Source organism: Brevibacillus nitrificans (assembly GCF_003710965.1).
Classification (GTDB): Bacteria; Bacillota; Bacilli; order Brevibacillales; family Brevibacillaceae; genus Brevibacillus; species Brevibacillus centrosporus.
This window is the reverse complement of sequence record NZ_RHHU01000003.1, coordinates 633704-691374: the sequence shown is the minus strand read 5'-3', so window position 1 is coordinate 691374 and position 57671 is coordinate 633704. Positions and strand designations below refer to the sequence as shown.

At 49.0% G+C, this 57671-nt stretch carries 51 protein-coding genes (2 of these 51 running past the window's edge); 7 read left to right on the top strand and 44 right to left on the bottom strand.

The features are described from left to right. The 14 genes from EDM59_RS05210 to EDM59_RS05145 all read right to left on the bottom strand — a co-directional run. Positions 1 to 1262, bottom strand: the 5' portion of a protein-coding gene (locus tag EDM59_RS05210) for a M20 family metallo-hydrolase (protein ID WP_342769184.1). The gene continues 28 nt to the left of window position 1, outside the view; the window shows 1262 of its 1290 coding nt (coding positions 1-1262); it begins with the start codon at positions 1260 to 1262; its stop codon lies off the left edge, out of view. A gap of 313 nt (positions 1263 to 1575) precedes the next feature. Then, positions 1576 to 2760 (bottom strand): ROK family transcriptional regulator, encoded by a 1185-nt coding sequence (locus EDM59_RS05205; RefSeq protein ID WP_122922623.1) that lies wholly within the window; start codon positions 2758 to 2760, stop codon positions 1576 to 1578. 123 nt (positions 2761 to 2883) lie between these two features. Further along, positions 2884 to 4083: an MFS transporter gene (locus EDM59_RS05200; RefSeq protein ID WP_122922622.1), complete on the bottom strand. Its 1200-nt coding sequence runs from the start codon at positions 4081 to 4083 to the stop codon at positions 2884 to 2886. A gap of 102 nt (positions 4084 to 4185) precedes the next feature. Then, entirely contained in the window at positions 4186 to 5058 is an 873-nt protein-coding gene (locus EDM59_RS05195; RefSeq protein WP_122922621.1) for a sugar phosphate isomerase/epimerase family protein, read from the bottom strand. A 106-nt stretch (positions 5059 to 5164) separates the two neighbouring features. Then, positions 5165 to 6160 carry a Gfo/Idh/MocA family protein gene (locus EDM59_RS05190; RefSeq protein WP_122922620.1) on the bottom strand — a complete coding sequence of 332 codons (996 nt, stop codon included), beginning with the start codon at positions 6158 to 6160 and terminating at the stop codon, positions 5165 to 5167. After that, a complete protein-coding gene (locus EDM59_RS05185) occupies positions 6157 to 7062 on the bottom strand; it encodes a Gfo/Idh/MocA family protein (RefSeq protein WP_122922619.1) in 906 nt (301 codons plus the stop codon). Before EDM59_RS05185 ends, EDM59_RS05190 begins: the two co-directional genes overlap by 4 nt. Before the next feature lie 30 nt (positions 7063 to 7092). Continuing rightward, the gene (locus EDM59_RS05180) at positions 7093 to 8295 is read right to left on the bottom strand and encodes an ROK family transcriptional regulator (protein ID WP_122922618.1); all 1203 of its coding nucleotides are present in this window, start codon (positions 8293 to 8295) and stop codon (positions 7093 to 7095) included. A 33-nt stretch (positions 8296 to 8328) separates the two neighbouring features. Beyond that, positions 8329 to 9291 (bottom strand): ABC transporter ATP-binding protein, encoded by a 963-nt coding sequence (locus EDM59_RS05175; protein ID WP_122922617.1) that lies wholly within the window; start codon positions 9289 to 9291, stop codon positions 8329 to 8331. Then, the gene (locus tag EDM59_RS05170; RefSeq protein WP_122922616.1) at positions 9284 to 10276 is read right to left on the bottom strand and encodes an ABC transporter ATP-binding protein; all 993 of its coding nucleotides are present in this window, start codon (positions 10274 to 10276) and stop codon (positions 9284 to 9286) included. Before EDM59_RS05170 ends, EDM59_RS05175 begins: the two co-directional genes overlap by 8 nt. An 18-nt stretch (positions 10277 to 10294) precedes the next feature. Further along, entirely contained in the window at positions 10295 to 11188 is an 894-nt protein-coding gene (locus EDM59_RS05165) for an ABC transporter permease subunit (RefSeq protein ID WP_092276628.1), read from the bottom strand. 21 nt (positions 11189 to 11209) lie between these two features. Then, positions 11210 to 12133 (bottom strand): ABC transporter permease subunit, encoded by a 924-nt coding sequence (locus EDM59_RS05160; RefSeq protein WP_122922615.1) that lies wholly within the window; start codon positions 12131 to 12133, stop codon positions 11210 to 11212. Between the two features lie 77 nt (positions 12134 to 12210). After that, complete coding sequence (locus EDM59_RS05155) at positions 12211 to 13818, bottom strand: glutathione ABC transporter substrate-binding protein (RefSeq protein ID WP_122922614.1); 1608 nt, start codon at positions 13816 to 13818, stop codon at positions 12211 to 12213. Between the two features lie 75 nt (positions 13819 to 13893). Further along, entirely contained in the window at positions 13894 to 14952 is a 1059-nt protein-coding gene (locus EDM59_RS05150) for a Gfo/Idh/MocA family protein (protein WP_122922613.1), read from the bottom strand. Between the two features lie 103 nt (positions 14953 to 15055). Next, entirely contained in the window at positions 15056 to 16045 is a 990-nt protein-coding gene (locus tag EDM59_RS05145; protein WP_122922612.1) for an ROK family protein, read from the bottom strand. 314 nt (positions 16046 to 16359) lie between these two features. Here EDM59_RS05145 and EDM59_RS05140 point away from each other — a divergent pair, with 314 nt between their 5' ends. The 5 genes from EDM59_RS05140 (at position 16360) to EDM59_RS05120 (ending at position 21467) form a co-directional block, all read left to right on the top strand. After that, complete coding sequence (locus tag EDM59_RS05140; RefSeq protein WP_122922611.1) at positions 16360 to 17100, top strand: GntR family transcriptional regulator; 741 nt, start codon at positions 16360 to 16362, stop codon at positions 17098 to 17100. A 135-nt stretch (positions 17101 to 17235) separates the two neighbouring features. Further along, on the top strand, positions 17236 to 18204 hold the full coding sequence (locus EDM59_RS05135) for an SIS domain-containing protein (protein WP_122922610.1): 969 nt from the start codon (positions 17236 to 17238) through the stop codon (positions 18202 to 18204). A 102-nt stretch (positions 18205 to 18306) separates the two neighbouring features. After that, entirely contained in the window at positions 18307 to 19632 is a 1326-nt protein-coding gene (locus EDM59_RS05130) for an ABC transporter substrate-binding protein (RefSeq protein ID WP_246010900.1), read from the top strand. Positions 19633 to 19695: 63 nt separating this feature from the next. After that, positions 19696 to 20571 (top strand): carbohydrate ABC transporter permease, encoded by an 876-nt coding sequence (locus tag EDM59_RS05125; protein WP_122922609.1) that lies wholly within the window; start codon positions 19696 to 19698, stop codon positions 20569 to 20571. 5 nt (positions 20572 to 20576) lie between these two features. After that, a complete protein-coding gene (locus tag EDM59_RS05120) occupies positions 20577 to 21467 on the top strand; it encodes a carbohydrate ABC transporter permease (protein WP_122922608.1) in 891 nt (296 codons plus the stop codon). Between the two features lie 49 nt (positions 21468 to 21516). On the opposite strand, the gene EDM59_RS05115 is transcribed toward EDM59_RS05120, so the two are convergent. From EDM59_RS05115 to EDM59_RS05055, 13 genes are all read right to left on the bottom strand, one after another. After that, positions 21517 to 22338, bottom strand: a complete 822-nt coding sequence (locus EDM59_RS05115) for a PfkB family carbohydrate kinase (protein WP_122922607.1) — start codon at positions 22336 to 22338, stop codon at positions 21517 to 21519. A gap of 452 nt (positions 22339 to 22790) precedes the next feature. After that, entirely contained in the window at positions 22791 to 24029 is a 1239-nt protein-coding gene (locus tag EDM59_RS05110) for an ArgE/DapE family deacylase (RefSeq protein WP_122922606.1), read from the bottom strand. Between the two features lie 13 nt (positions 24030 to 24042). Continuing rightward, the gene (gene allB / locus EDM59_RS05105) at positions 24043 to 25410 is read right to left on the bottom strand and encodes an allantoinase AllB (RefSeq protein ID WP_122922605.1); all 1368 of its coding nucleotides are present in this window, start codon (positions 25408 to 25410) and stop codon (positions 24043 to 24045) included. A gap of 91 nt (positions 25411 to 25501) precedes the next feature. Then, complete coding sequence (locus tag EDM59_RS05100) at positions 25502 to 26473, bottom strand: ABC transporter ATP-binding protein (RefSeq protein WP_122922604.1); 972 nt, start codon at positions 26471 to 26473, stop codon at positions 25502 to 25504. After that, positions 26463 to 27479, bottom strand: coding sequence for an ABC transporter ATP-binding protein (locus EDM59_RS05095; protein WP_122922603.1), 1017 nt, complete (start codon positions 27477 to 27479; stop codon positions 26463 to 26465). Before EDM59_RS05095 ends, EDM59_RS05100 begins: the two co-directional genes overlap by 11 nt. 9 nt (positions 27480 to 27488) lie before the next feature. Continuing rightward, complete coding sequence (locus EDM59_RS05090; protein WP_122922602.1) at positions 27489 to 28397, bottom strand: ABC transporter permease; 909 nt, start codon at positions 28395 to 28397, stop codon at positions 27489 to 27491. 2 nt (positions 28398 to 28399) lie between these two features. Beyond that, entirely contained in the window at positions 28400 to 29338 is a 939-nt protein-coding gene (nikB, locus tag EDM59_RS05085) for a nickel ABC transporter permease (RefSeq protein ID WP_122922601.1), read from the bottom strand. Between the two features lie 114 nt (positions 29339 to 29452). After that, the gene (locus EDM59_RS05080; RefSeq protein WP_122922600.1) at positions 29453 to 30979 is read right to left on the bottom strand and encodes an ABC transporter substrate-binding protein; all 1527 of its coding nucleotides are present in this window, start codon (positions 30977 to 30979) and stop codon (positions 29453 to 29455) included. Between the two features lie 85 nt (positions 30980 to 31064). Beyond that, complete coding sequence (locus tag EDM59_RS05075; protein ID WP_183192808.1) at positions 31065 to 32039, bottom strand: sugar phosphate isomerase/epimerase family protein; 975 nt, start codon at positions 32037 to 32039, stop codon at positions 31065 to 31067. Then, positions 32032 to 33114: a sugar phosphate isomerase/epimerase family protein gene (locus EDM59_RS05070; RefSeq protein ID WP_122922598.1), complete on the bottom strand. Its 1083-nt coding sequence runs from the start codon at positions 33112 to 33114 to the stop codon at positions 32032 to 32034. The genes EDM59_RS05075 and EDM59_RS05070 overlap by 8 nt, the downstream gene beginning before the upstream one ends. Before the next feature lie 94 nt (positions 33115 to 33208). Further along, positions 33209 to 34456, bottom strand: coding sequence for an allantoate amidohydrolase (locus EDM59_RS05065; protein WP_122922597.1), 1248 nt, complete (start codon positions 34454 to 34456; stop codon positions 33209 to 33211). A gap of 58 nt (positions 34457 to 34514) precedes the next feature. Further along, the gene (locus tag EDM59_RS05060) at positions 34515 to 35165 is read right to left on the bottom strand and encodes a GntR family transcriptional regulator (RefSeq protein WP_183192807.1); all 651 of its coding nucleotides are present in this window, start codon (positions 35163 to 35165) and stop codon (positions 34515 to 34517) included. 111 nt (positions 35166 to 35276) lie between these two features. Continuing rightward, positions 35277 to 36182, bottom strand: coding sequence for a LysR family transcriptional regulator (locus tag EDM59_RS05055; RefSeq protein ID WP_122922595.1), 906 nt, complete (start codon positions 36180 to 36182; stop codon positions 35277 to 35279). A gap of 169 nt (positions 36183 to 36351) precedes the next feature. Here EDM59_RS05055 and EDM59_RS05050 point away from each other — a divergent pair, with 169 nt between their 5' ends. Next, on the top strand, positions 36352 to 38532 hold the full coding sequence (locus EDM59_RS05050) for a malate synthase G (RefSeq protein WP_122922594.1): 2181 nt from the start codon (positions 36352 to 36354) through the stop codon (positions 38530 to 38532). Between the two features lie 194 nt (positions 38533 to 38726). Here EDM59_RS05050 and EDM59_RS05045 read toward each other — a convergent pair whose 3' ends face one another. The 11 genes from EDM59_RS05045 to EDM59_RS04995 form a co-directional block, all read right to left on the bottom strand. Continuing rightward, on the bottom strand, positions 38727 to 39773 hold the full coding sequence (locus tag EDM59_RS05045) for an XdhC family protein (RefSeq protein ID WP_122922593.1): 1047 nt from the start codon (positions 39771 to 39773) through the stop codon (positions 38727 to 38729). Positions 39774 to 39812: 39 nt separating this feature from the next. Further along, positions 39813 to 40598 carry an enoyl-CoA hydratase/isomerase family protein gene (locus EDM59_RS05040; protein WP_122922592.1) on the bottom strand — a complete coding sequence of 262 codons (786 nt, stop codon included), beginning with the start codon at positions 40596 to 40598 and terminating at the stop codon, positions 39813 to 39815. Between the two features lie 85 nt (positions 40599 to 40683). Then, positions 40684 to 42000: an MFS transporter gene (locus tag EDM59_RS05035; RefSeq protein ID WP_122922591.1), complete on the bottom strand. Its 1317-nt coding sequence runs from the start codon at positions 41998 to 42000 to the stop codon at positions 40684 to 40686. A gap of 248 nt (positions 42001 to 42248) precedes the next feature. Next, the gene (locus EDM59_RS05030) at positions 42249 to 44498 is read right to left on the bottom strand and encodes a xanthine dehydrogenase family protein molybdopterin-binding subunit (RefSeq protein WP_183192806.1); all 2250 of its coding nucleotides are present in this window, start codon (positions 44496 to 44498) and stop codon (positions 42249 to 42251) included. Between the two features lie 37 nt (positions 44499 to 44535). Further along, complete coding sequence (locus EDM59_RS05025; RefSeq protein WP_122922589.1) at positions 44536 to 45303, bottom strand: cyclase family protein; 768 nt, start codon at positions 45301 to 45303, stop codon at positions 44536 to 44538. 17 nt (positions 45304 to 45320) lie between these two features. After that, positions 45321 to 45818, bottom strand: a complete 498-nt coding sequence (locus EDM59_RS05020) for a (2Fe-2S)-binding protein (protein ID WP_122922588.1) — start codon at positions 45816 to 45818, stop codon at positions 45321 to 45323. Positions 45819 to 45853: 35 nt separating this feature from the next. Continuing rightward, complete coding sequence (locus EDM59_RS05015) at positions 45854 to 46699, bottom strand: FAD binding domain-containing protein (protein ID WP_122922587.1); 846 nt, start codon at positions 46697 to 46699, stop codon at positions 45854 to 45856. Between the two features lie 30 nt (positions 46700 to 46729). Next, positions 46730 to 47941: a LeuA family protein gene (locus tag EDM59_RS05010; protein WP_122923379.1), complete on the bottom strand. Its 1212-nt coding sequence runs from the start codon at positions 47939 to 47941 to the stop codon at positions 46730 to 46732. A gap of 108 nt (positions 47942 to 48049) precedes the next feature. Then, complete coding sequence (locus tag EDM59_RS05005) at positions 48050 to 48727, bottom strand: GntR family transcriptional regulator (RefSeq protein ID WP_183192805.1); 678 nt, start codon at positions 48725 to 48727, stop codon at positions 48050 to 48052. 166 nt (positions 48728 to 48893) lie between these two features. Then, entirely contained in the window at positions 48894 to 49637 is a 744-nt protein-coding gene (locus EDM59_RS05000) for an SDR family NAD(P)-dependent oxidoreductase (protein ID WP_122922585.1), read from the bottom strand. A gap of 25 nt (positions 49638 to 49662) precedes the next feature. Further along, on the bottom strand, positions 49663 to 50547 hold the full coding sequence (locus EDM59_RS04995) for a DMT family transporter (RefSeq protein WP_122922584.1): 885 nt from the start codon (positions 50545 to 50547) through the stop codon (positions 49663 to 49665). Between the two features lie 130 nt (positions 50548 to 50677). Between EDM59_RS04995 and EDM59_RS04990 the strand changes: the two genes are divergently transcribed. Then, positions 50678 to 51547, top strand: coding sequence for a LysR family transcriptional regulator (locus EDM59_RS04990; RefSeq protein ID WP_122922583.1), 870 nt, complete (start codon positions 50678 to 50680; stop codon positions 51545 to 51547). 97 nt (positions 51548 to 51644) lie between these two features. On the opposite strand, the gene EDM59_RS04985 is transcribed toward EDM59_RS04990, so the two are convergent. From EDM59_RS04985 to EDM59_RS04960, 6 genes are all read right to left on the bottom strand, one after another. Beyond that, positions 51645 to 53366 (bottom strand): amidohydrolase, encoded by a 1722-nt coding sequence (locus EDM59_RS04985; RefSeq protein WP_183192804.1) that lies wholly within the window; start codon positions 53364 to 53366, stop codon positions 51645 to 51647. Positions 53367 to 53388: 22 nt separating this feature from the next. Continuing rightward, positions 53389 to 54702, bottom strand: coding sequence for an MFS transporter (locus tag EDM59_RS04980; protein ID WP_122922581.1), 1314 nt, complete (start codon positions 54700 to 54702; stop codon positions 53389 to 53391). Positions 54703 to 54839: 137 nt separating this feature from the next. Next, positions 54840 to 55184: a cupin domain-containing protein gene (locus EDM59_RS04975; protein WP_122922580.1), complete on the bottom strand. Its 345-nt coding sequence runs from the start codon at positions 55182 to 55184 to the stop codon at positions 54840 to 54842. Between the two features lie 4 nt (positions 55185 to 55188). Beyond that, the gene (locus EDM59_RS04970; protein WP_122922579.1) at positions 55189 to 55863 is read right to left on the bottom strand and encodes a DUF2848 family protein; all 675 of its coding nucleotides are present in this window, start codon (positions 55861 to 55863) and stop codon (positions 55189 to 55191) included. A 34-nt stretch (positions 55864 to 55897) separates the two neighbouring features. Then, complete coding sequence (locus EDM59_RS04965; protein ID WP_122922578.1) at positions 55898 to 56671, bottom strand: carbon-nitrogen family hydrolase; 774 nt, start codon at positions 56669 to 56671, stop codon at positions 55898 to 55900. A gap of 65 nt (positions 56672 to 56736) precedes the next feature. Then, positions 56737 to 57671: the 3' portion of a 4-hydroxyphenylacetate 3-hydroxylase family protein gene (locus EDM59_RS04960; RefSeq protein ID WP_122922577.1), read on the bottom strand. It continues 526 nt past the right edge of the window; 935 of the gene's 1461 nt are visible here — the last part of the coding sequence; its start codon lies off the right edge, out of view; the stop codon is at positions 56737 to 56739.

Below are 57671 nucleotides of genomic sequence, written 5' to 3'. Positions count from 1 at the left end.
TCCTTTAATACATGAACGGCGTGCACACAATCATTCAAGGAGGACCATTCTCTTGGATTGTGGCTGATTCCCTCCTGGCTTCTTACAAAAAGCATGGCCATTGGCAGATGGTGACTAAGTATCATGGCATCATGCCCAGCACCGCTCGGTAGCACCATCGGAGCGCTTCCATTTTTTTCGACGCTTTTTAGCAGTAAGTCCTGCAAACCTTGGTCGGTAAGAACGGCATTCCCTAACCGTTTTTTTTCTACCTGGATTTCAACTGCTTGTGTTTTTGCCGATTCACTCGCTTTTGCGATGACGAGATCTATGAGTTGTTGCAGTGATTCCTCATAAATATCACGAATATCGACATACAATTCGACCTCTTTTGGAATGACGTTGATGCCATTCGGAAAAACCTGCAGCTTACCAACCGTTGCCACTGCCGTGGAGCTGACCTTTTCGGGAAGTGATTTCAGTTCGTAGAGAAACTGACCAGCCGCTGTTAGCGGGTCAAATCGGTCGTTCATCGGTGTATTTCCTGCATGTCCCGCTGTCCCTGTAAAGGTGATTTTCAGCAAACCCAGTCCTGCAATCCCGCTAACCACGCCAACAGGGAGGTTCGCGTTCTCCAGCCGTTTTCCTTGTTCAATATGTACTTCCACGAAAGCCTTACTATCTTTAAAATCACGTTTCGCATTTGAAAAGCTTTTGGCGCATAGTCCGTAGTTGTTGATTACCTTTTCAAATGGAACGCCATGAACATCTTTTGCTTGCTGTTGTTGCTCCATGTCGAGTTCTCCAGCCATTGCCTTGCTACCCGTGAGTCCGGTGTTGAATCTTGCCCCTTCTTCATCAGAAAAGATGATAACTTCAAAAGGATGTTTCGGTTTGAAGTTCGTTTCCTTCCAAGCTTCGACCACCTCAAGAGCGACTAAAACTCCGAGGGCACCATCGAAATGCCCACCGTTTGGGACGGTATCCACATGTGAACCTGACAGAATAGCTGGCAAGTGATGATGGACACCGGGCAGGCGAGCAATGATGTTCCCGGCTTCATCTTCTCGTACAGCAAGCCCAGCTTCGACCATCCACCCTCTAACCAAGTCCTTTGCTGCACGCTCCTCATGGGAATAACCAATACGACAGGAACCACCGTCAGTTGTTCGCCCGATTTCAGATAGCAAGGACAGTCTTAAAGCTAACCTTTCTCCAGAAACGCCCGAATGATTCCCCGCCCGATCGTAAGCTTCAAGCAACTTTTCATTTATATCTATCACCGTTTGCTAAACCTCCCTTCTGCATTTACGTACAGAAACAAAACGAAGCTCATCTATAGAAAAATATAGATGAGAACGCCTTATTTTTATATATACAAAAGAGACAAATAGAGTAGTCTCTGTTTGTATATAGGAATGAGAGCAATTATGCTGATCAGTCTGGTGGTTAACAGGATGAAGCTTCTTATGCCAATCGGGGTATAATGGTGTGCAATCCTATGACTCCCCTGCTTTACGACATACTTAGTCTTTCAGTGACGCTATTCAAACCGGTATGTTTTTGGGCTCCCCATTCAACCGTATTTTCCTATTCTTACTCATCTGCTTGCTTACCCGCTAAGGGTGCAAAATGCTGCATGGCCAAAGCACCTGCCCCCATGACGATGGCATCTCCCCGCAGTTCGGACGGGATGACCTTGAAGGTGCCTCGAAATGGCTCCCAAATCACTTGCTCGCTATGTTCTTCCACCAAATCTACGATCTCTCTGTAATTCTCGATCAGATCCCCGCTCAGGATGACGGTATCTGGATTGTACATGCAAACGATGTTGTTAATGGTAATGCCAATGTACAATGCGGTACGCCAGACGATCTCCTTTGCCCAGCGCTCGTGGTTTCTCGCGGCTGCGTATACTTGGCGAACATCCGTAATATCACTGACACGCCGCGCTTCCATGATCAGTGAATTCTCGTCGACATAAGTTTGCAGGCAGCCGCGCTTTCCGCAATCACACAGATTTCCGTTTGGATCGAGCGTCGTATGTCCGAGCTCTCCGGCGCTATTGGAGCCACCCCGGAAAACCTCTCCATTGATGATGAGCGCAGAGCCAATGCCGGTACCGATCCCGATCAAGGCGGTTTTGTTTGAGCCTTTGGCAGAGCCGTACAGATACTCCGAGAGAATCTTTACTTTCAGATCGTTATCGATCACCGTTTTGATCTGCAGCTCTGCCTCGATCCTCTTGGCGAACGCTACGTTTTTCCACCCTAAGGTTGCGGAGAATTGAACAATGCCCTGCTCGTAATTGATGACGCCTGGGACGCCGATTCCGATCCCGATTACTTTTTCGTAGGGAAGGTTTTGCTCCTCCACCATCGCGCGTATCTCGCGGCAGATCAGCTCAGCCGTCTCCCCGGGCGTAGATTTTTGGGCCAGATAGTCTACCCGGCGATATACCGTCACAGTTTCACTAAAATCCATTAATCCAAAGCTGATCCGCTTCTTTTCAATGTCTACACCGATAGAGTAAATCGCGCCAGGCTCTATATCCAGCATGACGGCTTTTCTGCCCAGACCCGAAGACGTCAGATTCGTTTCGCGAATAAAGCCTTCCTCGCAAAGCTCACTGACAAACCTGCCGATCGACGTCGCACTCATTTTGGTGATTTTCGTTATTTCGGCCCGGGAAATAGGTCGCTGTTTTTTTATAATATCGAGTATCATTTGTTTGTTATGTTGTTTGGTTACGTCCTGGTCATGTTTCACGATTTTTTTCATAGCTACTACCCCCTCTTACCTTTGACATTCCCTTATACCTCTCTATGTAATCCTTACACTACCTGTCCGCCTAGCGTTCGTCAACGGCACAGCAAACAACCACTCGACTCTCCCGAATGGCTGCTATCTAGTAGATGGGTGAACGGCCGTCTCATCCAGTCCTTTATATTTGACATAGAGGGCCGTCAGCAGAAGCGCTGCCCCATTCATGATAAAAATGACCCAGATCGGCACGATTCCTCCGAGAAAACCGCCAAGGATTGGCCCAAGCATATTGGCAAATTGGATGGCAGACTGGTTCAACCCGAATGCTCTTCCACGAAAATCAGGCTCAATTACTTTGACAATCAAGGCGTTGATCGCCGGATAAACGGCAGCGAAAAACAAGCCGTACAAAAATCGCAGGATGCCAAACCCGTACAGATTGGTAAAAAAGTACTGCAGCACACTTCCGATTCCACCACCTACCAGCCCGAAAATCAAGACCTTGGTGTAGCCGATTTTACTTCCGATTTTCCCCCAATGCGGGGCTGCCAGCACTGTCGCTACGCCAATCGCAGAAAAAATGATGCCTGAGCTAAGCGAAGCATCCTGCTGTGCTGCTCCAAGCTGCAGCACGTACACGGTCAACAGCGGCTCCAAAAGCATGACGGAAACGGTCACCATCATGCTGATTCCCAGAACAATCATGAAACGCGGGTTTAGCATCGCCACACGCAAGTCGTCCCGGACTTTTGACCGCTGCTTCAAAGTGACGTGAACCTCACGGACAAAGAAGGTAGCAATCAGCGCTGCCACGAGTACGAGACCCGAGGAAAATAAAAAGGCTTCCCGATTGCCCCACAAATGACTGACAACGCCCCCAATCAAGGGTCCCACGATCCCTCCCGTCGCGCCACTCGTCGCCATGATTCCCAAAGCGTAGCCTGCGTGGGCTTCGGGAGTGTTGGTCGCGACCAGCGCAATCGCAGAAGGTACAAAGCCAGCCAAAAGACCTTCCAGCATACGGACGCCTAAAAACACGTAGGGGTCTGTCACCAGATAATACAGGAAGTAAATCAGTACAAGACAAAAGCCTGCCCGAATCATCATCATCTTGCGCCCGTACCGATCCGCGAGAGAACCCCAAAACGGAGCGATGAAGGCACCTGTTAAAAAGGTAATTCCAAAGGAGACTCCTGACCATGCCTCCAGATGCTCGCGAACCCCAAGCGTGTTGTACATAAAGAGCGGCAAAAACGGGATCGAAAGGGAGTAAGCAGTACTACAGAAAAATACCCCAATCCACAGAACCACGAGATTTCTTTTCCAGGAGAACGACATGGCCTTGTTAAACCTTCTTTCCTGCAAACAGCTGCATTTTTCTAACGGAAAACAGAAGGAAGCATCACGATACAGATCGCAATGCTTCTCCCCCTTTCCCTCCTACGCTTCTTCCCAGAAACGCCGTAAGTTGTCCATACCAATTTTTGAGCCTTCGCGGCAATCTTCCATTCCTTCGAACTCCACTGTAATATAGCCGTCGTAACCAGATTCCTTCACCAGCTTGACGACTTCGCGAATCGGGATATCGCCCTGACCGACAATGGCTCCGCGCAAGAAATTGCCATGCACCGTCTTGAACCACTTTCCGCCGCCTGGCTCTTGGTAATACGGACGGAAATAAAAGTCCTTGAAGTGAACAAGCGAGGCGTACGGCAAATTCTTTTTCACACCGACCAGAGAATGCTCATCCACGCACATAAAGTTGCCAATATCTAGTGTTGTTTTGAAATTCGGGCGATTGACCGTTTGCAACACTCGCTGGACGCGATCACTCGCTTGGACGAGCCAGCCGTGGTTTTCAATGGTCGTTGTAATGCCGAATTGGGCTGCGTAGTCGGCGATTTGCCGGCTGCCTTCCACCATGATTTCGAGGTTGTTCTCAAAGTACTTGATCGTCGTTTGCTCCACAGGAACCGTAAAAGCGGATACATCGTGACGCATATGCTTGATGCCCATCCGGTTTAGGAGATCCACATGCGTTTTTACTCGCGCGACCTCAGCCTCAAAGGCTTCTTCTGTTTCCTGAATGAAGTTGGTCGGCATCGAATAGTTGGACAGCTCAATCCCCACAGCCTTGGCTTTGTCCCGCACGGCGTCAGCCAGCTCATAGTTGTCTACCAAGGTGAAGCCGTAGGGCACGATTTCCATATGCTCGCCACCGTTTTCGGCAATCCATTGCACAACATCCAGGACATCCATTTCTCCCGCTCTGATGGCAGTCAGCAAACTATATGTGCTCAATCCAATTTTCATGAGATCCACCTCTTCTTTTTTATCATTGTCAATGGTTTACGTGTCATCCAGCCCGCTCTGTACCTCATTTTGGTTTTGGCTCCATCCCTCCTTTCCCATATACGAATCACTCGGGAAAAGTCACCTTGTCGATGATGACAGCTTGCTTGCAGCGGTTTGATTCATAAGCGGCTTTGACGATTTCCAGTGTGCGCAGTCCATCCTCTCCTGAAATCGATGGCGCTCTTCCTTCTTGGACGCATTGAATGAAATCCCCAATGAGCCCTTCGTCCATATCCTTTGCCCAAGGGAGATGCTGCACCCTGTTTGCCTGATCATTGTAGTAGAGCGCATGCTGCTTAAACACGTCGACCGACAGCGTGCCTTTGGACCCTACGATTTGCATGGTCACATCTCCCCACGTCGGAAATGTCTTTGGTCTGGACCAGCTCGGGTCGATGGTAACGATTACACCAGACTCCATCTCCAGCGAAACGATTCCGCAATCCTCCACATCGATGTCGTAAAAACGGGTATCCAGCTCGGCGTACACACTTTTCCCTTCATCCTTTAACAGCCAGCGAACGAGATCCATTACATGAACGATGTGGTCGGTAGCAGCTCCCCCGCCGGAAAGCTCTTCATCAATGAACCATCCGCCAGGCATTTGCCCGTGATTTGTCCCATCGATAGCCAAAACTTCTCCGATCGCCTTGGATTCGATCAGCTGCTTGACCTGCATCATGACAGGCGCAAAACGGACAGGATAGGCAATTTGCAAGATGACCCCTTCTTCTTTGCAAGCGTGGATCATCTCTTCGGCATCCTTCACTTCAGTCGCAATCGGCTTTTCACATAAAATCTGCTTTTTGGCTTTGGCAGCATCGATCACATGCTCTTTATGCCGGGCATTTTCCGAGCAGACAATAACCGCTTCCACATCCGTTTGCAAAAATTCTTGCAGATCGCGATAGTAATCGACCTGATAGGTTGCTGCTGCTGTTTTCCCCCGTTCCTCGTCGTGATCCCAGATAGCGGTGAATTGAGCATCAGGGTGCTTTTGCAAATAAGTAGCATAGCTGTGGGCATGCATATGTGCGAAACTGATGATCCCTACTTTCATGTGGCGCTACCCCCGTCCATGAGCTGAACCGGTTGCCCCGACTCAGCCGATTGTCGTGCAGCCTGGGCGATTTTTCGAGCCATCCTCACGTCTTCAGGAGTCATTTGGAGCGGTTCTTGGCCGGACACAGCCCGAATAAAATGCGCTCTGCGGCTGCTACGAAGATCGGCAGCAGACTCCGGTTGAACCAGCTTCCTGTTCGTTTCCCAAACAATCGGCTGACTGTCGTTACTATCGTATTGAAGCATGCCCGATGCACCTGTCAATTCAAAAGAAGACCGCTCGGCTTGCTCTGCCAAAGACAGCTCGATATGCGCGATCGTTCCATCAACATGCTTTACGATAACCAACGCATATTCCACTGCTTGCCCCGTTTCGTCCATGTGCTGGACCTTCCTGGCCATGACGCGCAAAACATCACCGAAAGTCCACCGCAGCCAATCGAATACCTCGGCGCCCAAGATGTCGAAAATGCATCCTTCCATCGTCGTCGGTGCGCTCCGCTGCATCCGGATCACACCTGGCTTGCCTATCGCTCCCTGCAAGACGTGCTCGCGAGCCTGTACATACTCGGGGGAAAAGCGCCATGCATTTGGCAGCAGCAGCATTATGCCTTGTTTCTCGCTGATTGCTTGAAGCTCGCTGATTGCTTCGATATCGATTTGCACATTGGCATCACAGATCACATGCTTTTTGGCTTCGACTGCCAGCTCGATCCATTTTTCAGGTGCCGTCACAGTCGGGGCGATGTCGACAGCATCGACCTCTTGTTCCTTTAACCATTCGCCAAAGACAGCTAGATTGTCTATCACACCTATAATTTCTATCTCGTTTACCCCGGACCAGGCACACTGCTGCTGCGTGCTCCCTGCTGCTGTATCCGCGATGACTACTTTCCACATGTGACATCCCACCTCCAAATCAATCAAGTTCTACAACGAAAATTGAAACGTATCCTGCAGCACGACTGCAGCTGCCCCTACGACTTCCACATCTTCTCCAAGGGAATTGAGACGGATCGCAAGTCCCTCGGTAAAAATGCCATGGGCATATTCATGGACATATTCCGTTACCTTGGAGACGAGCAGTTCATTTTCAAACGCAATTTCTCCGCCGAGAATAATGGCCTCCGGGTTAAAGAGATGGACGAGATTCACCAGACCTGACGCCAAAAACGAAGCTGTTTCTTCTAAGATGCTCTCAGCGAGCGGGTCGTTCTGCGATAGTGCCTGTCGAAAAACGGTTGCGGAAATGCGGTTGACGTCATGCCCAGCGAGCTCAAAAATACAGCTTTGCTTCCCTTTTGCAAGCGCAGACAATAGCTTGGCGTAAATCGCTGGCCAGCTTACATAATTTTCTAAACAGCCAATATTTCCGCAATCACAGCGAACGCCCGTGCGGTCAATCGTGGTATGCCCAAACTCCCCGGCTCCGCCAGCAAATCCGCGGTAAATGGAGCCGTTCACCAGAATACTGGAGCCCAAGCCATCCCCGATCGTCACGTAGATCATGTTTTGATAATGGCTGAAATCACCGATGCTCTTTTCGGCAAGCAAATAGGCATTGGTGTCATTGTCGAGCCAGGTTTTGCTGCGAAAGCGGCTTTCTACGATCTCTTTCACCGGGATGTCCTTTAATTTCAGCTTTGGATTATAGCGAATGATTCCATTGTCCGAATCCACGATTCCTTGCGTCACGATGGATATGCCAACACAGTTGTCCAAGCTTTCATAGGGCAAAACGAACTGCTCCATGATTTGCAGCAAGTACGCGATAACCTGGTCACCTTGATAGGGCTTGATGGTGTATACTTCTTTTTTGCGGACCTTTGCTTCCAGGTTCATTTCCGCAATCGTTATTTTAGACCCACTAATCGATATCCCGATTAAGAAATGGCTGTCGGGCGAGAACTGCAGCAAGATCGGCTTTCGTCCTCCATTTGAAGTTCCTGTTCCAACTTCACTGACGAGCGAATCACGAATCAGTTCACTGACTGCCGACGTAACGGTTGTAGGGCTCAGCTTGTGCCGTTTCGCTATTTCGCTTCGGGAGATGGGTCCATAATGACGGATCGTGTCGAGTACGATGGATCGATTCAACTCTTGGATTAGCTTTAAATCACCCGTCCTACGCATGGTACCCTTCCTTTTACTTCCTAGAATAACTGCTTATAAGTGGCAAGCTACAAAATGACCGCCCTCTGCTATTTCCCGCAAGCGAGGGACAGTGGATTTGCACATTTCCATGCTGTACGGACAGCGAGTATGAAAAAGACAACCGGATGGCGGGTTTACCGGGCTGGGCACATCCCCCTGCAAGATAATCCGCTCCCTTTTTGCTCGCGGGTCGGGAATCGGAACAGAGGAGAGCAGCGCCTTCGTATACGGATGCTGGGGATTTGCAAAAATGGATTCTTTCGGCCCCGATTCGACCAAGGACCCCAAATACATCACGCCGATTTTATCGCTGATATGCTCCACCACGCTCAAGTCATGGGAAATGAACAAGTACGTCAGGTGAAACTCTTCCTGCAAATCCTTCAGCAGATTTAAAATTTGAGATTGAATCGATACGTCCAGCGCAGAAACGGGCTCATCCGCCACAATTAATTTCGGCTTTAATATGAGTGCACGCGCAATGCCAATCCGCTGCCTTTGACCGCCGCTGAACTCGTGCGCGAATTTATCGGCGTGGTAGCTGTTCAGACCGACCACATCTAGCATTTCTTCTACGATCTTTTCTCTCTCTGCAGCAGATAGCTTGGTATGGATGACGAGAGGCTCCCCCACGACTTCGCGAATTTTCATTCTCGGATTGAGCGAAGCATACGGATCCTGAAAAACCATTTGCACTTGCTTTCGTACTTCCCGTAGCCGGTTTTCATTCATTTTTGAAATTTCTTCCTGATTGATCCAGATTTTCCCCTCATCAGGAGTCAGCAGTCTGGTCACCAGACGCCCCGTCGTGGACTTGCCGCAGCCACTCTCGCCTACTAAGCTGAAGGTCTCACCTTCCTTGATTTCAAAGGAGACATGATTGACGGCCTTCACGCTTTTTTTGCTGCCCAAAAATCCACTGTCTATGGGAAATGTCTTTTTGATCCCGTCTACTACCACCAGCGACTTAGACATGCGCATCCCTACTTTCTTCGCGATAGAGCCAGCAGCGGCAATAGCGTTCTGAACCCGTAGCTGTAATGGGCGGTTCTTCCTCCCAGCATACAGGCATGACTTCCTTGCACCGTGGAGCAAATTTGCATCCTTTTGGCATCTGGTTCGGATTGGGCACATTGCCTGGTACCGAATCGAGCCTGGAACGCTTTTGCCCCAGCTTTGGAACCGATCCGATCAAGCCTTTTGTATACGGATGTTTGGGGTCATCGAATAGTTCGTAGACAGATGCTTCTTCCACCACTCGTCCTGCGTACATGACGACCACGCGATTGCACATCTCCGCGACAACACCCAAGTCGTGTGTGATCAAAAGCATCGACATATGCTCTTCGGCTTGGAGCTGCTTCATCACATCGAGGATTTGCGCTTGGATCGTCACATCCAGCGCGGTAGTTGGCTCATCTGCTATCAACAAATTCGGTCGACATGACATGGCCATCGCGATCATAATGCGCTGTCTCATCCCGCCAGACAGCTGATGCGGATATTCGCTGATGATTTCTTGTGGTCTCGGAATCCCTACCTTGGTCAGCATGCTTATCGCGTGCTCTCTCGCCTGCTTGTCAGAATAGCCTAGATGCAGACGAATCGACTCCATGAGCTGCTCACCGATTTTCATCACGGGATTGAGGGAAGTCATCGGCTCCTGGAAAATCATGGCGATTTCTTTTCCGCGAATCCCGCGCATGCTACTCTCCGAAATGGACAATAGGTTCGTTCCGTTATACTTGATTTCTCCGTTCGTGATCTCCCCTGTCGTATCTTTAAACAGGCGCATGATCGAAAGGGAGGTCACGCTCTTTCCACAGCCTGATTCACCGACAAGGCCGAGCACTTCTCCTTTTTTTATGTGAAAGCTGACATTGTCCAGGACGACTGTCTTTTTGTTATCTCTCGTAAATTGCGTTTGCAGATGCTTTACTTCGATGATGTTTTCACTCATCTGCCCCAACTCCCTCGATTAATTCTTCGTTTTCGGGTCCATAATATCTCGCAAGCCATCGCCCACCAGATTGAACGCCAGCACGGACAGGAAGATGACCAAACCAGGGATCATCACGACGTGCGGTGCGGTGTCCAGATAATCGCGCCCCATGCTCAGCATCGCTCCCCAGTCAGGACTCTCAGGCTTTGCTCCCAATCCGAGGAAGCTAAGGCTCGACGCTGCCAAGATGGATGTTCCGATACGCAAGGAAAAGAAAACGATCATGCTCGAGACGGTCTCCGGAAAGATGTGGCGAAAAATAATCCGGCTGCTTCTGGCTCCCATGGATCTCGCCGCCTCTACAAAAACCGCTTCCTTCGCAGCAAGCGTGTTCCCGCGAATCAAACGAGCAAAGGAAGGGATACTGAATACGGCTACGGCAACCACCACGTTCGTTAAGCCAGGACCAAGAATCGCGACAATCGCAATCGCCAGGAGAAGATCAGGAAAGGCAAACATCACGTCGCTGGACCTCATGATGAGGCGATCCAGCCAGCCCCCGTAATAACCGCTGCACAATCCCAAAATCGTCCCGATCACCGCTCCCACCAAGACCGAGGTAAAGCTGACACTGAGTGATATGCCGGCACCTACGATGATCCGGCTCAAGATATCCCTGCCATATTCGTCCGTCCCTGCCCAGTGCGCTTGAGATGGTGTCTGCAGGATCGCATCATAATCGGGCTCATAAGGATCGTACGGCGCAAGAATGGGTCCAAATACGGCGACGAGGAGCAGGAAGATGATAAAAAAGCCAGCCCAAAATGCCGTTTTTTGTTTCTTCCACTTTGTCCAAAACTCACTCATCCTCGAGCGCTTCTTTTCCTCGGAAACCAAAGAGATTTGACTTACTTCTTTCACTGCTTCCATAAAACATCTCACCCCTTTTGGTTAGCTATCAAAGCGGATTTTCGGATTGAGCGCTTTGTATAAAATATCCACCAGGAGATTCACCAAAATGAATTCCAGCGAGAACAGCAGAATGACCGCTTGCACAACTGGGTAGTCGCGGAAGGCAATCGAGTCAATCAGAAGCCGCCCCATTCCCGGAATGCTGAAGACAGTTTCCACCACAACCGAGCCGCCCAGCAAAAATCCGAATTGCAAGCCCGCTATCGTGACGACAGGAATCATCGAGTTTTTCAGCGCATGCTTGCGTACGACTACCGATTCCTTTAAGCCTTTTGCCCGTCCCGTCCGAATAAAGTCTTCCTTTAAGGTTTCGAGCAGCGAGGACCTGGTGAAGCGGGCGAGCATCGACATGATTCCTGCACCCAGTGTAATGGAAGGAAGAACGTAGCTTTTCCAGCTGTCTGTCCCACCTGTCGGAAACCAACCGAGCTGAACAGAAAACACTTGTATGAGAATGAGTCCCAGCCAAAATCCGGGTAAGGAAATGCCTGAAATCGCCGTAAGCATCCCTAAAAAATCGGGCCATTTATTGCGAAATACTGCTGAGATCGTACCGATTAATAAACCCAGAACAAGCGCCCAGCCTAGACTCATAAATGTCAATTTCAACGATATCTCGTACCGATTTTCGAACATATCGCTTATCGGAAGACCTGTCTTTAACGAGTGACCCAAATTCCCTGTGAACAAGTTTTTCATATAGTTCAGGTATTGCACCGCCAACGGTTTATCCAATCCCAATTCCTGACGAACACGTGTGATTTCCTCCAGCGTTGCTTCTTTTCCCGCCGCTAGACGTACGGGATCACCTGGTACCAAGTGAATGAAGAAGAAGATGAGCAGCGACACGATGAAAATGATCGGAATGATCCCGATAAGCCTCTTCACGATATAACGGAACATATATCGGTTCCTCCTAAATAGGGAAAAGTAAAGCGGCGCTGGGCAACAGGCTCGTGACCCAACGCCACTTTTTCGATTTATTTGATTTCCGCTTCTCTGACGTAGATGCCGCCGCTTGGCGTGATGTAAACACCGTCTACATTACTGCGTTTTCCATACAAGATTTCATCGACAGCGAGGAAAATCCATGGCGCTTCCTTAAACACGTTTTCTTGTACAATTCCGTACAGTTCTTTTTGCTTCGCTTGGTCAGAGGATTGGGTAGCTTCCTTGATGCTCTTATCGACCAGATCATTTTTGTAGAAAGCTGTGTTGGCTCCAGCTGGCGGGAAGTTCTCGCTGCTGAACAGGGAGCGCATCGCGTTGTCAGGGTCTGCAGAAGACCAGCTTACATACCACATTTGCATTTTTGCTTCTTCTGGAGATTTGATGTTGTAGATTTCGTCAGACAGGGTGGCTTCTTCCATCGATTTCACTTCTACGGTGATGCCGACCTTTTGCAGCTGCTGCTGAATGAATTGCATGCCTTTCATCGTATCCGAGTTGGTATTGCCCCAGATTTCTGTCGAAAAGCCGTTTTCGTAGCCAGCTTCTTTGAGGAGCTGCTTCGCTTTTTCCACGTTGTACTCATACTCACCCTGTTTGGCGTAGTGAGCGATCGTAGGAGACATGAGGGATTCCAGCTTCGCACCATAACCCGCTTTGACTACTTTAATGAACGCATCCTTGTCTACTGCATAGTTGATGGCTTGTCTTACGCGCGGGTCGTCAAATGGCTTTTTCACCATGTTGATCGAAACATAACGGGTAATCGTTGATGGCGTGCGCTCTACCTTAACGCCTTCTGCTCCGCTCAAAGTCTCTACTTGTTGCTCTGGCAGCGGGTAAATGACGTCTGCTTCACCTGTTTTGAGCATCGCTACGCGCGAGCCATTTTCAGGAACGGGTTTGTAGGTAATTTTGGCAACCTTCGCTGCACCTTTGTTCCAGTGATCCGGATTCAGCTCGACCGTCAGATGGTCGCCCTGCACCCACTCTACAAATTTGTAAGGACCTGTTCCTACTGGATTCTTCGCAATGTCTTTTCCGTACTTCTCCAAAGCTTGCGGACTGATGATTCCCGTAGTAAATTTGTTGATCATCGCACTAAACGGCTGGTTCAGTGTCACTTTTACCGTGTATTCATCCACGACTTCGGTGCTCTTGATATACTTATAATTTCGATACGCACGCAGGTTGTTTTCCTGATTGCTCATGCGGTCAAAGTTGATTTTGACGGCTTCTGCGTTGAAGGGGGTACCATCATGGAACTTTACGTTTTGGCGCAGTTTAAACGTGTATTCCGTAGCCTCCGGATTTGCAGAATATTCAGTCGCAAGTCCAGGGATCAACTTAAGATCTTTGTCATAGATCATCAGTCCTTCGTACATCGAGGTCTGTACCCCTGATGACAAAGCGTCACCCGTATTTTGCGGGTCCATCGTGATGAAATTCTCGTTGACCGCCACCACTAGCTCCTCTTTCTTTGTCGATGGCGTCTCTTGTGCAGTGGAAGTGGTTGGAGCAGCACTGCCACCACTGCTGCTGCCTGAACTCGTAGGACTGTTACCGCTGGAACACCCAAATAGTAAAGCTACTGAAAAAAGGAAGACAGATGCTGCTCGAAAATAGGACACTTTTTTCATAACCTTTTCCCCCTTACAATTTTTATCTGATAGATGAAATCTGGATGTCCCAAGGTACACTGCCAAAAGCCTGACTCAATATTCGATTTCGCGTCCTTGCTGTGCCGATTCGTAGATTCCGCAGAGAATTTTCATCATCTCTACGCCATCTTGTACAGGGCTGAGAGTCTCTTTCTCGCCAAGAACGCTGGAGATAAAGTGATCAATTTCATTTTGAAAGCCTTGCTTAAAGTCAAACGATAATTTATCGATCTGCGGGCTGACGTTCAGGATCGTATCGTGTTTTTCCGTTACGATGGAAAGCTGTGGCTCTACCTCGGCACCGCCTTTGTCGCCATAAAGCTTGACGGACAGCTCTTCTTTTTTCGCATGGAGCGTGTAGCTTACATCCACCATGAGTGAGGCTCCATTCTCAAACCGAATGATCGCATTGGCCAAGTCCTCTACCGTGTTTTTTCCCGGGTCGTAATCGGCAGCTTTGTAAAAGGAAAGGTTCTTGACGTTAGCGCGATTGCCAAGCTTGTTGTATGTATTGCCGCTGACGGTCTTCACTTTTGGACACCCCATCAAGTACCAGCAAAGATCGATCACGTGCACGCCTAAGTCGATCAGCGGCCCTCCACCGGATCTCTCCTTGTCAGCAAACCATCCACCCGGATTTCCCAAACGGCGCAGGCAGGATGCTTTGGCGTAGTAGATATCCCCGAGGTCTCCCAGATCAATGAACTGCTTCAAAAGCTGAGCATTCGTATCGTATCTTCGGACAAACCCAACCTGCAGGACCTTTCCGCTGCGTTTTACTGCCTCCTCGATTTCAAGAGCGCTTTCAACCGATGTGGATAAAGGCTTTTCGAGCAGAACGTGTTTGCCTGCGTTCAGAGCGGCAATCGAAATCTCTGCATGCGTGTTGTTCCAGGTGCAAATGCTTACGGCATCGATTTCTTCATTTGCGAATACATCTTCCAATCGACAATAATAGGTTCTGGCGTTGAACTTTTCTGCCTTCTCCTTTGCTCGTTCCTCGTTGAAATCTACAACGGCATACAGCTCAGCTCTTTCATTGTTTTGGTACGATTGCATATGCATGTCTGAAATGGAACCTGCACCGATTACCGCGACCTTTACTTTTTTCACGATTTGCCTCCTAATGATCTGACTTCATCGCCAATTAATTTTTCCACTGGAGTTATTAAATAGATGATACAAAATTATCTTAATCTTTGCAATACATGTTCAATTATAAAAATGAAAATTTTCCTTCCCTCTCTTGCGTAGAAAATAGCAAGCCTGCCGCTCCCATGACGCCTGATTCTGTCCCTAATTGATTTAGCTCCACGCGAACTTGGTTCGCCAAACCGGGTATACAATGCGCTGTCACGCCTTTTTCAATCTCCTCCAAAATAACAGGAGCCGAGTTCATGACTCCACCACCGAACACGAGCAGTTCCGGATTGAATAAATGGATCAAATTCGTCGCTCCAACCCCAAGATAAAAACCCGCCTGCTTCAAAATGCCGATTGAAAACTGATCTCCCTGGAGAGCCGCTTCTCCTATTTGTTTTGCCGTTAGTTCTTCGTGTCCTTCCAATAAACTTCCGGAAAGCGACGAATCGCGGTTTGCTATTTTGGTTCGCGCCATCATTTCAATCGCAGTGCCTGACGCATAGTTCTCCAGACATCCCCTGTTTCCGCAGCGGCAGATCGGCCCCTTCCAATCGATCGATATGTGCCCGAATTCACCTGCGCTGCCATCATTTCCCGTGAGCAGGCGGCCGTTACAAATGATCCCTGCACCTACGCCTGTGCTTACTGTGACGTAAATCATATTTTGCGTTCCTTTGCCCGCTCCCCACATCCACTCGGCTACCGCCGATGCATTCGCATCATTCATCAAATACGCAGGTAGGTCGAATCTCTCCTGAATCAGCTGTCCGATCGGAACGTTGCGCCAACCGAGATTGCTCGCAAAAATCACCTCGTTCTTCGCGCTGTCGATGACTCCTGCCGAAGCGATTCCTACCCCTCGCACCTGATGGCCCTCCACGCTTGCATCTGCCATCACGGCTTCGATCGCGGCCATAACCCGATTGATTACCGCTTGTTCACCATCATCCGAAGAAGTCGGCAGCTGCTTTTGGCTTATGATCTGTCCCCTGCCGTCTATCAATCCAGCCAGAATCTTCGTTCCACCCAAATCCAGCCCGATCGCGTACTCGTTTCTATACACTGCTGCCCTCCTCCCTTCCCATCACAGATGTCAGTTACTTTCTCCACTGGTTTTATAAAGTAGCTTCTCTTTATTATTAACACATCGCCTGCTTTGCGTCCAGATTATTCTGAATATTATTTTATATCGGAAAGCGAAATCCAGCTGATCCTCGACGTCATGGGCTTGCCCACGGACAATCCCTTCCGTTTCCTGAAGAGTGGCTTTCTCTCCCCGCTTTGCAGCGAACGAAATTTAGTAAAATGCTTGCCGGAATAAAATGTGATATATTATTATATGACGATTCAAAATTTTTTTTGATCGGAGACGAAACAATGAAATTAAACAACTCCAGCCTCAAACCGCTTTATCTCCAGCTAAAAGAGGTCATCAAGGAAGATATCAATCGTGGCGTATACAAAGTCGGACAGCAGCTTCCTCCAGAGGGAGAGCTATGCGACATGTACGGTGTGAGCCGGATCACTACCCGCCGGGCGATTACAGAGCTGGTCGAAGCGGGGATCTTGCAGCGTCAGCAAGGCAAAGGCACCTTCGTCACGGCCAGCAAATTAAAACGCGAGCTGATTGCCGTAAACGGTTTTTCCGAATTTCTCACCCAGACCGGCAAGATGCCGCAGCCACGAATCGTTTCTACTACGATCCTAGAAGCAGATGAAGCCATTGCTGCCCCTCTGCAAATATCACCCAGAACATCCATACTGCAGTTGAAACGGCTGCATTATGTGAACGACGCCCCGCTTGTATGGGAAACCGTTTTTTATCCGTTGACCCGGTTTCCAAACCTAGAAAAACATATTGCCGAATCGATTTCTACCTACCAAGTGTTGAAAAAATACTATGATGTCCAGCCCGCTTCCAATCTGAAGACGCTAAATGTCATCATGGCCACACAGGAAGAAGCCGAATTGCTGCGCTGTCCCATAGGTACCCCTCTCTATCAAATCGACAAGGTCGCTTACGATGATCAAGAAAAACCCTTCCATTCCTCCTGTTCGCTCATCCCCACGGACCGCGTCACATTCACGATCAATACAGGACAGACTCGCAGTAACTGACACTGGACGATGAATCCAGTGTTTTTATGTTGCCGTGATTTTTATTATATTTTTCAGAAAAATCAGTTGAATACCTTTTGATAAGATGTTATATATTGTTATATAACCAATCCATCCATTTAAGGAGGTCATTTCATGCTACACCCACAAGTTCAACAGGCTTTAGATGCAATCAGCTCCCGCCCCATTGAAAATGTGTTTCTCGTCGCTTGCGGAGGCTCATCCGCATTGATGTACCCGAGCAAATATTTCCTGGATCGGGAAGCGAAGACCATCGCCGCTGACCTGTATAGCTCCAACGAGTTTATTCACCGCAACCCTGTACGACTGGGCTCCAAATCCCTCGTTATCCTTTGCTCTCATTCCGGCAATACCCCGGAGACAGCCGAGGCAGCAAAATTCGCTCGCAGCAAGGGGGCACTCACCGTTTCCTTAACGAACGAGCCTGCTTCTCCTTTGGCGGAAGCATCCGAACATGTCATCAAATACAGCTATGGACCAGATGCGCCGGCTTTCGAAACCAATTATTCGATCATGTACCAGCTGGTGTCGGGGCTGCTTTACGTAAAAGAAGAAAATGCGAAATTCCACCGCATGATTCATTCCTTGCAAGGCCTGCAGGCTGCCTATGATCGTGCGAAAATTCAGTTTGCTGACCAGGCGAAAGCATTTGCAGCCAGCAACAAGGACGAGAAAGTCATCTACACGATGGCGAGCGGAGCAAACTACGGGGTCGCCTACTCTTTTGCGATTTGCATCCTCATGGAAATGCAATGGATTCACTCTCACGCGATCCACGCCGGCGAATACTTCCATGGCCCCTTTGAAATTCTTGATAAAACCGTGCCGATCATCCAGCTTCTTGGACTTGATGAGACTCGTCCTCTGGAGGAGCGCGCCCTGCATTTCAGTAGACAATATGGTGAAAAGCTGATCGTGATCGACGCCAAAGAATTTGATTTGTCCGGCATCGATGAAGATCTCAAAGGCTACATCTCGCCACTCGTCCTGAATTTTGTACTGCGTCAGTTTGCAAATGAATTGGCGGATGCCCGTAATCATCCGCTCTCCACTCGGAGGTACATGTGGAAGGTCCCGTACTAAACCATGTAGGAAAATAGTTATTTGACAATTCTTAATTTTACATCGTAATATGATGTTATATTATGTTATAGTTTTTCTTGCAAGATAAAAGGGGGCAACGTCATGAAGAGAATGGTTAGATTCACGACTGGTCTATTGCTCGTTCTTTCTCTGGCAACAGGATGTTCCACGGCAGATTCGTCCAAGCCGCAAGCCTCTGCAAACCCCGGTGGCACTGCAGTCACTCCTGCTTCGGGCGAGCAGATTACCCTGCGTTTCTTCCATCGTTGGCCAAGAGACCCTGACAAAACCTATTTTGAACAGGTGGTTAAGGAATTTGAAAAGGAAAATCCAAACATCCACATCGAAACCGAGGCCGTGCTCAATGATGCCTACAAGGAAAAAATAAGCGTTCTGCTTGGCACGAATAATCCCCCTGACATCTACTTTTCCTGGAGCGGTGAGTATGCCTACAAGTTCGTACGTGGTGGAAAAGCCTTGGATTTGACGAACTATGCCGAGCAGGACAAAGCTTGGTCTGAACAACTGATGGAATCTCAGCTGGTACCGTTCCGTCTGGACAATAAACTGTATGGCGTTCCCCTTACGATCGACGGCAAGACGTTTTTCTACAACAAAGAGATTTTCTCCAAGCTGAACCTGCAAGTACCGAAGACCTGGTCGGAATTCATCTCCACCCTGCAAACGATTAAGGACAACGGCTACACCCCTATCACTTTCGGGAACAAAGCGCCTTGGGCCTCCTCCCACTATATTGGGACGCTCAATCAACGCATGGTGGAGGAAAGCGTCCGAGAGAAGGACTACAATCGGGCGTCCGGTACGTTTGAAGACCCTGGCTATGTGGAAGCACTGAGAAAATTGCAGGAGCTTGTCCCCTATTTCAACAAGGACGTGAACGGACTGGACCACGAATTCGCAAGACAGATGTTCGTCGACCAAAAGGCAGCAATCTTGTACGCGGAGACCGCAGAAGTCCGGCTTGTTGAACCGAAGACCAAATTCCAATGGGGATTTCTCGACTTTCCGGCGATCGAGGGCGGCAAAGGGAATCCGAACTATTTGACCGGTGCCCCGGAAGGCTTCATGATTTCCTCGACGACCAAGCACCCCGATGAAGCAGTGAAATTCCTCAAGTTTTTGACATCGAAGGCACAAGCCGAAAAGTTCGTTAAAGAGGTAGGCAAGTACAGTGCTGTCAAAGGTGCTGTGAATGAAAACACGGCCACCCCACTCGGAATTGAGGCAGTCGAGCGAGTGACCAGTGCAGAAGGATTGGCTCTTTGGCTGGATACGGACCTTGATATCAAGATCGTTGACGCTTACTTGGCAGGGACACAGCAGATGCTCAATGGGGAAAAGACGCCCGAAGATGTTCTGCAAGACGTTCGCAAGGCAGCGCAGCAAGTGCGGGAACAGGTCAAGTAGCCTAGGTGGCAGTGGAGTCCGAACGACTCCACTGTCTCTTCATACAGAAAGGGGGATGACTATATGCTTCAGCGGAAATTTACTGGATACTTGTATGTACTTCCTTGTTTCCTCATGATTCTCATCTTCATTTACTTCCCCATCGTTCAAAACATCGAGTTTAGTTTGTTTGAGTGGAGCGCCTTCTCCCCAGAGAGGACTTTCGTCGGACTTACCCAGTACGTTCAGCTGTTTCACGATCCAATTTTTTATAAGGCATTGACGAATAACATCTACTACGCGGTCATCTCCATGATCTTTCAGGTAGGCGGCGGACTGGTCCTGGCAGCTATTCTCGAGGATAAGGTTTTCCGAAGATTCTCCCCTTTATTTCGAACCGTTTTCTTTACACCTGTCATCATCTCGATCACAGTGATCGCCTTGTTGTTCGACTTCATCTATCATCCGCAAGTCGGTCTATTAAACGGATTTTTGTCTGCCATTGGCCTTGAGAGTTGGACAAGAGCTTGGGTAGGTGATTCCGCCACTGCCATTTTCGCAGCGATCGCGGTTTCCCAGTGGCAGAGTATCGGCTACATCATGATGCTGTTCATCGTAGCGATCCAGAAAATCCCCCAGGAACTGTACGAAGCTGCCGAAATGGATGGCGCGAGTAAAGTCCAAATGTTTTTCCATGTGACGATCCCACAGGTAAGGGAGATGACATTCGTTACTTCTACCATTACGTTAGCGGGCGCCTTTACCGTCTTCAACGAAGTGTACATTCTCACGGGTGGCGGTCCAGGTCATGCTTCAGAGGTACTGGGCACCTATCTCTACCAATCCGCATTCATCAATGACCAGATGGGGTATGCCTCTACCATTGCGAATGTCATTTTGGCGATTACCCTCGTTATATCGCTCGTTCAAATGAAACTATCCAAAACAGGAGAGGAGTAACTTACATGGAGAGAAATTTGGAAACGGTTTCAGAGCAAAGTACTGCTCACCTCCTCCCCCTCGCAAAGCGAAAGCGTTCGCCTAAGCTGGGTACATACACCCTTTTTCTCGTCCTCCTGCTGTACTTTGTCGCTATCGCTTATCCTCTATTTTGGATGGTGATGAACTCCCTCAAGGAATCCTCCGAAATCTTCAGCGATAGCTGGGCGCTGCCCACACAGTGGCTGTTTGAGAATTACGTAACGGCTTGGGAACAAGGGATCTCGGAATACTTCCTGAACAGTGTGATTGTAACCAGCTTGACCTGCTTTCTGACAGTCTTCTTGAGCGCTCTTGGGGCTTACGGGCTCACACGATTCCAATTTCGCGGCAAGAACCTTATCTTGATCTTGATTCTAGGTGGATTGATGCTTTCCCCGCAGGTAAGCTTGATTCCGCTCTACAAGCTGATCCAAAGCCTGGGTTTGTTCAATACGTATTGGGCGTTAATCATTCCTTATGTGGCGTATCGTCTCCCCTTTACGATCCTGCTGATCCGCGCGCATTTTTTAACCATCCCGAAAGAAATTGAGGAAGCGGCTTACCTCGACGGCTGCAGCAGCTTTGGCGTCTTCACACGAGTCTTTTTGCCGCTCAGCACACCGATCTTGCTCACCTCGACACTTCTCACCGCCTACTTTTCGTGGAATGAATTTCTGTTTTCCATCATCTTTATCGATGACAACAAGCTAAAGACGATCCCCTCTGGACTCATGGCCTTCCGGGATATGCTGCAAACGGATTGGGGAGTGCTACTCGCCGGACTGACCATCTCCGCTCTTCCTATCATTCTTCTCTTTCTGTTTATGCAAAAATACTTCGTCAGAGGTCTCATCAGCGGCGGCATAAAAGGATAAAAGAAGCTAGATTCTGCATCTAGCTTCTTTCTTTTGGCAAATCTCTTGATTACCCGACTTTAGGCACTCCATAACCGAAAGCACCGTAGTGACCACACGTCTTGGACGCCGCTAGGGAAGCTTGCTGGAGTGCATCTTCCATCTCCCCATTCTGATGGTATTTTATCAGAAACATCGCGATGAAAGAATCTCCTGCGCCAAGTGTGTCCACTACCTCGGTTTCTACGACTTGCTGCCGGTACAGCTTGCCTTCTTCTGAAAAGAGCGCTCCCAAAGCGCCGCGAGTGACGCCGACTACTTTTGTTCCCAGCTGATGCGCCTGCTGGATCAGCTGGAGGCACTCGTCTTCCGTCAGATCGCTTCCCGAGAAAAAGCCGTAATCGATGTAAGGGCAAACACGCTGCAAGTAAGAATCTGTCCAACGATTGGAAAAATCAAAGGAAATCGCTATCTTCTGGTGCAATTCGGGCAGCTCATGCTCGAGGTTGCTGTAAACACTGGTGTGCAATAGATCATGGGAAGCGATGTATTCTTTATCCTGCTGGTTCAGCCTAAGTCCCATGTATGCCTGTACGCCGCCTGCATTTGAGCCGACGAAGACCCGATCCCCGTCCGTATTGAGTGAGACGATGGCTTCTCCATTTGGGCCAAAGGCTTGCCTTAATCTTGAAATATCGATGTTTTCTAATAGCAGGGTTTGTTTGACATGCTCTGCAGCCTGATCATTGCCAATGATACCGATATACGAGGAAACCGCAGCTTGATAGCGCTTGCCCAGCACGGCAACATTCAACGCATTGCCCCCAGGAAATATCTCGCCGCGGTCTTTGTAATAATCCACAACATTATCGCCAATTGCAATCAGTCTCATCGCCATTCCCCCATCGATTTTCAATATTACATCTTATAACATTATATAATAAACTGATAACACGGTCTATTCTTATTATTTCATCATCTCGTTTAGTTCAACTTATAATAGCGTCCTATTACTGCCGCCATTCTCGGTTGGCTACTGGATCGAAACAGGCTTTACTTTGCTCCTCCACATCCATGGACGTACAGTAGGTCACATCGGTTATGGATACGGTAACCATGGATTTTACAGCTCTAGGGAACAAAAAAGAACACACCATTCATAAAAGATTGGTGTGCTTCTTATGTAAGTCGATAAGCTTAATCTATGAACCTCGCTGGAAACTAGCACATTTGCTATGCGTTCTCACTACTTCAGAGACGGAATCGACTGGTCGCGACGAATGAGCGCCTCTTGATCCAGCCAGCCTTGCACTTTTCGTGTTTGACTTGTTCTTTGTGCGACACCTATTTTTTCAACAAATCATAGAGCGTCAGCGCCACAATTTTCGCGGCCTTCACCAAATCATCTATGCAGACATGTTCATCAGCTCTGTGCCCGTTTGCTTCCAGTAAGGTTTTCGGTCCCGCTCCAAACATCACGACCGGTACCCCTGCTTCATAGAAATGCCTGGCATCAGCGTAGAGCGGCACCCCTTGGATTTCCAGAGGTCCTTCCATTACTTCTCTCCAATTTGATCCCAGTGTCTGAATCAACGGCTCATTCTCGTTCACCGGACCAAAGCTGTTTGCCAAAAGGATTCGCTCTACCTCCACTTCAATGCCCTCGAAATGGCGAATCGCTTGCTCCACTACCTGTTGGATTTCCTTTTCCGCCTGTTCTCCGCACTCTTCCGGGATCAGACGCCGATCCAGACGAATCGTACAACGGTCAGGCACCACATTTGTATTAATTCCGCCAGAGATTAACCCTACAACTAATGTAGGGGACTCAATCCCCTGGACGGCCGATTTGACTTTGCCAAGTGATTCGCGATAGTCATACAGGGAGTGGAGAATCGCGCTCATGGCGTGGATGGCGTCAAATCCTGTGTGAGGGGCTGCTGCATGAGCCGATTTGCCCTTCACCATGATTTCCAAATGCAGACATCCATTGTGGGCATTGACGATGGAATGCGTGAACCCAGCCGCGATCGCCATATCAGGGTGGATATACCCCCGATCCAATAACCACTTGGGACCGATTTCACCTCCTGTTTCTTCGTCAAACGTAAACGCCAATGATACCTTTCCGCTTAATTCCTCTGCCACGTGACGCAGTGCCATAAGGGCAAAGGTATAGGTCGCGATATCTGATTTGGAAACAGCTGCACCTCTACCATATAGTTTGCCATCCACGATCTCCCCTCCGTACGGGGGATAGGTCCATCCCATTCCAGGAGCAACGACATCGCCATGAGCATTCAAGGAAATCTCGGGACCTTCTCCCTCTCCGAAGACTGTCGTTGATAATACATTTGCGACCCGGATCATCCCGCTGGCCTTGACCTTCGCTTCATCTACGTCCAGCAACTGCACATTTTCGAATTGAAGATCTATCAATCTCTTATGAATATGCTCCGCGATCGCGTAACAATCTCCAGGCGGGTTATCGGACGGAATGGCCACAAGCTCTTGCAGGAATTGAATCATTTGCTCCTGATTGCTTTCTACCCATTGCAAAATATCTCTTTTGGCTTCGCTCATAATGGCTTCTCCTTTACACCGTAAATGGTATGAATTGTCCGATGGGTCGCCCTACAATCCCTTCATTTAGATCGAACACTGCCTGCCCTCTTACAAATGTTTTCGTGACACGGCAATGAATCGTTCTATGGATGTATGGACTATGCTTATGCCGGTAATATAAGTTGTCTGGTTTGACCACGTAGGATTGATTGGGGTCGAGCAGGATTATGTCGGCGTCTTTTGCGATCACGATTTCGCCTTTTGCCCGCAAGCGAAACCTTTCCGCAGGGGTGGTCGCTATCATCCGAACAAACTCGGTTATGGGTACGCTGCGCTTTTTTACTGCTTCATCAAACATTAAGTCCACATTATTCTGGCAGCCTGTAATCCCGCCCCATACTTCAAACATATCGTTCGTTTCACTATGCTTCATAGCTGGCGGACAAGGGGAATGATCCGAGGTCAGCATATCAATTTTGCCTTGCTTCAATGCTTCCCATAGCTTCTCCTGCTCCCACTCATCACGCAAAGGTGGCGAACATTTGGCGGCGGGGCCTATTTCTTCAAACTGGCGGGTCGTAATCGCAAAGTAGTGCGGGCATGACTCCAGGGTTACGTCTACGCCTTCCTTGCGCGCCTTTATAATCTCTTCTACCGAATCGGCGCTGCTAATATGAACAAAGTGCAGCTTGCAACCAGTCTGTTTTGCGAAAAATAGGGCTCGCTTCACGGCATCTACTTCTGTAAAAACGGGACGAGATGCCACATAATCGAAAGCCGTTACCTTACCCAGCTTTCTTTTTTCTTGCGCGAGATGGTCCGTGATCTCGGCATTTTCAGCATGAATCGCCAACATATGTCCCAGTTCGGCTATCTTTTTCATTCCGGTATAAAGGGTGTAGTCATCTACATTTTTAAAATCATCCGGCAAGTCCGTTCCGCAAGTAGCCATAAAACACTTGTAAGCGACAACGCCTGCGTCGGACAGCTCTTGTAAATTCTCCAGATTTCCCGGAACCAAACCGCCATAAAAAGCATAGTCTACGTAATTTTTCCCTTCGGCCGCTGCAAGCTTTAAAGCGAAGGCCTCTTTCGTCGTCGTGGCAGGCAATGCGTTCAACGGCATATCGATGTAGGTTGTGGTTCCACCCGCAGCGAGTGCTTTTGTCCCCGTTTCAAACCCTTCCCATTCCGTGCGCCCTGGCTCACAAATATGAACATGCGCGTCAATCATCCCTGGCATCACGAATTGACCTGCTGCATCAACTGCTTGATCAGCCGCTTCCTCTATCTTGTCAGCAATAGCGACTATTTTACCATTTTGAATGGCGATGTCCGCCCTTTTCACGTCGTCTCTGAAAACGACACTCCCGTCTTTTATAAGCAAGTCATACTTCATGGCGGTCCCCTCTCGATCATGAGTAGAACAAATATTCAGACTCAAACATCCCTGTCCATTTTGCGAAATTCCTGATGTCGAAAAGGAAGCGCTACACCGTTACATTCAGTAGCTCATCGGCTCGGCAGCATGCGCAGAAATGGCTGTTTCCAAAATTCTGGAGTGCTGGATCCTGCCCCACACATTTTGCCTGACTGTACAAACAACGCTTGGCAAACCGACAGCCCGGTTCGGGATCAATAGGACTGGTAAGTTCTCCAACCAGCTTTACGCGCTGCATTTTCTGACGGATGTTGGGGACTGGGATGGCAGAAAGCAATGCCTGTGAATAGGGATGGATCGTTTTTTTAAACAGCTCGTCAGATTCGGCTATTTCTACCAGCTGCCCCAGATACATGACCGCTATTTTATCGGAGAAGTACTTCACGACAGACAGATCATGGGTAATGAATAAATAGGTCAGACCGTATTCCGCCTGCAAATCCTTCAGCAAATTCAGAACCTGGGCTTGAATAGACACATCCAGCGATGATACGGGCTCGTCACAAACGATGAACTGTGGAGTCAAGGATAATGCCCTTGCTATCCCTACGCGCTGTCGCCGTCCCCCATCAAGCTCGTGCGGATAGGAATTTACTAGTCTTTCACTCAATCCAACCACATCCATCAAGCGTCTGACTTCTGCTTCGAGATCGGCTCGATGCTTTATCTTTTTATGGATATACAGCGGCTCTCCAATAATTTCACCGATGGACATTCTCGGATTCAGCGAGGAAAACGGGTCCTGGAAGATGATTTGAAGATCCTTGCGCAGATCATGAATTTGTGCCTTGTTCATTTTGCAAATGTCTTGCCCGTTGAAGAGGATTTCCCCGCTTGTCGCCTGATGCAGCCCGAGTATTAAACGGCCGATTGTTGACTTTCCACAGCCGGATTCCCCCACAAGTCCCAATGTTTCCCCACGCTTCACACTGAAAGAGACATCATCGACAGCATGCAGCGTTCCGTTTTTCGATTTAAAATGCTTTTTCAGGTTCCTGACCTCCAGAATGTTATCTGCCATGTTTGACCGCCTCCTCTAGAAACGCAGGTGACTCAAACTTTCCCTCGTGCATCAAGCATTTCACAAAGTGAGTCCCTGCCACGTTCGTCATCGCCGGTTGGGTACTCGAACAGAGTTCATTCCTATGCGGACAGCGGGGATGAAAGGAACAGCCAGACGGCAAATTCGTGGGGTCTGGCATCTGCCCTGCTATCGGCTTTAGCTTATCGACTTTCTCATCCAGAGTAGGAATGGATTTAAAAAGACCAATCGTGTACGGGTGATGCGGATGTTCAAAAATCTCCTCGATCGTGCCTGTTTCCACAATCTCCCCTGCATACATGATAGCGACTCTGTCACATACCTGTGCGACTACTCCAAGGTCATGCGTAATGAGCAGCAGTGAGGTATTGAACTTCACTTTCAAATCATTCATCAATTCCAGTACTTGAGCTTGGATCGTTACATCCAGCGCAGTCGTTGGCTCATCCGCCAAGATGAGGTTCGGCGAGCAGGCAATACTCATGGCGATGACCACGCGCTGCTTCATTCCGCCTGAAAATTGATGGGGATATTCATCGTACCGATCTTTTGGGATCCCGACCATTTCCAGCATTTCAGCCGCCTTTTGCTGTGCCTCAGCTTTACTGCATGATTCATGGAGATGAATCACTTCCGCTATTTGGTCACCCACGGAATAAACAGGATTGAGACTGGTCATCGGATCTTGAAAAATCATGGATATTTTATTTCCGCGAATATGACGCAGCCTATCCGTTTTGGCTTTTAGCAGATCTTCTCCCTCATAGTAAATCTCACCGCTCGTGATCTTGCCCGGGGGGTTGGCTACAAGCTGCAAAATGCTGAGTGCTGTTGTTGTTTTGCCGGCGCCTGTCTCTCCGACCAGACCTAGACTCTCCCCAGCAGCTAAGCTCAAATCCAGGGAGTTCACCGCATGAACGATTTCGTCCTCCGTCCGATACTCGACTGTGAGATTCTTAATTTCCAGTAGCTTTCTACCCGTCATCGCTGCCTCCTAATTCTTCAACTTAGGGTCTAATGCATCCCGCAAGCCATCCCCAAGGAGATTGAGAGAAAGAATGGTTAACATAATCGCTACACCGGGGAAAGCACAAACCCACCACGCATAACGGATATATTGCCGTCCGCCGCTGAGCATGGCGCCCCATTCAGGAGCAGGAGGCTGTATGCCAAGACCGATGAAGCTCAAGCTCGCGATAGATAAGATCGAGCCTGCGATACACAGCGTTGCCTGAACGATTACGGGCGCCATCGAATTGGGAATGATGTGCCGAAAAATAATGCGGAAATCACTAGCACCAATCGCCCTCGCCGCTTCCACAAACTCTTCATTGCGAATAGCCATGACAGACGCCCTGACGATTCTAGCAAATGGAGGGATATTCGAGATGCTAATGGCAATGAGCAAGTTGGTCATGCTGGGTCCAAGCGCAGATACGATCGCAATGGATAACAAAATGCTAGGAATGGCCAGAAAAATATCCATGATCCGCATGATCGTATTGTCGACTGCTTTACTTCCATAACCGGCTATTGCCCCCAGCACACCACCCGCCACTGCAGCAATAAGAATCGTCGCGAACGAGATAGGAAGAGAAACTCGCGCTCCATGAACAATTCTGGCAAGAATATCTCTGCCTAATTCATCGGTCCCAAGCCAATGGCTGAGTGATGGCGGTTTGAGGCGTAATGCGGCACTTTGCTGAATGGCGACTGCGTTGTAATCAAACAATACATTTGCGAAAATAGCCAAAAGACTGATAATCGCTAATATCACTAAGCCTGCGATGGCCATTTTATTCTTTTTTAAACGTTTCCAGATTGAAACCCACTGGGATTTCTTTTTCTTTCGCACGACGATTTCAGCTGATTCCTTTTCCCTCGGTATGGTGGTTGTATTCATCTCTACACCTTCTTCATCTTGTACTGAGCTCGGATACGTGGATCAAAATAGGCGTACAGGATATCGGTGACCAGATTGATAATGGTAAACATGGTGGCCATGACAAGCACAATGGCTAACACGACAGGCGTATCTTTTAATTTGATGGTTTCCACGAGCAGCCTGCCAATTCCCGGCCACGAAAATACGGTTTCTACCAGAACAGCGCCGCCGATAGCAAAACCAAACTGCAATCCTGATACCGTAATAATGGGGATCATCGCATTGCGCAGCGCATGCTTGATAATGACTGTAAACTCCTTGACTCCCTTTGCTCGCGCCGTTCGGATGTAGTCCTGCCTGATGGTCTCCAGCATGGAGGAGCGTGTCATTCGCGTAATGATAGCTAGCGAGCTGGCACTTAAGGTAATGGCAGGAAGGACTAACGACTTGAAGCCATCGAAGTTTGCCGATGGAAACCACCCTAGATTGGCAGCGAGTATGAGAATCAGCATGAGCCCTAACCAAAAGTTTGGCATGGAAACGCCTATTAAAGCGGCAAACATCGAGACGGAATCAATCGCGGAATACTGCTTGGCTGCGGAAATCGTCCCTAGCGGAATTCCTAAGGCAATGGCAAAAATGAGCGCCGAGCAGGCCAGGATGAGCGTGCTTGGAAACCTCGCTTCGATTTCAGCTGATACAGGCTGCTTGGTTGAGTACGAAATCCCAAAGTCTCCTTGAACGACATTTCCGATGTAGTGGATGTACCGAACAAAAAATGGCTGATCAAGACCAAGCTCCTGTGTCATGGCAGCATGCGCCTCAGCTGTGTAGTTATCACCGAGATACATTTCAACGGGATCACCAGGAGTAAGGTCCATGATGGTAAATACGATTAAGCTTACCCCCAATAAAACAGGCACCAGCATAACCAACCTGCGCAGAATAAATTTGTACATCTGACAACCTCCAAATTTCGAATGGATTCTCCTCAAAAAATCGGCTTTTGCCAGACAGTCAGTTTGTTCGTATCATGCCGACGAACATGATCGGCATGATACGAAGGTCAAACTCTAGTTTTCAAAATACGTGCCGTAGATGGAGTGCGTTTTTCCGGGGTAAAGCCCAAAGCCTTTCACATTTGACTGCATGCCGGCATTTAAATGCTCGATGCCAATGGGGATCAGCGGAAGTTGGTCAGCAACAATCTTTTGTACCTCGGCATAAAGCTGCTTCGCCTCGTTAGAATCTGTGGTGACACTCGCTCTGTCTAATTTTTCATCCACTTCTTTCGTTGCCCAGAAAGAGCGGTTGCCTGAGAGGCCAAAGGCTTGCGTGTGATAAACGGCTCTGAGCATGCTATCTGGATCAATCGATGTTTTCGACATGAAGAACAGATCGTGCTCCCCTTTTCCCGTAGCAGAATAGTATTTTCCTTGTTCCATGGTTTTCACTTCAACTTCAATGCCTATAGCACTAAGCTGCCCCTGAATCACTACTGCAGCATCTCTAGGGACCTGACTATCCGGAACCCAGAGCGTCGTCTTAAAGCCATTCGGGTGTCCAGCTTCGGCAAGCAGGCTTTTCGCCTTCTCTACATTGAAATCATACGTAATCGTGTCTGGCGCAAATCCAAATACGTCTGGCGGTATCATCGTATTGTGGGAAGGTGTCGCCACACCGTTGAAAACGATATCAATAATGTCCTTAGTGTTAAGGGCATACGCGATCGCTTGCCTTACACGCACATCGTCCAAGATCGGCTTTTTGGTATTGAATCCGAGATACCATTCTGTCGTGCTCGTTACCTCTTCCAATGCGAGGTTCTTGTTGCCCTTGACCTTATCCAAATCGGTGATAGCCAAATCATAGGCGAGGTCGATTTCTCCCGTTTCCAGACCAACCGATCTGTTCAGCGCTTCTGGAATCTGCCTGAATATCAGAGTCTTTACTTTCGGTTCTCCCCTGTAATAATCGGGGAACGCTTCCAGAACGACATCGCCGCCAAGCTCCCAGGAGACAAACTTGTATGGACCTGCGCCGACGGGATGCGCGTTGAAATCCTGACCGCTAGTCGCTGCCTTTTTGCTTAGGATGGCTGCAGCATCCAGCGTGAGCCTATACAAGAGGGCATTGAACGGTTTTGAAGTCACAATCTTCACGGTGTAATCATCCACAATGATGATGTCGCTGATAATGAGATAGTTGTAATTTACGCCAGCACTTGCAATGGTTCGTTCAAGGCTATACTTCACATCTTCCGCTTTCATTTCTTCCCCATTGTGAAACTTGACACCCTTGCGAAGGTGGAAAACGGTAGTCGTTTCATTTTCTACTTCCCATGATTCTGCTAGAGCAGGAACCAGTTTCATATTGCTGTCAAGCGCTACAAGCCTGTCAAAAATCTGTGTCGTCACACGATACGAAGCAACGGATGCCTGAATCTGTGGATCCATATAAACCGGTGCATCCGGCACCCCGACGATCAGGGTATCTTTTGGGGCACCAGACCCGCCATTTGCCGTTTCACTTGAGCAACCGGCAATCACGCTGCCTATCAGAAAGACGACGAGCAAGAAAGCGGAAATTTTCTTCACCATTCTCACACCTTTCTGCTTATGTTTTCAAAATATTCAGTATTTTATTGACCTTAAAATGTCTGAGCGGATCTATTGCCAACAAATATTATCCATAAATGAGCTCTCGCGTAAGAAACGAAGTGACCTTTTCGATTCGTTCCTCTATATTTCCCACCAGGGACATTGGCGGCTCGGACAGCGGCATTCCTTTCGAGAGCCACGTCGCCAACTCCGAAACCTCGATGTCGGGATGGCTATCAAACCACCCTTCATTTCGGAACGGTGTGTCCAGTTCAGCGCGGTGAATCTCCCCCCAATACCAGGCGTCTGGATCACTTGCATGAATTTTACTGATCAGACCCGACCAGTCGATACAACCCGTACCCACTGGGCAAAGCAGTCGCGCGAAGCCTCCACCGCTCCATAAGAGGCGTGCATCATCTACGTGGACTTGCCTGATGAAACCGGCGAGACGGTCCGCTGCTGCTATCGGATCCTCCATGCGCACAATCACGTTCACAGGATCGAATGCAGCGCCGAAAAGATCGGGATCCAAAACGTCAAGGAGTCGACGAACCTCCCAAGAGGTGATTTCCTCGTGCGTCTTGATCAGTATGCGTGCCCCTAGCGAACGCAAACCAGGTTCCAGCCGTTTCAGGAAAGAGGAGACCTCGGCCAACTGAGCGGGCCACGCCACGGATGGATCAAAGCGGTCTTCTTCTTTTCCGACAACCAGCATCACATTTTGTTGCCCTAGCCGAAGAGCTGCCTCTGTCAGCCTGAGCAAGCCTTTTGCCAGATCCCCATTCCCAACTTTGCATGCATCCGAGGAGCGTTCAGGCCGGTAGGGATTCAGCATTCCGATACTGAGCCCTAGCGTGATTCCTGATTCCTGTGCCATTTGCCGAATGTCTTCCAGCTCCCACTGATCCAAAGTCGGGCTGGCACTAAGAGCGGTTCCAATGAATGAGCCTTTCAGCCCGTGCTGGCGTGCCTTCTGAATCGAATCCCGTACATCAAAGGACGCACCACAGAGATCCTTCGCGAAAATTCCCACTCTCGTAGGCAACTTGTCAAGCATTGGCCTTTTCTCCCCTCGTAATCCCAAGCTCCTGGCAAATCTTTTCCAAGTGCTGTCTTGACGATTCGATACACTGGATGGCTTCGGGATACTCAAAGCTCTCTGCATGCAGCTGCTGCCAGGACTTGACCGTTCCTTTTCGGATGCGCTCTGTGAAATCGCGAGCCAGCTCAAAATACGCGGAGAATTCTTCTCGTGATAGGTCGGGATGTCCTGCGATCCATTCCGGGTTATACAGCTCTAGGAAATGTGGCTCCCCTTTCACCGCTCCCAAACGAGGAGTATCACATTCGATCGTGACGTTCAGGTCAGGGCGATATTTATTCAGTTCACGCAGCACCGTTGAAAAATCGACCAGCCCTGAACCGCAGCTGCGTGACTGGTAGTAGGCACCATCATCAATCAGTTCGACGTAAGCGTCCTTAAAATGGGTTTGACGCACGTACGGAGCGATACGTTTGGCCGCATAGACCGGATGCTCCCCGCGAATAAAGATGTTCCCGGTATCAAAGACGATCCCTACTACATCATCACCGACCGCCTCGATCAGACGAAGAATTTCAAACGTCGTAATCTCCTCGTGCGTTTCAAGATTGAGATGGATCCCGAGGTCTAAAGCAATGGGCCTTAGCTTCATCAAGAATCGGCGCGTGGCCTCCAGCTGATCTTCCCAGGAAACATCCGTTCGAAAGCGGTCGGTCGTGAATCTTCCTCTGTACTGCTGCTTTATGCCTGCCGTGGAAATCCACAGCTCCCGAATATCGAATTCTGCGCAGGCCTCCATCATTCTACGGAAACCGAGCAGCGTATCCCCATCGCCGATTTGTCTCACTTCTGGCGTTTCCGGAAGTGCATAAGGATTGACTTTGCTAAGGCCCGCTTCCAGATAAAGTCCGAGCTCGTCGGCGCGCTCGCGGACCTCGCGGATTACCGCTCTGTCAAGTGTCGGACTCACATCCAGAATGGTGCGAAAAAACACGCCTTCCATCCCTAGGCTTTTGGCATGATCGAGTGTGCCTACAGGACCTCGCAGCTTTGACTCCGGTATCTTTCTTCCGTCAATTCCAATGCGCATGGATGTTACTTCCTTTCCCTTTTGAAGTGAGAAGCAATCGGTAGTTGAAGTGGTTGTTATTTGATTATTCAGAAAAATAATAGCGAAGTGAAACCTATCTGGAATACGTGGTCAGGCGAAGCACGGCATTCATGAGGACGGTTGTGCCTTCCATGATGTCCTCGGGCGAAGCGTATTCATCCGGATGATGACTCACTCCTTCTCTGCACCTTACAAAAATCATCCCGATATCCGTAATCGCTGCTACCGCCATGGCGTCATGGCCCGCTCCGCTCACCAGTCGCAGCGGCTTCATTCCTCGCTCCTCCATAACCGTTTCGATGGCCAGAACGAATGGCTCTGAGCACGCTACTGCCGGAGAATCCATCACACGGCGGAAGTGACAAGCCAAACTGCGGCGCTGGGCGATTTGCCTAAATTCCTCGATTAATTCCAATAAAGTACTTTGCTTGACATCATCTTGGAGACTGCGAACATCCAGCGTCCCCTCGACCACACCCGGGATCACATTGCTTGCCCCCGGCAGGACTGCCAGCTTCCCTACAGTGGCCACTACGGATTCATTTTTCAGGGCAATCCTTTCGACAGCTTGAATCATTTCGGCCGCTCCAGCCAAAGCGTCTCTTCTGAACCTTACCGGAACGGTTCCGGCATGACCTGCTTGACCTTCTACCCTGAATTCATAACGGGACTGTCCAGCTATTCCCGCTACGACTCCGCACGATTGCCCCATTTCCTCGAGTACGGGTCCTTGTTCAATATGCAATTCCAAATAACCAAGGATCGTTTGCGGATCTCGAGCGGCCCGCCTGTACTGCTCGGGATCGCTTCCAACTGCCCGCATGGCTTGCGCAACCGTTATGCCCTCGTGATCCTGCGCCTCTAAATCTGGTTCCCTCAACGTACCTGCAATCGCCCTGCTTCCCAGGAACGTGGTATGAAAACGAGTTCCTTCCTCATCACAAAAAGCGATGACTTCAATCGGGTTTTTCGTGATGGTTCCGCTCTCTTTGATGGCATGCACTACCTCTATCCCAGCGATCACCCCAAGGATTCCATCATATTTTCCGGCTTCGGCAACAGAGTCCAGATGAGAACCAATCAAAAGGACTGGCGCATCCGGGTCCATCCCCTCATATCGTCCGATGAGGTTATTGACCGCATCCCGGCGAACCTTCATTCCCGCTTCCTCCATCCATCCGGCAACAAGCAGGATGGCCTGTTCGCTCTGTTCCGTAAAGGAAAGACGGGTCACCCCTCGTCCTGGCTGGCTGCATTGGGCCAATGCTTCTATTCGCCCAATCATCCTTTCTGCATGGATACACTTCTGCAAGGCTTCCAATCTTTCCTCACCTCGTGTGATCAGGATTGTTCTAGACAAAGCGATGCTGGCTGACTGGTTAGGAAAGGATTCTGTTGATCGTGAGAATATTGAAGTGAGAATCCCGCGCATGCTTGGTCACGATACTTTTGGCTAAGCTTTCATTCTTCTCTTCAATGGCTTTCACGATTTGCAAATGCTCCTCTACCATTGTTTTTAGGCTGGATTCCTTTAGGGCCTGGAATAGTCCACGCTGCAGCTTCTGGATCGTGCTTTCGAGCAAAGCTGCCAGCTGCTTATTTCCGCTGACCTCTCCCAGATACGAATGAAAACCGATGTTGACCTTCATAAATTCTTTCCTAGCCTCCACGGAATCCACATCGAATTCCCGAAGCGCCAGCTCCTTAAACCGTTCCAGCTGGCTTTTGGTGATGTTCTGAATCGCCAATTCCACGCATGCCTTCTCGAGAATGATCCTGAGTTCAAACAAATCCTTTAGCTCCTGAAACGAGAATTGCGATACCATGTACCCTTTATAAGGGATTACATCCACCAATCCTTCAAACTTCAACCCATTTAGCGCTTCTCTTACCGGTGTTTTACTGACCTCAAGCTCAGCTGCCAATTCTCCTTCCCGGAGGAACGTTCCTGGAGGAAGTTCATCATAGATGATTTTTTGTTTTAAATATTGATAGACGCTTTCGGCTCTTGATTTTTGCTTATCCTCCAAAATGGTAATCACCCCTAGGGTTGAACGATCATATCCCAAACATATGCCAGCGATATATCTTTCATGTATCGTTCTTTTTTGTTTTGTTACCGGATGCACACTCCGTTCTTCCTATTCTGCCGCCTGTACCGGATGCAGGATCATCTGCTGCGTCATTTCAATAAACTTGCGGACGCAATACGGCGCGTACTTTTCACTTTTCCAGATCAGCCCCAGCTCCAGACAAATATCCGCATCCTCCAACGGACGGGCTACCACTGCTGAATGACCCAGCTCACCGCAAATCTTGCTCGGAAGAAATGTAATCCCCAGCTTCGCCTCCACCAGCTCGACCAGAAAGTCCTTTTGGGAGCTCTCACAGACGATTTTTGGAGTGAAGCCTTGCCTGGCATACTCTTCTAATATCCGATCGTGCAGCGAAAAGTCTTTCCGATACAGGATCAGCGGTTCCCCTGCCGTTTCCGAAATCCGGATATTTGGCTGCGCAGCGAGTCTGTTCTCCTGGTGAACGACAAGCATCAGTGGATCCTTCAATAATTTCATGGCCTCAAATCCGTCGCTGTGCTTTGGATAACTGCAGACCAGTCCAACATCCAGCGAGCCTTCCTCGATTCCCTGTTTGATCATTTTTGTGCCCACTTCGGTCAGGCGAATATCAATCTCGGGATACATGGCTTTGAACTGAATGATGAGCTTGGAATAAAAGGCCGCTCCTACGATGGGAGGAATCCCGATCCGAATCTCGCCCTTTTTGATTTCCATAACGTCGTTTAGCTCCGACTTGAGGTTTTGAAACGATTCCAGGACGTTTTGGGCGTTTGTCAACACTGCTTTGCCCGCGTCCGTCAGCTCGAGCTGTTTCGTCGAACGATAAAACAGCGGGACGCCCAGATCCATTTCCAGATTCTTGATCGCTTTACTGATCGACGGCTGGGAAACATACAAGGCTGCTGCTGCTTTGGAAAAGCTCAAATGCTTGGCCACTTCAGAAAAATACGCCAGATGACGAATGTCCACAGGAAGTCCCCCCATCCTTTATAACGTAATTGCATAAAGAATTTTCTGAATATATATTTTTACTATAATGACCCTTATTGTACAATACATACAAGTCAGCTGCGTGGGTTTTGCGCGTGCTCAATTACAGTGATTTTACGTTTTCCGAAGAAAAAGGAGGAGAGATTACATGGAGCAATACGTTGAGATCGGAAGCCTGCGCGTTTCCCGCATTCTACATGCATTCATTGAAAACGAAGCACTCCCAGGAACCGGGGTATCCCGTGAGCAATTCTGGTCCGGATTTGACAAATTGATTCACGACTTGACTCCCCAAAACAAGGCGCTGCTTGCAAAGCGCGATCACCTGCAGCAGCAAATCGACAGCTGGCATAGGGAGCACAAAAGCTCGTTTTCATTCCCGGAGTATAAGGCGTTTTTAGAAAGGATTGGCTATTTGGAACCGGATGTAGCCGATTTCGAAATAGATACGGAAGGAATTGACGACACCATCACGCTTCAGGCAGGTCCGCAGCTCGTCGTTCCTGTAAACAACGCCCGCTATGCGATAAATGCCGCGAACGCACGGTGGGGAAGTCTCTACGACGCGCTGTACGGAACCGATGCAATCGAAGAAGATGGCGGTGCCGAACGCGGCAGCTCCTACAATCCGGTGCGCGGAGAGAGAGTCATCGCCTTTGCCAAGCAGTTCCTCGATCAGACCGCGCCTTTGCCATCCGCATCCCATACAGAAGCGATCCAGTATTCCATCTCCGCTGGGAGACTGATCGTCGAGCTTCGCAACGGGCAAACGACGACGCTGACCGATGCTTCTCAATTGGCAGGGTATACAGGAAATGCTGCGAACCCTTCCGCAATCCTGCTGAAGCATCACGGGCTACACTATGAAATCCAGATCGACCGCACCCATCCGATCGGAAAAACGGACGCCGCGGGAGTAAAAGACATCCTGATGGAATCTGCTCTGACCACGATCACAGACTGTGAGGACTCTGTAGCAGCTGTTGATGCAGAAGACAAAGTGCTGGTGTACCGCAACTGGCTGGGCCTGATGAAAGGTGATTTGTCGGCTGCTTTTCAAAAGGGCGAAAAGACGATAACCCGAACCTTGCAGCCCGACCGTTCGTACATTTCCTCTACGGGAGAAACGATTACCTTGCCAGGGCGCTCTCTTCTCCTCGTTCGAAACGTCGGTCACCTGATGACCAACGGAGCCATTCTGGATAAAGCAGGACAGGAAGTGCCGGAGGGAATCATGGATGCCGTCATAACCAGTCTGATTGCCAAGCACGACCTGCTGCGCAACAGTCGCTTCGTCAACTCCGCTAAAGGCTCTGTTTACATCGTCAAGCCGAAAATGCACGGTTCGGAAGAAGTAGCCTTTGCCAACGAACTGTTTAACCGGGTGGAAGACTTGCTGGGACTTACCCGCCACCAGCTGAAAATCGGGGTCATGGATGAGGAACGCCGCACTTCGCTCAACCTGAAAGCATGCCTTTATCAAGTGAGAAATCGGATCGTATTTATCAATACTGGCTTCCTAGATCGGACAGGTGACGAGATCCACACTTCCATGGAAGCTGGACCGATGATCCGCAAAAATGAAATGAAGTCCACACACTGGCTGCAAAGCTACGAGCAGTCCAATGTAAGCATCGGACTCGTTTGTGGGCTGCAGGGCCGCGCCCAAATCGGAAAAGGCATGTGGGCGATGCCTGATTTGATGAAGGAAATGCTGAAGCAAAAAAGCGGTCATCTCCTTGCGGGTGGAAATACCGCCTGGGTGCCTTCCCCTACAGCTGCCACTCTTCACGCCCTGCACTATCATCAAATCGATGTCAACGAGGTGCAAAATAAGCTGAAAGTATCCATTCGCGATTACCGAGATGACATCCTGCAAATACCGGTGGCCACCGCTCCACAATGGACGCAGGAGGAAATCCAGCAGGAATTGAACAACAACGTCCAGGGCATTCTCGGCTATGTCGTTCGCTGGGTAGAGCAAGGTATAGGCTGCTCGAAAGTACCGGACATCAACAACATCGGGCTGATGGAAGACCTTGCTACCCTGCGGATCTCCAGCCAACATATCGCTAACTGGCTGCGCCATGGCGTGGTCAGTGAACAGCAGGTTCTCACCACGATGAAAAATATGGCCAAAGTCGTAGATCAACAAAATGCGGGAGACCCTGCGTACAGACCGATGGCTGACGATTACGAGGACTCTGTCGCCTTTCAGGCAGCAGTAGAGCTCGTTGTCAAAGGATGCGAGCAGCCAAACGGATACACAGATCCCATCCTGCACCGCAAGCGCTTGGAGTTTAAGGCGAAGCTAGCAAGCAAGGTTTAGCCCTTTTTCCCTTTTTCACTAGGCAAATAAAAGCAGTGTGCTCGCAAGCGATCGCAAGCACACTGCTTTTTGCACTGCAGCTTTTGTGGTGCAGCTGGTTCATCGAAATGTGAGAGTGGTTGGAGCTTACACAGGAGCAGAGCTGCAATCCTTGCTTAGGACTCTCCTAAGGGTCATTTCTTTTTATTAGGGAATCAAATTGATAGGAGTGAGGTGTAGGACAACGCTTTTCGCTCATTTCTCACTTTCAATAATTGGGCAACGATACTGACGCTGATCTCTTCTGGACCCTCCGCTCCAATCTCCACCCCTACCGGAGAATAGACCCGATTTGGAAGTCTTGCGGGTGCAAGTAATCTCTCCGTTCTTCTTCTTGGCCCCAAAACCCCTAAATAAGTTACCTGCTGCTCGATGAGATGGTTTAAGATCGTGCGGTCTCGATCAAAATTGTGGGTCATAATCAACACATAGCTGTGATCGGCTATCTTGCCTTCCTTCAAAAATGTTTCCGGATGCTCCACGATCAGCTGATGGGCACTCGGGAAGTACTTGTCACAGCATCTGCTGCTTCGCGGATCGATCACCGTTGCCGCAAAATCCATCTTCTCTGCCAATTCTACCAGTGGCTCCGCGTCGGGCCCTGCACCAAATATATACAATCTATCTTTCGGTTCATAGATTTCCAGTAAAATCGTGTTCTTCCATTCTTCCTTCTCTATTAACGCGAAACTCTTGTTCGTTTGGATAAAATTTTTAATGATACCATGAAAATCCGGGTGACTCTGTTCGTTTCCGCTAGGAAGCCATCTTCCGTTCTGTGAGGGAAGGAAAAACGGGGTGATCGCCCTCTCCCCGATTCCCCTCGCGCATAGTATTTTTTCACCTGCGTCCAGTAAGGCCTCCAGCTGCTCCCATGTAGAATTCCAGGCTACCGGTTCCACATAAATGGTAATTTTGCCATTGCATCCCGCACTTTGGCCCCAAGAAAGTGCGTCGCCTGCTCGTAAATCATACGAGATGGTTTGCGGCACTTTGGATTCCATCACTTCCTGGGCACGATAGGCTAAATCATTTTCCAAGCACCCCGCACTAATCGTTCCGTATGGTTCCTCCGCTACGAACAACATTTTTGCCCCCGCATGCCGATAAGCAGAGCCTTCGACACGGATGACGGTTGCTATGGCCATAGGAGAATATGGATGCGCCTTCATTACCTTTAGCAGTCGATAAAATTCTTTCATTGACCCTTCCCCCACTTTCCCACAGGATGTCTAGATCGATCATGGAAGTGCTCGGTTGCCAAAAAGCGGCTTCCGTTTTTCTACAAAGGAGAGACAGCCTTCATGAAAATCAACAGGGTCTACATATTTCCACGGAGCATGGGTCTGCTGCTCGCATAAGTGGACTGCCTTCTTAACCGCTGCCAGGGAGGCCATGGACTGGTCTGCCATGATGCCAGCCGTTTTCAGGCAAGTATGCTCAAGCTCTTCACGATTTTCCACGAATACATTGACTAAACCTAGTTGTTTGGCTTCATGGTAATCATAGATTTTTCCTGTATACACCAACTCTTTCGTGCGACTCGGTCCGATCAGTCTGACGATACGCTGCACAAAGGATGGCCCCAATGTAATGCCAAGTCTCCCAACCGGTATTCCCATTTTGGTATTTCTGGTACCGATACGAATATCGCATGCGAGGGACAGGATAAAACCAGCACCCATGGCCGGCCCATCGATGACACCGATGACAGGCAAGGAGATATTTTCAATCGCTGCCATGGCCTCCTCCATTTTTTCAAAGGCAGCATTTGCTTCATCAGCGGTCATTTGGGTGAATTCTCTGATGTCTGAGCCGGCAGAAAATTGCCCACGTGCTCCCTTTACAATGACAACCTTGTTTTTGGGGTTGGACTCGACGCTCTTTACCAGTCGCGCTAATTCCAGCCACATGTCTGAAGTCAGTGCATTGCGTGAGGCAGGACGATTCATCGTAATAATCGCCATTTTCGATGTTTCCTGCAGGGTAATTTTTCCGTCTGTCACTCTTTTAATCATGACGCGCATAGGTATCCACCCTCTTACAAAGAAATAGAATCGAGAGGAGCATGTCTTGGATCATCATGCTCCTCGTCCTCTTTCGTTTCTCTATCTACTCAATCGCGTTGATTTCTCTACCTGTCCTATCAACAGCAAATAGGGCAAAGACGACAGCCGCGATCGCGCCAATAATCCCAAGTGCCAAGGCCATCGTAACAGAGCCGGCGATCTTGATAGCAATCAGCGGGAACAACCCAGCACCTAAGCCACGACCCACGTAGTAGCAAACGTTATTCCCCGTTGCGCGAAGTCTAGTGGGGAAGAATTCAGACATCCATACGCCCAGCACTGCGAATCCAGCGTAGCCTGCATTACAAATCATCAGGCTCCAGAACATAGGGGAAGACAAGAAGTTTTCTCCGATGGCTATGTTTCCCGTTAAAGCGAGGATCAGGAACGAACCGAAGCCAATCAGCCCCACAACGGCTCCCCAGAAAAACGCCCATTTCCGATTTAACTTATCCGAGATGTAGCCAACGATTACGTAAGCGATCCCTGTGATGAACAAAGCGATCAAAACAATTACGCTGGTGAGATTGAGTGGGACTCCTGCTTCTTTCAGCAAGAAGGTAGATTGATACGTAATGGTTTGATAGGAAATGATGAACACAGCCGTTGAAACGATCATGAACATGGTTGTGCCATAAGCCAGGCCGTTTTTGAAGATATCGACCAAAGGAACACCCGTGCGTTTTAATTCTACAGGCAGCGTTCCTGCGCGCAGCTTCTCCCGATACTCCAGCCACAGCTTGGATTCCGGCAGGTAGAAAATCGAAGCAACTCCGACAATGACGCTCAGTACACCCAGAATGAGAAAGGCATCGCGCCAGCCTTCATCAGCGCCAAATGCTTGAAGGCAAAAATAGGTGATGATAACGGTTACAATTTGGCCGACAACAAACATCGATTGGATGAGTCCGCCCATGGTCCCCCGTTTTTCAGTTTTCCAGCACTCGGTAAACATGGTGAAGACCAAACCAAATTGACCGCCAATGCCGATCCCAGCAAAAATTCGGGTGATCAGGAAAATGTCATAGCTATGGATGAAAGCTGCTAATATAGCACCTACCCCGTAAATGAGAACGCAGAGAGCATACGACCAGCGGCGACCGATGACATCACCGAGCCAGCCGAATAAGAATCCGCCTACCAAGGATGCCAAGCCTTGCCAAGTAAGCACAGTTACCATATCAGCAGTCGTGACTCCGAGTGATTTGGAGATGTAGACCATCGGGTATGAAATCAAATTAAGTTCAATACCATCAAATAGCGCACCCAAGAAAGCGAAGAATACCACTAAAAGCGTTTCATTCCGCGTGTAAACGGAAGTCGCGTTCAGTTTCAGACTTGTGTCAGCACCGAAACCCATTCTTATTCACCTCTTTTGGTTAATGGACGGATAAACGATTCACCATTCCCTGCCATCACAATCCGTTTACTATAAGCATGCTTAGTGGTAAGATTACAGGGAATATCTTGAAATGGGGTTTTCTCTGTTTCAGGATGATTCCTTTTTGTCCCCCGACTGAAAGCGATTTCAGAAACATTCGTAATCCTCGGGCAGAGTGAACGTGTTTCTGTATGCGCTCTCGTCGGGAGTTTTTTTATGCTTACCGTTTACTTCGATTCACGATGCAGTTCTTTCCATACATTTTCTGCCGATAATGGGAGCTGCCGAAACCGAATGCCGAGTATATCATTCACCGCAGCGGCTACAGCTGGAGCAATTGCAATGATTCCGCTCTCTCCAATCCCCTTCGCTCCAAACGGCCCTGCACCGTCGCGATTTTCAATGAACTTGCTAATGAATTCTGCTGGAATATCCATGATAGTCGGCACACGATAATCGAGGGCACCGCCATTTACTAATCGGCCTGAATCGTCATAAACCATCTGCTCCATGAACGTGTGGCCCATCCCCATGATGGCTGCGCCTTCTTCCTGCGCTTCCGCCTGCAACGGATTAATGATGCATCCCACATCACTTACGTTCACAAGCTTGTTTGTGTAGACTTTACCGCTTTCTGTGTCTACGCTCACCTCAGCGGCAGTGAATACAATTTCCCAGAAATCTGCCATCCCGCCTACTGGATGGCCTTCTATTTTACTTCCTTTGTAGGTCCCGTTTCCCACAACCTCACCCATATTTGGACCAAAGTATTCGGCGAGGATGTCTGCATAGGAAAGGGATTTTCCGTAAGCCTCTATTGTTCCCCTAGAAATCACCACCTCCTCTTGGGAACCGTCTGCAAAGAGCTCATGCGCCATCTCTGTCAGCTGTTCTTTTATGTCATGACAAGCAGAGACGACTGCATTTCCCATAGCCACGGTAGAACGACTGCCTGCCGTTGCCGTATCAAAAGGTACAGCACCAGTATCCGCCATAATGAGTGAGACTCGTTCCATCGGTACCCCTAGTGCTTCCGCCGCGATCTGCCCCATCGTGGTACGTGCTCCCTGCCCCATTTCAGAGGTACCCACTGAGACCGTAACACTTCCATCCGCGTGCAGCTTTACGATTGATTTGGATAGAGAAGCGGGAATCGGATTTTTAATTCCGATGGCGATCCCGCGGCCGATGCCATCTGGTTTCTCTGTACCCCACCCAATCGTCTCGGCTGCTTTACGCAGTCCTTGTTCCCAATCTCCATCAACTGGCCTGTCGCCGGGTACCAATATTTCCCCTTTTTTAGGCAGATTTCGCAACCGAATCTCGAGCGGGTCAATACCCAAAACCTTGCTTGCTTCGTTCATCTGGGATTCTACCGCCCAAACAATCTGCGGCATTCCAAACCCTCGAAAGGCTGTACTCGGCACAGTATGCGAGTAGACGGCACGACAATCGATACGAGCATTCGGCGTCACGTATGGCCCACATCCGAGATAGCTTGATTTGGAAGCAACCCGCGGCGCGGTATCCGCATATGCTCCGACCAGGAATTCAACCTTCACATCCTGAAATTGAATTTTGCCTTCGAGATCAAATCCCGTGTTCATCGTCACCCTGGAGGAAGAACGTCGTGCCGAGAAAAAACCTTCCTCTAAAGACAAGACGATTTTTACCGGCTTGCCAGTATGCAGAGCAAGATAGGCGGTAAGTGGCTCAATCTTCGGATAGCCTTTGCCCCCGAAGCCTCCTCCGATTGCGTTTCCGATCACCCGTACTTGGGAAAGCTCCATGTGTAAAGCCTTCGCTACAACACGACGCAAAATGAAAGGATGCTGGATCGGACTTCGAACCGCGACTCCACCATTCTCGGGATAACAAATGCAGGAGAAGGGTTCAATCGGAAAGTGGTGAATCATCGGGAACTCATACACATTTTTCAGCGTGAAGGAAGCCGGGCTATTTTTCGCTTCAACATCCCCCCACCCAAATCTCCAGTTTCCACAGATGTTAGAACCAAGCTCTTCATGCATACCGATACTATCTGGGTTTACGATCGGAGCATCTGCTCGCAAAGCATCATCTAATTTCGTGACAGAGGACAGCTTTTCGTACTCTACCTTGATTTTTTTGAGAGCTTTCTGTGCCGCCTCTTCACTGTCTGCCAGTACTACCGCCACCGGCTCCCCATGGTAGTTCACCACTCTATCCGCAAGCAGTGGCTGATCCTGTTTGATCGGTCCAAAGCGCGGAACAGGCTGCGGCATATCAGTCGAAGTGATGACGTCATACACGCCGGGGATCTTTTTCGCTGCTGAAGCGTCCACATTCACGATTTTGGCATGGGCATGTTCGGAGCGAAGCAATTTTCCGTACAGCATTCCCAGCATCTTCTGGTCAATCACATAATCCAAAGTGCCGGTTACCTTTTTTAATGCATCGGTGCGTTTTATGTCCTTTCCGACAACGTCAAACTCCATGATTTCACCCCGGTTCCTTTCTACATAGCCTTGAGAGCTACTCTTCATTTACGATTGCAACTGCCCTGCACCAAGCACCGGATGCATTCGCGATTTTTACAGGCAAGGCAGAGACCGTAAAGCCGTAGGGACGAGGGAGTTTATCCAAATTCGCCAGTTTTTCAATCTGAATGTACTCGCGTTTTCTGCCATACATATGCGCTGGCCAGAGCAGGCCTTTGTCTTTCCCCGCTTTTATGTCCTCTGCCATGTATTTCACAGATCGATCCAATCCCCAAGCATCAATGCCAATGCATTTGATTCCTTGCTGGACCAGCCAATCCGTCCCTTCTTCGCCGAGTCCTGGCTGACTATCGACGTAGCGTGATGTGCCCCAAAGCTTATCCGTACCCGTATGTAGGAGAACGATATCCCCTTTGCTCAGCGTGTAGGAGATTTTTTCGAGCGCTGTTTTAAGATCGAAGACGGTGATCTCTTCCCCTGCTTGTTTGTGTCTGACATCTATGACTACCCCCGGACCATAGCACCACGCAAGCGGAACCTGATCGATGGTTTTCGCAGGTTTTCCCTCCGTCGTAGGACCGAAATGCCAGGGAGCATCCACATGTGTACCGGAATGGGTGGTCGCTTCGACGATCTCATTTGCGAGCCCCATGGAATCCGGAAAATCTGTAGGATCTACTTTTGCAAGTGCGGAAAGACGTCTTGCACCAGCTGCATGATCAAAATGGATAATTTTCGGTGGATACGGCTCACTCGCGTAGTTTTCCAGCGGTAAGCTCAAGTCAATGATTTCAAAGGACATACCGACACCTTCCTCGTCTACGATTTAGCAGCGTTCGCTTCCCTGATCTGTTTACCTGCAGCTGTCACGGCATCCATAATCCGGTAGTATCCGGCGCAGCGGCACAGATTTCCCGCCAATGCTTCCCGGATGTCCGCTTCACACGGGTCATTATTTTCCTGGAGCAATGCTTTTGCCGACATGATCATTCCCGGGATACAATACCCGCACTGAACCGCTCCCTTTTCAATAAATGCCTCCTGCACGGGATCAAGCTCACCGTCCTGCACAAGCCCTTCGATGGTTTTCAGCTCGCAGCCATTGATCTCAGGCGCCAATACGATGCAGGAGGTTACTGCTTTTTCATTGAGAATAACCGTGCATGCCCCACACTCGCCTTCTTCGCAGCACAGTTTGGTGCCAGTTAAATCAAGCTGATCCCGCAGCACTTGTGCCAATGTATGATACGGCTTGACCTCGATCGTCTTTCTTTCCCCATTCAGTGTAAAATGAAGCTCTATGAGGTCCGTACTCATTGCATCACTTCCCAACGATTAGTGGAAATCTTGTTTTATTTCTGAATTCTTCCTCGGCAGATATGGATTGCCTTGCGTGTGAAAGTCTTTATCATGGCAAGGCGATATTCACGACTCGCACGCAAGTCAGAGATCGGATTCGCTTGTTTTACTGCTTCGTCCAGAGCAGCATCTAGGTTTACTTGCTCATCCCTGACCATTTTCTCAGCAGCATGCGCCCGAAATGGAACTGGTGCTACTGCCCCGAGTCCGATTCTCACCTCTCCAGACAGAGCGACTAATGCTGCCGCTCCCACGATGGTTAAGTCTGCGCCATCTCTGCGTGACGATTTCAAGTAGCAGGAACCAGAATTCGCAGGAGGATTAGGTACGAAAATGCTTTCTACTATCTCACCCTGCTGCAAATCCGTTTTTCCCGGCCCTTTCATGAATGCTTCTATAGGCACGGTTCTCCGCTCTTTCTTGCTGACAATATGGATCACGGCATTGTAAATCAGAAGAGCCGGAATCGCATCTGCTGCAGGAGAGGCGTTGCACAGATTACCAACCAGGGTCCCTTTGTTTCGGATCTGCGTGGACCCAATTTTGTTGACCGCCTCGGCAAGCGCAGGGAACCTCTCGCGCACTACGCTATGTTTCTCGATGGCAGAGAGGGTAGTGAGTGCTCCGATCATAATCCCATCCTGGCAAAAGGTGATCTCATGATTCAGCTCCCTAACGCTTTTGAGACTGATTACTTTGCTCGGAGTACGTTTTCCGATGCGTATATGATTCACCAGGTCTGTGCCGCCAGCCAAGAGTGCGGCCGTATTTCCGCCTTCCTCTAGCATTTCAAGAAGTTCTACCAAGCTATCGGGTTCGCTGTAAGAAAATTCAATCATCGACAATCCTCCCGTGACACTACCCAATACTCACTGCAACACCGGGTATTTTTTAACGAGCTGAACAAATTCCTCGTCTGTTAAAATTCTTTTCTTCTCGATTCCCATGTTTTTCACATCCGTGAGAAGCTGCTTCTTTGCTTCCTCGTCAAGTGTCACTTGCAGCTCTTGCAGGCGAACATTGATCGATGTCATTCCGCTCTTCTTGCCCAATACCAATTTTGCTTGACGTCCGAGATATCCGGGATTTAACGCAAACATGGCGAGTGGATGCTTGAGCAGGGTATCTGCCCCGATACCCGATTCCCGGGTGAAATTGGCAGTGCCTACAATGGGCTTGTTTACAGCGAGCGGGAAATTCGTATAGTGCTCAACCAACTCAGATAATCCCATTAATTTTGGAATATCTATCCCCATATCTTTGCCGTACAGCATTTGAATGCCAGCAGCCACTTCTTCCAAGGCGGCGTTTCCTGTGCGCTCGCCCATCCCATTCACACAACAATGGACAACCTCTGCACCTGCTGCTACCGCTCTGAGAGAGTTGGCAACGGCTAAGCCAAAGTCGTTGTGTGTATGGATCTCTACCGGAAGCCCACCCGTCTTCTCCTTCACGAATTTCACCATATATTCTGTTGCTTCTGGCAAAATGCAGCCCATCGTATCGACAATACCTACGGAGTCTGGCAACGTTTCGGCCGTAACTTCTGTTAACAATTTTTCGAAGTCTGCCTCGTCTGCCCTCGTCGTATCGTAAGGAAAAAAGACGGTATACAGCCCCAGCTCTTTTGCTTTTTTTATGGCGGTAATGCTAGATTCAATTACGCGGTCTACGGACCAGTTGAATTGCAAATCCAATTTGGGTTTGCCAATCGGCAATTCGATGATGACCCCATCGACCCCGCATTCCAAACACATGTGGATATCTTCTTCTTTTGCTCGGACAAAGCCGAAGATTTTCGAGTCCAAGCCAAGCTTTTTGATATCCACAATCGCTTTTCGATCTTGCTCCGAAACGGCAGGCATTCCCGCCTCGATCCGATGGACTCCCGCCTCTCCCAATCTCCGGGCAATTTCCACCTTCTCCTCTGGCTTTAGCACGACACCCGCTGTCTGTTCCCCATCTCGCAGGGTCGCGTCATGAAGCTCTACTTTGTGTGGGATATGAAACTGCTGCGTTACTTCTTCCTTAAAATTGAAATGACTGACCCACCAATTTTCGTTCTTCCAGCTGCTCGTCATGATCTTCTCCATCCCTTTCCTTTCTCATTTATGTGAAAATAGGACCCTCATCGAAAATGAGAAGCGCTATCCACTGGCGAATGTAACCGCTCACATGAAGGGGCGTTTTTACCCCTTCGTTTCCTTCGAGATCGTTTCGAACAACTTTGCTGTTTTCAATTTGTGCGCTCTCACCAATTGCTCTGTTTTCACTCCGTCTTTTGCTTCGATTGCTTGAATAATCGCATCATGCTCGGCTACAGCATCATGCATTCTCTCCGGATGAAAGGCAAAGATCGCCTTCGTCCAATGCCCCTCCCACAGATTGAAAATCATATCAAAGAGAGTCGGATATTGAGCATTTTGATACATGAATCGATGAAAATCTTTGTTTGCTTGACCAAAGCGTTCGTCATCCGCTTCGTTCGCATATTGTCTCATTTGTTCGTTCATGACCTTGAGCTGCTCTATTTTATCGGGATCAAGATGGGCGATCGCTTCTCTTGCCGCCAACCCCTCCAGTACAGCGCGAATATCGTAAATTTCCTTTATTTTTGTAGAACTGAACGTCTTTACTTGTGCCCCTTTATGTGGGAAAAACTCGACCAAGCCTTCCGTTTCCAATCGCTTGAGACCTTCACGCACAGGAATGATGGAGATGTTTAGCTCAGCTGCGATCTTCGTGATGTTGATGCTCTCCCCCATTGCCAGCTCGCCGTCTATAATTTTTTGTTTCAGTACCTTGTGGACGATATCTGATTTCGTTGTGTAAACGTTTGCTTCATTTTCTTGAACCAATGATTTCACCTCGATTTATCCGTTTCGTATACTATATATCATATATGATTTTTGGTCAATAAATTCTGAATATTTGTTTATCGTTTTTTTTCTTGCGATTTTCACGTTTCCATTCGTGCGATTTCCAGCGTCCAAACAGAAGAAAACCGCCCTTTTTATAGGACGGCTTTTGGATTTAACTTCCCATCTGCCCACAATCAGCCGTGATGATTTGACCCGTCATCGCTTCTTGCTCCAACAAGGCGCAAATCAGCTTGGCGATATCCTCCGGCGTTGCGATCCGTTGTAGCAACAAATGACCAGCCAGCTGCTTCATCCTCTCTTCCTTGCCTGCCCACCATCTCGTAGCCACCGCTCCTGGGGCAACGCTGCAAACTCTAATTTCCGGGGCAAGCGCATGAGCGAGCGATTTTGTCAGCCCATGCACCGCAGCCTTGGAAACAGCATACGGAAGCGATGATCCTGTTCCGGTCAGACCAGCGATGCTTCCCACATTCACGATAGCTCCGCGTTTCTTTTTCTTCATATAAGGTGCTACCGCTCTCGCACAAAAAAACATGCTTTTGACATTGACAGCGTAAAGCTCATCCCACACTTCGGACGTCTGTGCTTCCAGGTCATCCATTGGGATGTGGCGCGTGATACTTGCGTTGTTTACCAGCAAATCGACTGTCCCGAACTGCTCCACCATCGTATTTACCATTTGCCTTACTTCCCTGTCGTTGGATACGTCGGCTTTTATACAGATGGCATTCCCTCCCTCTTTTTTTATCAGCTGCACCGTCTCTTCCGCATCTGCCTCAGAACGGGAATAGTTCACGGCGACGAGCGCCCCCTGCTGTGCCAGCATCATGCTTGTTGCCCGACCAATTCCGGTACCACCGCCTGTAACGAGAGCTACTTGATTTTTCAAATTCATTTTCCATCACTCCAGGACCATTTTTTTATGAAGCTATTTTTTTCGTAGATGCCACGACAAGTCGGTTTCCCTCCCAATTGACCAAGAAAATACCGATGCCAATCAATAAACCACCCGCGCCGACGTACCATTCCACGCGCTCACCGAGCAAAAGCCAGCTGGTGAACACTCCGAAAAGCGGCACGAGAAAAAGAAAGGAGCTCGTTTTCCCAGGATCGCCGCGGTGAAGCAGATAAAACCAGAGTGTAAACTGGACAATCGAGCACATGACCGCGAGCCAGAGCACGACCGCAACGGATTTGACTGTCACCGTAAAAAAGGGGTGTTCAGTGACAAAGCTCATGAGGAGCAACGCGATTCCGCCAGTCAGCATCTGATACGCAGCCAGCACGTTTAAGTCAAAGTTCGGGGACCACCGTTTGATAAACAGAGTCGCCGAAGCAAAGCTGACTGCACCCGCGAGACTAATGAACGTGCCTGGCTGCATACCGAGATGAAAGCCCAGCGCAATCGCCACACCGACAAAACCGATTGCCACACCAAACCACTGGCGGACCCGGTAAACCGCTCCGGCGATGAGCGTTCCCATGATGATCACGAACAGCGGACTCGAGGTGGTAAGGATGGCCGACTCGCTTGCTGAAATCCAGCGCATGCTGAAAAATGCGCAGCCCATCACGCCAGCAGACTGAAACAGACCGATGATGGCTGCCTGAAGCCACTGCATCTTGCCCAAGGGTTGCTTTCTTTTGTAGCAGAAAAGGGCAAGCAATCCTCCAGCCAGTACAAAGCGCATGCCCATCAAAAGGAACGGTGGTGCATACGAAAGGCCGATCTTGCCAACAGGAAAGGCAATTCCCATCAAAAACGTTGTCACGATAATCAGACAGGCATACTTGAGCTTGTGCATGATGACATCCCCTTTGCGCGAAATACTCATATGGCATATTGTAAGGGAGTCTTGGTTTTTCGTATAATGATCATAACAGATACTAGTTATCATTCGTGGTGATACCTAAATGGGACGGAGGTAAAATGCGATGGAGAGCGGGGATCTCCGTATCTTTCAAATGGTAGCTCGAGAAGGCTCCATTACAAAAGCCGCTTCAAGGCTTGGCTATGTCCAATCGAATGTCACCGCGCGTATTCAGCAGCTGGAGTCGGAGCTTGGCACCGTACTGTTTTTTCGCCATAACCGCGGTATGACACTTTCCTCAAGCGGGATAACGCTGCTTGCTTACGCCGATAAAATTGTCGGTATGCTGGACGAGGCGACCAAAGCACTCACCTCCACCAGTGAACCTAGCGGACCCTTGATGATCGGCTCAACGCAGACTGCTGCCGCTGTGAGGCTACCCAAGCTGTTTGCTGCCTACTACGAGCAATACCCGAATGTATTGCTCTCGCTGACTACTGGTCACACGCAGTTTTTAATGGAAAAAGTGCTGCACTACGAGCTGGACGGAGCCTTTATCGGCTGTGAGTGCGAGCACCCGGAGCTACAGTCCATTCCCGCCTTTGATGAGGAGCTTGTCATCGCTTCCGCAACCGCCATTACCGACCTCGATGAAGCACTTGCCCGACCGAGCCTCGTCTATGGCCACGGTTGTACGTATCGGGCAGTCCTCGAGCGTTTTCTACATACGCGTGGCTTTATTTCTCCTGTCATCATGGAGTTCGGGACAATCGAGGCGATTATCGGCGGTGTCTCGGCTGGACTCGGTATTTCTCTGCTCCCACGGACCGTGACCTCTCGACCTGAGACGGAGGGGATCATCCGTACCCATGAGATTCCCGATTCCTTGCGCCATATGAAAACCGAGTTCATCATGCGTAAAGATTCTTTTATCAGCAATGCCCTGCGTGCATTCATCGAAATGCGTTTTGATAATACGGCTGCAGGTACGTAAACGATAAAAAGCTATTTCCCTGGGGAGATAGCTTTTATCGTAGAGTTAGTCGTCTATTTTATTTATCCCTTTGCCAGTAAGGACGCTGTCTTCGTGTTTAGCGAGCATCCTCACTTTCGGAGAACAAGCTACTACGGAATACTTCCTTCCCTTCGAATAAAGTCAACAAGACCTTCGTCTCATTGATTTCTGTTACTGGAATCTCCTCTAAATTTTTATCTAAAACGACCAGATCCGCTTTTTTGCCTACCTCGATAGAGCCCCGCTCATTCTCTGCGAAAATCAAATGCGCGCCATTGATGGTATAGCTGGCAATCATCTCATCGAGAGATGCTTTTTCGTTGGGCCATACTACTTGATTGAGATCGGCTTCCGTGGTTTTATCCCGATCCAGCCTCGTTACCCCTACCTCAAGACCTGTAAATGGCCGGAAATCACTAAGGAATTGAGCGGTGGAGGGAAAGTCACTTGATGAAGCAACAGGTATTCCTGCCTCAAAATAGCTATTCAACCGATTGAGGTTTTTCAGCTCTTCTCCCTTTACGCCTTCATACCAGTCATTTCCAAACCACGCAGGCTGAGGAACAGGGATTACGCCTAACTCCTTAAAGCGCGCGACATCTTCTTCCCGAACCCAATCGATATGAGTGATCGCATGCCGGGAATCTCTTTTTCCATTGACTTTAGCCGCATATTCAAACGCGTCTAACACGTTGGCACTCGGGTAAAATCCCTGGATGCCGATTGCATGGACATAAATACGGAAACCTTCTTTGTCCAAGGCAGCTACGGTCTCCTCTAGTACATCTTGATCCCAAACCAGCTCATTGTCGCCGACCCCGTCAGCAAATATTTTGATAGAGTCTACCTTAAATAAATTCCCTTGATACTTATCACGTAATTCCTTCAATCTCTCAATCTGCTTGGTTCCCTTCGTTTCATCTGCCCATAACCCGAGATCGTATCGTAAGGTCAATTTACTCTCCTTGTCCATCTCCTCAAAGGCTTTCAGCAGATTTTCTGTTGGATAATGAACGGGCACGAATACCGAGGTAACTCCATTTTCAGCAGCAAACGCCTGCCAGGCCAAAATCGTCTCTTTGTATTCCTGAACCGTAAAGTCTGGTTGAGGAAGTGCATTGATCACCAGATTATGAGCAGAAAATTCTTGCAAAATCCCTGTCGGATCTCCTGTTTTCGGATCGCGTTCAATAATACCGCCTTGTGGATCAGGTGTGAGTTTGTTGATCTTTGCATTCTCAAGAGCCTTGGAGTTGACCCATAAATCATGATGACTGCTCGAGATAAAGACAACAGGCATATCTGGAACAATTTGGTCAAGCCATTCTTTAGGACCTAGCCCGCTCGTTTCGATTAACTCCCGTTTCCAGCCCACGCCACGCAATTGCTTACTTTCAGGATGCTCCTTTACGTAATCCTTGATTGCCTGTGCATATTCTTCCAGGGTGGACAAATTCGTTACATCCAACCAAAACAGGCTTTCTGCCATCAGGTACGCATGGGCATGGCTATCGATAAAACCGGGCAGCACCATTTTTCCCTTTAGATCAATCACTTTCGTGTCGACCCCGTTGAAAGCTGCAGCTCCCGCGACACTCCCTACATAAAGAATCTTCCCATCTTTAACCGCGACCGCCTCTGCCTTGCTGTGCGCTTTATCCACGGTGTAAACGTTTCCATTTGTAAGAATCAGTTCAGCCGCATGATTCTCGTTACTCTTCGCCCATGCACTCCCCGTAAATACCGAGGCAAACAGCAAAACAACTAGGAAAACGAAAGAGTACTTTTTCATCGTCATCAAATCACCCTCCAGATCCTTTTTACATTTTCGTAGCTTCCTCATTCTGGTGACGCAAGCTCTGCTCGTTCGTATTGCGCAAGAGGGATACGGAGATGAAAGAGGCTACACTGAGCGCACACGTAAAGACAGCAAGAGGTACCCAGGAATTATGGTAAGCGCTAAGCAAAAAGGTGGCGACAATCGGTGCTGTTCCTCCAAACAAGGCTGAGCCTGTTTGATAGCCAAGGGTTATTCCTGTGTACCCAACATTTGTCTGGAACATTTCTGAGAACATCGTTCCGATAATGCTTGCGATCGAAGACCAAAATATTCCGAGGGCAATGATCGAAACGGCATATACCCAAAAAACGGATTGTAACGAGAGGAGGTAAAAATAAGGGAAAGAAAAGACAGCAAGAGCGAATGCCCCTAGTAAAAAAACGCGTTTGCGTCCAATTTTGTCTGATAGTATTCCCATTAGTGGAATACAGATCGTTGTCACGAGGGTCGCAATCGAAATGACATTGAGCGTTGTTGTTCTGGTAAAACCAATATTCGTCGCATAGCCAATAAAAAATGTTGTAAATAAATAGAATGGTCCAACCTCGACACATTTTGCCCCTAACGAAATGAGCACGGCTTTCCAGTGATGACGAAGCACCACAAAAAGCGGAACTTTCACGACATTCCCTTTCTCCTTTTCTTCATTGAATGCCTCGGTTTCCCCAAGCCCCATCCGGATCCATAGACCAACCCCTACTAGAAGGGCGCTGAGCAGAAAAGGAATTCGCCAGCCCCACGATAAAAACTGCTCTTCGGGAAGTAGACTCATTAAGGATATAGAGAATGTTCCAAGCAACATGCCAAGCGGGATCCCCATAGCCGGGAAGCTTCCAAAGAAGCCACGCTTTTCTTTGGGTGCACTTTCTACCGCTAGTAGAACGGCTCCTCCCCATTCCCCGCCAAGCGCCACCCCTTGGATGAGTCGCAGCGTCACAAGCAGGATCGGTGCCAAAACTCCGATGGTGCTATACGTCGGCAATAATCCAATGCAGACAGTAGAGATTCCCATTAAGACCAGCGAGATGACAAGCGTGTTTTTCCTGCCAAATTTATCGCCCGTATGGCTGAAAATAAGACCGCCTAGAGGCCGGACAAAAAAGGTCACCCCGAACGATGCATAGGCAAGCAGCAAACTGACGAATGGATTATCGCTCGGAAAAAACAACTTGTTAAACACAAGGGAAGCAACCGTCCCATAAAGAAAGAAATCATAGAATTCGATCGTGCTGCCAATTAGAGTCGCGAACAGCACTTTTTTGGATTTTACTACAGGTTGACCTTCCCTTTTCATAAAACGCCTCCTTGGGCCATACTATGATTTCGATAAAAATGAATAGCCTTTTTAATAGAAGCAACCCGTCCATTTGGAAAAAGGCAGCTTTCATAGCTTGTGTTTCCATCGGGCGGGTTGCTCTCTGTCACTTATACTTACTTGCTGTAATAACGCACTTCAAAAATTTTGCAGCCATTCGGAGACTTCCACGGCCCGTGCTTCATTCCCGGCGGGCGGCATGCCACCATCCCGTGCGTAAACTCTTCATTTAATTCCAGATCGATAATCGATCCTTCGATAATATAAAGCTCCTCCCAAAAATCATGAATTTGAATACCGTTCGGTGAGGTATCCGTACCTGGTTCGAATTGAAGGATCCGGGTAGCAACATTCTTTTCCGGGTCTTGGGCTATAATTCTTTCGGAAAGTCCTTTCACACTACTGAATGGTGTTGCTTCAAACTTGCGGTAATCGGTAAATTCCCATTCTGGTTTTGCCATGTCGTTATGCCTCCTCAGCGTCTTTTAATAGCTTCATATCGTATTTCAATTGAATCGTACTGCCTTTTTTCGGATCACGAAGCTCGGCAACAAAGGTTCCCCCATAGTGGAATGTTCCGGTATGCAATGGCAAGGTTCCACAAAACACTGCCATTCCCTTACTCTCATAATGGCGTTCTCGCAAAATATGGAGCAGCTCGTCCGGGTTGAGGAAGCTTCCTAATTTTCCCCTCTGATATTCGTGCCGAACTCCCTCTTTGATGATCCAGCTCTCCATCTCGATCTCATCCCAGTAGTCCCTCACCTGATCCAACGGCCATACTTGGGAAGAAACGGGTTTTAAGCACACCTGCTTCGACTTTTGAATCGAAGTCGCTTCCAGCACCCGATCCGTATGATCGCTGCCAAGCCCCAGATACCATACTCCATATACATCCAGTAAGACAGCCTCTGCTTCGCCACTACTATGATTGTGAACAACTGTAATTTCCTCGGTCACCTGCAGAAGCTCCGGGGAGAGGTCGTAAATCATCGGAACACGCGGAGGAGCCGGAATTCCGAGCTCTTTGAGTTCGTCAATATGCTGCTGAACAGCCTTTTGATCTTTTCCGGTATAGCCGGCAATAATTAATCTGCTCGGCTCCCATTGCAGCTGAATCCCATTGCTATACATTTGCATCGTAGATGTCGTCACTCCTTACTTTTTGCGAGATTTAGGTCAAGATCCGATGTTTCAACTGCGGGAAAGTCTCTCGGATATGTTGGATCTGCTTTAGGTCGATTTCCGTTTTCACGATCGTCTCCTGCTCTCCACCCGAGGCGAGAACCGTCCCCCACGGGTCCACTACCTGGCTGTGCCCGCCCAAGAATGTGCCTCTGGTCATGCCGGCGCAGTTACTTGAGATCAAACAACATTGATTTTCCAACGCCCTGACCTGATTAAACAGGTTCCAATGCATTAGACGTCGGTGTGGCCACGCAGATGTCACCAGGAGCAGCTCGGCACCCAGATCAACCTGCTTGCGGAAGAGTTCGGGAAAGCGCAAATCGTAGCAGGTCGCCAAACCTACCTTTCCGAGCTTTGTCTCTACCACCACAACTTCATCGCCGCGGGTTACAAGTTTTCCTTCATCCGAGCCGTATCGAAATAAATGAATTTTGCGATAGTTGGCGATCCTATGACCTTGTGGATCAAACAGAACGCTTGTGTTATACAGGTTTTCGCCATCCTTTTCGACGAAGCTTCCCGCAAATAGGTACGCACCCAGCGCCTTCGCTTTAGCGGAAAACGTCTCAGTAAAAGGTCCGTCTATCGGTTCTGATTCCTCCTCATACCGATCGAAAGAAAAATATCCAGTCGCCCAGATTTCCGGCAAAACGATCAGATCGTATCCCTCTAGCTCGTCAAGCATCGCTCCGACCCTGTGCATGCGCTGTGCTTTCGACTCATCGTCGCTGATTTCAACTTGAACAGACGCCACTTTCATATGGTTTCCCTCCTTTATCGATTGTCTATGGAACGCTGGCTGATAAAGCGACATGGGAAGCGTGATTAGGGCGTGTAAGTGGGCTGCGGCAGCTCGTACGAATGCAGGAAACGATCCACGAGACCAACGGCTTCTTGATAACCGTAGTTTCGATAGGCGTATCCTTTCACTACAAAAGGTGCGCCGTTGTAGAACATTTCGTACTGTTGATGGCGGCCACCGAATTCAGATCCGATAATATCCCAGGCCAATTTGAAAAGCTGAATCTTTTGCGTGGAATCAGCGTTCCCGCCACGAATGTATTTTTGGATATCAGCAGCCGTGTCAGGGTGGATGAGCTCTTTGTAACTGGATGGCCCCTGCAGCACCCCGCCCCCTGCCAATTCGCGCAAAACTTTGATCACACTCGAGTAGATCGTATCCTGCATCCCGACAATGCCGTACAGGTATCGAGGGTTAGGGCGAACAACCCCATTTTCGTCATGCAGACATTCGTATTCAGAAGCGAGCATCATCCCCTCCACGCAGGATGCAATGGATGCAAGCTCCCCCAACTTTTCCTGCACTTGCGGGAATTTATCTGTTCCGTTTATTTCCGCGATTTTCCGTGCAACACCAATCATAAATTTCAATTTTGTAGTGAAGCGGATTTGTGCCTGGTTATTCCCGAGCGCATGCGCTGGTGTCTCATGGAATTGCGCTCGAACGATATCGATATTTTTGTAGATAAAGACTTGCTCCCACGGAATAAACACATCGTCGAATACGACAAAAGAATCGCTTTCATCAAACTGCGTCGATAGTGGATAATCAAAGGTGCTCGGTTTGTTTTGCGCGTAGCTCGGGCGCGCATACAATTTCAGGCCAGGTGCGTCCATCGGAACGGCAAAAGAAATGGCGTAATCTTCGTCTCCCGGGCGCAGCGGAGAAATAACGCTGCAAAATAGATAATCGCTTACCGCAGAACCCGTTCCCAGCATTTGCGAACCACGAATGATAA

What these genes read in the sequence shown, in the direction of transcription:
- EDM59_RS05205 (WP_122922623.1), bottom strand. Translation starts at nt 2,760, where the DNA reads ATGAAAAAAATCGTGAAACATGACCAGGACGTAACCAAACAACATAAC.
- EDM59_RS05200 (WP_122922622.1), bottom strand. Translation starts at nt 4,083, where the DNA reads ATGTCGTTCTCCTGGAAAAGAAATCTCGTGGTTCTGTGGATTGGGGTA.
- EDM59_RS05195 (WP_122922621.1), bottom strand. Translation starts at nt 5,058, where the DNA reads ATGAAAATTGGATTGAGCACATATAGTTTGCTGACTGCCATCAGAGCG.
- EDM59_RS05190 (WP_122922620.1), bottom strand. Translation starts at nt 6,160, where the DNA reads ATGAAAGTAGGGATCATCAGTTTCGCACATATGCATGCCCACAGCTAT.
- EDM59_RS05185 (WP_122922619.1), bottom strand. Translation starts at nt 7,062, where the DNA reads ATGTGGAAAGTAGTCATCGCGGATACAGCAGCAGGGAGCACGCAGCAG.
- EDM59_RS05180 (WP_122922618.1), bottom strand. Translation starts at nt 8,295, where the DNA reads ATGCGTAGGACGGGTGATTTAAAGCTAATCCAAGAGTTGAATCGATCC.
- EDM59_RS05175 (WP_122922617.1), bottom strand. Translation starts at nt 9,291, where the DNA reads ATGTCTAAGTCGCTGGTGGTAGTAGACGGGATCAAAAAGACATTTCCC.
- EDM59_RS05170 (WP_122922616.1), bottom strand. Translation starts at nt 10,276, where the DNA reads ATGAGTGAAAACATCATCGAAGTAAAGCATCTGCAAACGCAATTTACG.
- EDM59_RS05165 (WP_092276628.1), bottom strand. Translation starts at nt 11,188, where the DNA reads ATGGAAGCAGTGAAAGAAGTAAGTCAAATCTCTTTGGTTTCCGAGGAA.
- EDM59_RS05160 (WP_122922615.1), bottom strand. Translation starts at nt 12,133, where the DNA reads ATGTTCCGTTATATCGTGAAGAGGCTTATCGGGATCATTCCGATCATT.
- EDM59_RS05155 (WP_122922614.1), bottom strand. Translation starts at nt 13,818, where the DNA reads ATGAAAAAAGTGTCCTATTTTCGAGCAGCATCTGTCTTCCTTTTTTCA.
- EDM59_RS05140 (WP_122922611.1), top strand. Translation starts at nt 16,360, where the DNA reads ATGAAATTAAACAACTCCAGCCTCAAACCGCTTTATCTCCAGCTAAAA.
- EDM59_RS05135 (WP_122922610.1), top strand. Translation starts at nt 17,236, where the DNA reads ATGCTACACCCACAAGTTCAACAGGCTTTAGATGCAATCAGCTCCCGC.
- EDM59_RS05130 (WP_246010900.1), top strand. Translation starts at nt 18,307, where the DNA reads ATGAAGAGAATGGTTAGATTCACGACTGGTCTATTGCTCGTTCTTTCT.
- EDM59_RS05125 (WP_122922609.1), top strand. Translation starts at nt 19,696, where the DNA reads ATGCTTCAGCGGAAATTTACTGGATACTTGTATGTACTTCCTTGTTTC.
- EDM59_RS05120 (WP_122922608.1), top strand. Translation starts at nt 20,577, where the DNA reads ATGGAGAGAAATTTGGAAACGGTTTCAGAGCAAAGTACTGCTCACCTC.
- EDM59_RS05115 (WP_122922607.1), bottom strand. Translation starts at nt 22,338, where the DNA reads ATGAGACTGATTGCAATTGGCGATAATGTTGTGGATTATTACAAAGAC.
- EDM59_RS05110 (WP_122922606.1), bottom strand. Translation starts at nt 24,029, where the DNA reads ATGAGCGAAGCCAAAAGAGATATTTTGCAATGGGTAGAAAGCAATCAG.
- allB (WP_122922605.1), bottom strand. Translation starts at nt 25,410, where the DNA reads ATGAAGTATGACTTGCTTATAAAAGACGGGAGTGTCGTTTTCAGAGAC.
- EDM59_RS05100 (WP_122922604.1), bottom strand. Translation starts at nt 26,473, where the DNA reads ATGGCAGATAACATTCTGGAGGTCAGGAACCTGAAAAAGCATTTTAAA.
- EDM59_RS05095 (WP_122922603.1), bottom strand. Translation starts at nt 27,479, where the DNA reads ATGACGGGTAGAAAGCTACTGGAAATTAAGAATCTCACAGTCGAGTAT.
- EDM59_RS05090 (WP_122922602.1), bottom strand. Translation starts at nt 28,397, where the DNA reads ATGAATACAACCACCATACCGAGGGAAAAGGAATCAGCTGAAATCGTC.
- nikB (WP_122922601.1), bottom strand. Translation starts at nt 29,338, where the DNA reads ATGTACAAATTTATTCTGCGCAGGTTGGTTATGCTGGTGCCTGTTTTA.
- EDM59_RS05080 (WP_122922600.1), bottom strand. Translation starts at nt 30,979, where the DNA reads ATGGTGAAGAAAATTTCCGCTTTCTTGCTCGTCGTCTTTCTGATAGGC.
- EDM59_RS05075 (WP_183192808.1), bottom strand. Translation starts at nt 32,039, where the DNA reads ATGCTTGACAAGTTGCCTACGAGAGTGGGAATTTTCGCGAAGGATCTC.
- EDM59_RS05070 (WP_122922598.1), bottom strand. Translation starts at nt 33,114, where the DNA reads ATGCGCATTGGAATTGACGGAAGAAAGATACCGGAGTCAAAGCTGCGA.
- EDM59_RS05050 (WP_122922594.1), top strand. Translation starts at nt 36,352, where the DNA reads ATGGAGCAATACGTTGAGATCGGAAGCCTGCGCGTTTCCCGCATTCTA.
- EDM59_RS05045 (WP_122922593.1), bottom strand. Translation starts at nt 39,773, where the DNA reads ATGAAAGAATTTTATCGACTGCTAAAGGTAATGAAGGCGCATCCATAT.
- EDM59_RS05040 (WP_122922592.1), bottom strand. Translation starts at nt 40,598, where the DNA reads ATGCGCGTCATGATTAAAAGAGTGACAGACGGAAAAATTACCCTGCAG.
- EDM59_RS05035 (WP_122922591.1), bottom strand. Translation starts at nt 42,000, where the DNA reads ATGGGTTTCGGTGCTGACACAAGTCTGAAACTGAACGCGACTTCCGTT.
- EDM59_RS05030 (WP_183192806.1), bottom strand. Translation starts at nt 44,498, where the DNA reads ATGGAGTTTGACGTTGTCGGAAAGGACATAAAACGCACCGATGCATTA.
- EDM59_RS05025 (WP_122922589.1), bottom strand. Translation starts at nt 45,303, where the DNA reads ATGTCCTTTGAAATCATTGACTTGAGCTTACCGCTGGAAAACTACGCG.
- EDM59_RS05020 (WP_122922588.1), bottom strand. Translation starts at nt 45,818, where the DNA reads ATGAGTACGGACCTCATAGAGCTTCATTTTACACTGAATGGGGAAAGA.
- EDM59_RS05015 (WP_122922587.1), bottom strand. Translation starts at nt 46,699, where the DNA reads ATGATTGAATTTTCTTACAGCGAACCCGATAGCTTGGTAGAACTTCTT.
- EDM59_RS05010 (WP_122923379.1), bottom strand. Translation starts at nt 47,941, where the DNA reads ATGACGAGCAGCTGGAAGAACGAAAATTGGTGGGTCAGTCATTTCAAT.
- EDM59_RS05000 (WP_122922585.1), bottom strand. Translation starts at nt 49,637, where the DNA reads ATGAATTTGAAAAATCAAGTAGCTCTCGTTACAGGCGGTGGTACCGGA.
- EDM59_RS04995 (WP_122922584.1), bottom strand. Translation starts at nt 50,547, where the DNA reads ATGCACAAGCTCAAGTATGCCTGTCTGATTATCGTGACAACGTTTTTG.
- EDM59_RS04990 (WP_122922583.1), top strand. Translation starts at nt 50,678, where the DNA reads ATGGAGAGCGGGGATCTCCGTATCTTTCAAATGGTAGCTCGAGAAGGC.
- EDM59_RS04985 (WP_183192804.1), bottom strand. Translation starts at nt 53,366, where the DNA reads ATGACGATGAAAAAGTACTCTTTCGTTTTCCTAGTTGTTTTGCTGTTT.
- EDM59_RS04980 (WP_122922581.1), bottom strand. Translation starts at nt 54,702, where the DNA reads ATGAAAAGGGAAGGTCAACCTGTAGTAAAATCCAAAAAAGTGCTGTTC.
- EDM59_RS04975 (WP_122922580.1), bottom strand. Translation starts at nt 55,184, where the DNA reads ATGGCAAAACCAGAATGGGAATTTACCGATTACCGCAAGTTTGAAGCA.
- EDM59_RS04970 (WP_122922579.1), bottom strand. Translation starts at nt 55,863, where the DNA reads ATGCAAATGTATAGCAATGGGATTCAGCTGCAATGGGAGCCGAGCAGA.
- EDM59_RS04965 (WP_122922578.1), bottom strand. Translation starts at nt 56,671, where the DNA reads ATGAAAGTGGCGTCTGTTCAAGTTGAAATCAGCGACGATGAGTCGAAA.